This window comes from Acinetobacter sp. CIP 102637, from assembly GCF_000368425.1.
In the GTDB taxonomy this organism is placed as follows: domain Bacteria; phylum Pseudomonadota; class Gammaproteobacteria; order Pseudomonadales; family Moraxellaceae; genus Acinetobacter; species Acinetobacter parvus.
The window spans coordinates 1-56,201 of record NZ_KB849435.1 but is presented as its reverse complement, the minus strand read 5'-3'; the positions used below and the strand labels follow the sequence as shown (position 1 = coordinate 56,201).

The 56,201-nt window shown below is 42.5% G+C and carries 41 protein-coding genes, 2 tRNA genes, 3 rRNA genes and 1 pseudogene; 22 read left to right on the top strand and 25 right to left on the bottom strand.

Annotation, left to right across the window (positions count from 1 at the left end; genetic code table 11):
* The 7 genes and pseudogenes from F967_RS03465 to F967_RS03435 form a co-directional block, all read right to left on the bottom strand.
* Positions 1 to 258 (bottom strand): annotated as a pseudogene (locus tag F967_RS03465) (RNA-guided endonuclease TnpB family protein); the annotation flags it as partial.
* Between the two features lie 224 nt (positions 259 to 482).
* Complete coding sequence (locus F967_RS03460; protein WP_004798223.1) at positions 483 to 2,681, bottom strand: OsmC domain/YcaO domain-containing protein; 2,199 nt, start codon at positions 2,679 to 2,681, stop codon at positions 483 to 485.
* Between the two features lie 226 nt (positions 2,682 to 2,907).
* Positions 2,908 to 3,825 (bottom strand): LysR family transcriptional regulator, encoded by a 918-nt coding sequence (locus F967_RS03455; protein ID WP_034431022.1) that lies wholly within the window; start codon positions 3,823 to 3,825, stop codon positions 2,908 to 2,910.
* A gap of 113 nt (positions 3,826 to 3,938) precedes the next feature.
* Positions 3,939 to 6,002, bottom strand: a complete 2,064-nt coding sequence (locus F967_RS03450) for a putative bifunctional diguanylate cyclase/phosphodiesterase (protein WP_004798221.1) — start codon at positions 6,000 to 6,002, stop codon at positions 3,939 to 3,941.
* A gap of 691 nt (positions 6,003 to 6,693) precedes the next feature.
* Positions 6,694 to 7,710 (bottom strand): ketol-acid reductoisomerase, encoded by a 1,017-nt coding sequence (gene ilvC / locus F967_RS03445; RefSeq protein WP_004659026.1) that lies wholly within the window; start codon positions 7,708 to 7,710, stop codon positions 6,694 to 6,696.
* A gap of 125 nt (positions 7,711 to 7,835) precedes the next feature.
* A complete protein-coding gene (gene ilvN / locus F967_RS03440) occupies positions 7,836 to 8,327 on the bottom strand; it encodes an acetolactate synthase small subunit (RefSeq protein ID WP_004678407.1) in 492 nt (163 codons plus the stop codon).
* Entirely contained in the window at positions 8,324 to 10,051 is a 1,728-nt protein-coding gene (locus F967_RS03435; RefSeq protein WP_004798219.1) for an acetolactate synthase 3 large subunit, read from the bottom strand. Before F967_RS03435 ends, ilvN begins: the two co-directional genes overlap by 4 nt.
* Positions 10,052 to 10,558: 507 nt before the next feature.
* Between F967_RS03435 and F967_RS03430 the strand changes: the two genes are divergently transcribed.
* From F967_RS03430 to holA, 4 genes are all read left to right on the top strand, one after another.
* Positions 10,559 to 10,909, top strand: coding sequence for a DUF4124 domain-containing protein (locus F967_RS03430; RefSeq protein WP_004798216.1), 351 nt, complete (start codon positions 10,559 to 10,561; stop codon positions 10,907 to 10,909).
* Between the two features lie 143 nt (positions 10,910 to 11,052).
* The gene (leuS, locus tag F967_RS03425; RefSeq protein ID WP_004798214.1) at positions 11,053 to 13,677 is read left to right on the top strand and encodes a leucine--tRNA ligase; all 2,625 of its coding nucleotides are present in this window, start codon (positions 11,053 to 11,055) and stop codon (positions 13,675 to 13,677) included.
* A 48-nt stretch (positions 13,678 to 13,725) separates the two neighbouring features.
* Positions 13,726 to 14,235, top strand: coding sequence for an LPS-assembly lipoprotein LptE (gene lptE, locus F967_RS03420; RefSeq protein ID WP_004681778.1), 510 nt, complete (start codon positions 13,726 to 13,728; stop codon positions 14,233 to 14,235).
* Positions 14,236 to 14,244: 9 nt separating this feature from the next.
* Positions 14,245 to 15,228, top strand: a complete 984-nt coding sequence (holA, locus tag F967_RS03415) for a DNA polymerase III subunit delta (RefSeq protein ID WP_004798213.1) — start codon at positions 14,245 to 14,247, stop codon at positions 15,226 to 15,228.
* A gap of 17 nt (positions 15,229 to 15,245) precedes the next feature.
* Here holA and F967_RS03410 read toward each other — a convergent pair whose 3' ends face one another.
* Positions 15,246 to 16,145 (bottom strand): hypothetical protein, encoded by a 900-nt coding sequence (locus F967_RS03410; RefSeq protein ID WP_004798210.1) that lies wholly within the window; start codon positions 16,143 to 16,145, stop codon positions 15,246 to 15,248.
* A 234-nt stretch (positions 16,146 to 16,379) separates the two neighbouring features.
* Between F967_RS03410 and F967_RS03405 the strand changes: the two genes are divergently transcribed.
* From F967_RS03405 to F967_RS03385, 5 genes are all read left to right on the top strand, one after another.
* Positions 16,380 to 17,717: a MacA family efflux pump subunit gene (locus F967_RS03405; RefSeq protein WP_004798207.1), complete on the top strand. Its 1,338-nt coding sequence runs from the start codon at positions 16,380 to 16,382 to the stop codon at positions 17,715 to 17,717.
* A gap of 1 nt (position 17,718) precedes the next feature.
* Complete coding sequence (locus F967_RS03400; RefSeq protein WP_004798205.1) at positions 17,719 to 19,710, top strand: MacB family efflux pump subunit; 1,992 nt, start codon at positions 17,719 to 17,721, stop codon at positions 19,708 to 19,710.
* Between the two features lie 284 nt (positions 19,711 to 19,994).
* The gene (locus tag F967_RS03395) at positions 19,995 to 21,383 is read left to right on the top strand and encodes an efflux transporter outer membrane subunit (RefSeq protein ID WP_004798203.1); all 1,389 of its coding nucleotides are present in this window, start codon (positions 19,995 to 19,997) and stop codon (positions 21,381 to 21,383) included.
* A 271-nt stretch (positions 21,384 to 21,654) separates the two neighbouring features.
* Positions 21,655 to 22,077, top strand: a complete 423-nt coding sequence (locus tag F967_RS03390; RefSeq protein ID WP_004760761.1) for a hypothetical protein — start codon at positions 21,655 to 21,657, stop codon at positions 22,075 to 22,077.
* Between the two features lie 202 nt (positions 22,078 to 22,279).
* Entirely contained in the window at positions 22,280 to 22,762 is a 483-nt protein-coding gene (locus F967_RS03385; protein ID WP_004760759.1) for a hypothetical protein, read from the top strand.
* 124 nt (positions 22,763 to 22,886) lie between these two features.
* On the opposite strand, the gene F967_RS03380 is transcribed toward F967_RS03385, so the two are convergent.
* From F967_RS03380 to orn, 3 genes are all read right to left on the bottom strand, one after another.
* Complete coding sequence (locus F967_RS03380; protein WP_004760758.1) at positions 22,887 to 23,690, bottom strand: enoyl-ACP reductase FabI; 804 nt, start codon at positions 23,688 to 23,690, stop codon at positions 22,887 to 22,889.
* Positions 23,691 to 23,831: 141 nt separating this feature from the next.
* The gene (locus F967_RS03375; protein WP_004798200.1) at positions 23,832 to 24,566 is read right to left on the bottom strand and encodes a Bax inhibitor-1/YccA family protein; all 735 of its coding nucleotides are present in this window, start codon (positions 24,564 to 24,566) and stop codon (positions 23,832 to 23,834) included.
* Positions 24,567 to 24,672: 106 nt separating this feature from the next.
* Entirely contained in the window at positions 24,673 to 25,227 is a 555-nt protein-coding gene (gene orn / locus F967_RS03370) for an oligoribonuclease (protein ID WP_034431172.1), read from the bottom strand.
* Positions 25,228 to 25,351: 124 nt separating this feature from the next.
* On the opposite strand from orn, the gene rsgA reads away from it, so the two are divergent.
* From rsgA to secB, 4 genes are all read left to right on the top strand, one after another.
* Positions 25,352 to 26,410 carry a ribosome small subunit-dependent GTPase A gene (gene rsgA, locus F967_RS03365; RefSeq protein ID WP_004760753.1) on the top strand — a complete coding sequence of 353 codons (1,059 nt, stop codon included), beginning with the start codon at positions 25,352 to 25,354 and terminating at the stop codon, positions 26,408 to 26,410.
* A 94-nt stretch (positions 26,411 to 26,504) separates the two neighbouring features.
* Positions 26,505 to 26,921 (top strand): rhodanese-like domain-containing protein, encoded by a 417-nt coding sequence (locus F967_RS03360; RefSeq protein ID WP_004760751.1) that lies wholly within the window; start codon positions 26,505 to 26,507, stop codon positions 26,919 to 26,921.
* Positions 26,922 to 26,932: 11 nt separating this feature from the next.
* Complete coding sequence (grxC, locus tag F967_RS03355; RefSeq protein WP_004681801.1) at positions 26,933 to 27,193, top strand: glutaredoxin 3; 261 nt, start codon at positions 26,933 to 26,935, stop codon at positions 27,191 to 27,193.
* Between the two features lie 27 nt (positions 27,194 to 27,220).
* Positions 27,221 to 27,679 carry a protein-export chaperone SecB gene (gene secB, locus F967_RS03350; protein ID WP_004681803.1) on the top strand — a complete coding sequence of 153 codons (459 nt, stop codon included), beginning with the start codon at positions 27,221 to 27,223 and terminating at the stop codon, positions 27,677 to 27,679.
* A 300-nt stretch (positions 27,680 to 27,979) separates the two neighbouring features.
* Here secB and F967_RS03340 read toward each other — a convergent pair whose 3' ends face one another.
* From F967_RS03340 to coaBC, 3 genes are all read right to left on the bottom strand, one after another.
* Positions 27,980 to 28,588: an alpha-ketoglutarate-dependent dioxygenase AlkB family protein gene (locus F967_RS03340; RefSeq protein ID WP_004798195.1), complete on the bottom strand. Its 609-nt coding sequence runs from the start codon at positions 28,586 to 28,588 to the stop codon at positions 27,980 to 27,982.
* Positions 28,575 to 29,414, bottom strand: coding sequence for a bifunctional transcriptional activator/DNA repair enzyme AdaA (locus F967_RS03335; protein WP_004798193.1), 840 nt, complete (start codon positions 29,412 to 29,414; stop codon positions 28,575 to 28,577). The genes F967_RS03340 and F967_RS03335 overlap by 14 nt, the downstream gene beginning before the upstream one ends.
* A 205-nt stretch (positions 29,415 to 29,619) precedes the next feature.
* Positions 29,620 to 30,876 carry a bifunctional phosphopantothenoylcysteine decarboxylase/phosphopantothenate--cysteine ligase CoaBC gene (gene coaBC / locus F967_RS03330; protein ID WP_004760746.1) on the bottom strand — a complete coding sequence of 419 codons (1,257 nt, stop codon included), beginning with the start codon at positions 30,874 to 30,876 and terminating at the stop codon, positions 29,620 to 29,622.
* A gap of 114 nt (positions 30,877 to 30,990) precedes the next feature.
* Between coaBC and radC the strand changes: the two genes are divergently transcribed.
* Positions 30,991 to 31,725: a RadC family protein gene (radC, locus tag F967_RS03325; RefSeq protein ID WP_004678448.1), complete on the top strand. Its 735-nt coding sequence runs from the start codon at positions 30,991 to 30,993 to the stop codon at positions 31,723 to 31,725.
* Between the two features lie 44 nt (positions 31,726 to 31,769).
* The gene (locus F967_RS03320; protein ID WP_004760743.1) at positions 31,770 to 32,681 is read left to right on the top strand and encodes a bestrophin family protein; all 912 of its coding nucleotides are present in this window, start codon (positions 31,770 to 31,772) and stop codon (positions 32,679 to 32,681) included.
* A 358-nt stretch (positions 32,682 to 33,039) separates the two neighbouring features.
* On the opposite strand, the gene F967_RS03315 is transcribed toward F967_RS03320, so the two are convergent.
* Positions 33,040 to 33,891 (bottom strand): PHP domain-containing protein, encoded by an 852-nt coding sequence (locus F967_RS03315; RefSeq protein WP_004798190.1) that lies wholly within the window; start codon positions 33,889 to 33,891, stop codon positions 33,040 to 33,042.
* A 45-nt stretch (positions 33,892 to 33,936) separates the two neighbouring features.
* On the opposite strand from F967_RS03315, the gene F967_RS03310 reads away from it, so the two are divergent.
* From F967_RS03310 to mnmC, 4 genes are read left to right on the top strand one after another with little or no spacing between them, the layout of a single operon-like run.
* On the top strand, positions 33,937 to 34,548 hold the full coding sequence (locus F967_RS03310; protein ID WP_004678451.1) for a septation protein IspZ: 612 nt from the start codon (positions 33,937 to 33,939) through the stop codon (positions 34,546 to 34,548).
* A gap of 23 nt (positions 34,549 to 34,571) precedes the next feature.
* Complete coding sequence (locus F967_RS03305; RefSeq protein WP_004798188.1) at positions 34,572 to 34,874, top strand: YciI family protein; 303 nt, start codon at positions 34,572 to 34,574, stop codon at positions 34,872 to 34,874.
* 3 nt (positions 34,875 to 34,877) lie between these two features.
* Positions 34,878 to 35,297, top strand: a complete 420-nt coding sequence (locus tag F967_RS03300; protein ID WP_004798186.1) for an SH3 domain-containing protein — start codon at positions 34,878 to 34,880, stop codon at positions 35,295 to 35,297.
* Positions 35,298 to 35,315: 18 nt separating this feature from the next.
* The gene (mnmC, locus tag F967_RS03295; protein WP_004798185.1) at positions 35,316 to 37,214 is read left to right on the top strand and encodes a bifunctional tRNA (5-methylaminomethyl-2-thiouridine)(34)-methyltransferase MnmC2/FAD-dependent 5-carboxymethylaminomethyl-2-thiouridine(34) oxidoreductase MnmC1; all 1,899 of its coding nucleotides are present in this window, start codon (positions 35,316 to 35,318) and stop codon (positions 37,212 to 37,214) included.
* Positions 37,215 to 37,283: 69 nt separating this feature from the next.
* On the opposite strand, the gene F967_RS03290 is transcribed toward mnmC, so the two are convergent.
* A complete protein-coding gene (locus tag F967_RS03290; protein WP_004678456.1) occupies positions 37,284 to 37,598 on the bottom strand; it encodes a rhodanese-like domain-containing protein in 315 nt (104 codons plus the stop codon).
* Positions 37,599 to 37,688: 90 nt separating this feature from the next.
* Here F967_RS03290 and F967_RS03285 point away from each other — a divergent pair, with 90 nt between their 5' ends.
* On the top strand, positions 37,689 to 38,177 hold the full coding sequence (locus F967_RS03285; protein ID WP_004756136.1) for a YajQ family cyclic di-GMP-binding protein: 489 nt from the start codon (positions 37,689 to 37,691) through the stop codon (positions 38,175 to 38,177).
* A 14-nt stretch (positions 38,178 to 38,191) separates the two neighbouring features.
* Positions 38,192 to 38,686: a DUF4442 domain-containing protein gene (locus F967_RS03280; RefSeq protein WP_004678458.1), complete on the top strand. Its 495-nt coding sequence runs from the start codon at positions 38,192 to 38,194 to the stop codon at positions 38,684 to 38,686.
* 49 nt (positions 38,687 to 38,735) lie between these two features.
* Here F967_RS03280 and F967_RS03275 read toward each other — a convergent pair whose 3' ends face one another.
* The 3 genes from F967_RS03275 to F967_RS03265 are packed head-to-tail and all read right to left on the bottom strand — an operon-like array spanning position 38,736 to position 40,485.
* Positions 38,736 to 39,149 (bottom strand): acyl-CoA thioesterase, encoded by a 414-nt coding sequence (locus F967_RS03275; protein ID WP_004678459.1) that lies wholly within the window; start codon positions 39,147 to 39,149, stop codon positions 38,736 to 38,738.
* Position 39,150: 1 nt separating this feature from the next.
* Complete coding sequence (gene trxC, locus F967_RS03270; protein WP_004798183.1) at positions 39,151 to 39,588, bottom strand: thioredoxin TrxC; 438 nt, start codon at positions 39,586 to 39,588, stop codon at positions 39,151 to 39,153.
* Positions 39,589 to 40,485, bottom strand: coding sequence for an alpha/beta hydrolase (locus F967_RS03265; RefSeq protein ID WP_004678462.1), 897 nt, complete (start codon positions 40,483 to 40,485; stop codon positions 39,589 to 39,591).
* Positions 40,486 to 40,608: 123 nt separating this feature from the next.
* Between F967_RS03265 and F967_RS03260 the strand changes: the two genes are divergently transcribed.
* Positions 40,609 to 40,944 (top strand): protein tyrosine phosphatase family protein, encoded by a 336-nt coding sequence (locus tag F967_RS03260; protein ID WP_004681826.1) that lies wholly within the window; start codon positions 40,609 to 40,611, stop codon positions 40,942 to 40,944.
* A 58-nt stretch (positions 40,945 to 41,002) separates the two neighbouring features.
* Here the strand turns inward: F967_RS03260 and F967_RS03255 are convergent, their stop codons facing one another.
* The 6 genes from F967_RS03255 to F967_RS03230 all read right to left on the bottom strand — a co-directional run.
* Positions 41,003 to 50,941, bottom strand: a complete 9,939-nt coding sequence (locus F967_RS03255) for a hypothetical protein (RefSeq protein ID WP_004798181.1) — start codon at positions 50,939 to 50,941, stop codon at positions 41,003 to 41,005.
* A 311-nt stretch (positions 50,942 to 51,252) separates the two neighbouring features.
* A 5S ribosomal RNA gene (rrf, locus tag F967_RS03250) occupies positions 51,253 to 51,367 on the bottom strand.
* 195 nt (positions 51,368 to 51,562) lie between these two features.
* Positions 51,563 to 54,455, bottom strand: a 23S ribosomal RNA gene (locus tag F967_RS03245).
* Positions 54,456 to 54,906: 451 nt separating this feature from the next.
* Positions 54,907 to 54,982, bottom strand: a tRNA-Ala gene (locus F967_RS03240).
* Positions 54,983 to 55,053: 71 nt separating this feature from the next.
* Positions 55,054 to 55,130 (bottom strand) — tRNA-Ile (locus tag F967_RS03235).
* 177 nt (positions 55,131 to 55,307) lie between these two features.
* A 16S ribosomal RNA gene (locus tag F967_RS03230) occupies positions 55,308 to 56,201 on the bottom strand; the annotation flags it as partial.

Sequence of the window (56,201 nt, the reverse complement as noted above, 5' to 3'; positions counted from 1 at the left end):
TTTTGCTTTTTTGAATTGCTTGCGTCTTGTCACTAATTCTTCTGTGACCGCCTGAATCGTTTGGCTATGCAAATTACATTCTTTCGATGTGCCTTTTGTGTATTTAGCAATATCGTATGCTGAAAAGAATTGTTGTTTGCGTTGTAGATGCTTGAAACACAAATCATTGACATAATTCCAAACAAAGTTTACCTCCAACGCTAGTTGGTCTAGCATCTTGCAATGTTTGTCTTTTATTCGTAATTTGAGTGTCTTCATACAATTATTTTAACCGTATTTTTCTTAATAGTGATTATAGCAAAAGTATTTAAAACGACATTTCATGTCGTATGGCTTACGCCAGTCGCTTATATCGTCGGGCTAAACCCCGAGGTTTTACGCTCCAATGGATAAATTCCTTTTCGTATCAGGAAGCGTTTTAAACCTGAAACCGTAAGGTGCAATCTACAAATACAAGGATTGCACCCATAACTTTTAGCTCACTAGGCAGCAACCGCTCTGGCACGTGCGGCATGCAACTTTTTATAACTGTCAATCAGGCGTAAGTGTCGATCTAGCCCCTCCAGTTTCATACTGGTTGGGGTGAGACCATAGAAACGGACACTGCCATCTACCGATCCAAGTACCGCGTCCATTCGTTCATCACCAAACATACGGCGGAAGTTAATTAGATAATCATCCAATTCCAGCTCATCATCCAGAATCACCTCCAGCACCACATTCATGCACTGATAGAATAAGCCTCGCTCAGCCGTGTTGGTGTTGTATTGCAGGAACTGCCCGACCAATTCTTTTGCTTCTTCAAATTGCTCTAAAGCAAGATAAATCAACAGTTTTAACTCAAGAATGGTCAGTTGCCCCCACACGGTATTGTCATCAAATTCGATACCAATCAAGGTGGCGATTTCGGTGTAGTCATCCAGCTCACATTCTTCCAGACGCTCAACCAAGGCCTCAAGGCTATCATTATCCAGACGATGCAGGTTCAGGATATCTTCACGGAATAACAGGGCCTTGTTGGTGTTGTCCCAGATCAGGTCTTCTACCAGATAAATCTCGGAATAGTCAGGCACCAAGATACGGCAGGCGGTTGCACCTAAATGTTCATACACCGCCATGTAGACTTCTTTGCCCATCTGTTCAAGGATAGCAAACAGTTCTTCCGCTTCTTCCACATTGCTGTTTTGACCCTGGTGGGTAAAGTCCCACTCGACAAAATCGAAATCAGCTTTGGAGCTAAAAAAGCGCCATGACACCAAACCGCTGGAATCAATAAAGTGTTCCACAAAGTTGTTTGGTTCAGTCACCGCATTACTTTGGAACGTTGGCTGTGGTAAATCATTGAGACCCTCAAAACTGCGCCCCTGCAACAACTCAGTCAGGCTACGTTCCAACGCAATTTCAAAACTTGGATGCGCACCGAATGAAGCAAAGACTCCGCCTGTACGTGGATTCATCAGCGTCACACACATCACGGGGAACTGACCACCCAGCGAAGCATCTTTGACTAATACAGGAAAACCTTGTTCCTCCAAACCTTTGATGCCTGCTAAAATACCTGGGTATTTCTCCAAGACCTGTTGCGGCACATCTGGCAGGGTCATTTCACCCTCCAGAATCTCACGTTTCACCGCACGTTCAAAGATTTCCGATAAACATTGTACCTGTGCCTCCGCCAAGGTATTGCCTGCGCTCATACCGTTACTAAGATATAAATTTTCAATCAGGTTGGATGGAAAATACACCATTTCACCATCCGATTGCCGTACGAATGGCAATGAACAGATGCCCCGCTCAGTATTACCTGAGTTGGTGTCATATAAATGTGTGCCCAGCAATTCATTCTCAGGATTGTAAATCTCTAGGCAGTATTCATCCAGAATTTCTACTGGCAATTCACCATTCGGGCCTGGCTGGAACCACTTTTCATCAGGATAATGCACAAATTCAGCATTGGCGATCTCTTCTCCCCAAAACTGGTCGTTATAGAAGAAGTTACAGTTTAAACGCTCAATAAATTCGCCCAGTGCCGATGCCAAAGCACTTTCCTTGGTTGAACCCTTGCCATTGGTAAAACACATCGGCGATTGTGCATCACGAATATGCAGTGACCAGACATTGGGTACAATATTACGCCATGAGGCAATTTCAATCTTCATACCCAAGCCAGCCAAAATGCTAGACATATTGGCAATGGTCTGTTCTAAAGGTAAATCTTTGCCCTGAATATAAGTGCTGCTCTCCGAAGTCAGGCTTGGCATCAGCAAGGCCTGGGCATCGGCATCAATGCTTTCAACTTCTTCAATGATAAACTCAGGGCCTGTCTGGATTACTTTCTTGACGGTACAGCGGTCAATCGAGCGTAGAATCCCCTGACGGTCCTTTTCAGAGATATCGGCAGGCAATTCCACCTGAATCTTAAAAATCTGTTTATAGCGGTTTTCAGGGTCAACAATGTTGTTTTGTGACAGGCGGATATTGTCAGTTGGAATATCACGCGCCGCACAGTACACCTTGACGAAGTAAGCCGCACACAGCGCAGATGAAGCCAGAAAGTAGTCGAATGGCCCTGGGGCTGAGCCATCGCCTTTATAGCGGATCGGTTGATCTGCAATTACTGTAAAATCATCGAACTTGGCTTCCTGACGAAGATTGTCGAGATAATTAACCTTGATTTCCATGCTGGTACCTAATGCCTCTTATGTACCAGCATCGGCACATAAGCGTGTAAATATGAATAGAATAACGATCTGAAATGGACTTAAACAGAATAATAAATGAGGTTCATCACGATCAATGAGCACTCATGATAAGCCAAGATAATATATGCCGCATTATAGAGGGATTTGCCTGAATTGATAATGTTTGTCCGTGTTTCCAATCGACATACAACCAGCCCATTCAAGCCTAGTCATAATAATGATTACGCTTTTTAGAAAACTTATCCAGTTGATTTAAAAAGCCCTCAAAATAACTCTTGTCTTTATCTTCAGTGCGATAGCCTGCATAGAGTGTGCGTCGGAGACCTTTGGGTGAGACACAATCCAGACGGCGCGAAGTGACCCAACCTTTTTGCTCATATTCATTTACCACCCAGTCAGGGAGTGCCGAAATCCCGCGCCCGCTGGCAACCAGTTGGATCAACATTTGCGTTAGTTCCGTTGTGCGGATTTCTTTCGGATGCAGATTGGCTGGAATAAATAGTTTCGCCATAATGTCCAAACGGTGTTTATCTACAGGATAAGTCACTAATGTTTGCTCCGCCAACTCCTGTACCGTAATCTTTTCCACCCGAACCAGTGGATGAGTGTTGGACAAAACCAGTCTGGATTCATATTCAAAAATTGGAAAATACTCAATACCTTTTAAAGCAATTGGGTCTGCAGTAATCAGTAAATCAAATTCCTCATTTTGTAATAACTCATGAGGATTGGACTCGAAACCTGAGACAAAATCCAGATCAACATCTGGATATTGCTGGCGGTATTGATTCAACAACGGCATCAGCCAGTCAAAGCAACTATGACATTCCGAAGAGAAGATAATTCTGCCTGTTTGCCCATGCACAATACGAGCAATATCGGTATGTGCGATCTGGATCTGCGGTAACACATCATCCGCCAGCTTTAACAGACGTAAACCAACATGGGAAAATGAAACAGGTCGGCTACGGCGATTCACAACCTCCACGCCAAACCATTGATCCAGCTCTTTTAATTGATGAGAAATCGCAGACGGTGTTAAATACAGGTCAGTTGCCGCTGCAACCAATGAACCGTGTTCGCGCAAGGCGGTTAATGTCTTTAAATGACGAAGTTCTAACATACTAATAAACCAGTAAAACATGCCTTAGCTTGTGTCAATACAATTGAGCAGACAATATTTATATAGACAAAATTGAATTAAATTCATCTGTTATAAAACCAGATTATTTAAAATTAGGCAAAATGTGGCTGCCCTTGCAATACCAAACTATCAATCTTAACAGGCCTGCCAAGCAAGTATCCCTGTAATTGATTACAGCCTAAATTTTTAAGAATATCCGCTTGTTGCTGTGTTTCCACTCCCTCAGCCGTGACAATCAAACCTAATTTTGCAGCAAGATGAATTATACTTTCTAAAATCGCTTCTTCTTTGGAATTGGGTTGTAAATCCATGAGGAAACCACGGTCAATTTTGAGTTCATCGACAGGTAAATTTTTTAAATACAGGAAGCTTGAGTAACCCGTTCCAAAGTCATCTATTGCGATTCGAATACCGAGCTTACGCAGGCGTTCCAGGGTACGAATAGTTGAATCAATGTGATGCATTGCAGTTGATTCAGTAATCTCCAGGATCAGGTTGTGAGGTTGGATTTGATATTTTTCCAATAATTGTTCAAGGACACTGAATAATTTCTTATTTTCAAACTGTAATGCTGACAGATTCACTGCAATTGGATAAAACGGGTTCTTGCTCTGCTCCCATTTCTGAATTTGTTGACAGGCTTGTTCCAGCGCCCAATATCCCATGGGAATAATTAAACCCGTTTTTTCAGCACTTTCAATAAACATTTGTGGCGTAAGCAGCCCCAAAGCTGGATGCTTCCAGCGAATCAGAGCCTCCACACCACAGACTTCATAGTTCGCGGTAAATTTTGGCTGGTAAAACAAGACAAACTGCTGCTCATCAACCGCCTTATATAAATCATTGATCAGTTTGGACTGGCTGCGTACATCTTGCTGATCGCTCATGGACTGGAACACGGTATAGGTATTACGCCCCTGATCTTTTGACACCAGCATGGCAACATCGGCATTAATCAACAAATCCTGAATATTGGTGCCATGTTCAGGATACATCGCAATCCCAAGGCTCGCGGATATGTTTATGTCTTTGCTGGCAATTAAATAAGTTCCCTGAATAAAATGCAGAATTTCTTCGGCAAGCTGTATTGCCTCGTTGATATCGGTATTTTCAGATATCAGGACAAATTCATCGCCACCTATACGGAATAACTTATGGCTTTGATTTAGCTTATTGTGTAGACGATTGGCCATCTGGACCAACAACTGATCCCCAATATGATGCCCAAAAGCATCATTCACCGACTTAAAACCATCCAGGTCAATATATAAAAAGGCAGCCTTTTGCTCATGCAAGCGATGATGGCTAAACACAACCTCTGCATACTCGGTTAAATACATACGGTTAGGCAGCTTGGTTAGGGCATCATGCAGAGACTGAATCTCAAGCTCTTTATTTATAAAAGTGAGTTGTTGATTACGCTCTTCCAGTCTAGATTCTAAAACCGCAACAGCAAAACCTGCGACAAACACCAGACTGGTAATAAAGATGATTGTGAACAACAATACACTTTGCTCTGTCTGTGCTGCATTCAAGGCCTTAATAATACTTGCATCAAAATAGGTTGCCGCCATACCTGTGTAATGCATACCGACAATACTCAGCGCCATTAACAGCGCAACAATGGCTTTTAGCCCAATCCGATACCTGACTGCTGACTTATCTTTAAAGATAAAGAAGAAACTTAGACCAGCCCCACTGATTGCAATTAAAACTGAGCAAATAACCAATAAGGGATCATAATGCATCTGATAATATTCAACTGTCAGAGCCATCATGCCTGTATAATGCATACCCGCTATACCCAAGCCCATAAACACAGCACCAAGAATCAGGCGAGGCAAAGGCAAGGTTGGACGTGAAGTCAGCCACACCGCAAAAATAGAGGCAATTGTACCCACCATATAGGAAAGCGTCGTTAACCCCAGATCAAAATGATAGCTTTCTGGCAAATGAATCGCTAGCATTCCCACAAAATGCATTGCCCATATCGCCAACCCCAGGATTAAGCCACTCGCAACCAGAATGCTTTTTTCAAACTTTTTATAAGCGGTCTTGAAAACCAGCTCTTCCATTGAAAATGCGGCATAGCATGTTGCCACCGCAACCAGAATGGAAACGATGACCAATGTACTATCGTAATCAACGTGTACCATAAAGGAATTCCATGATTATCCATGACTTTTTTATTTGCCGAGCAAATTGCCTAGGCTCAGAACGATCTTTCACACTCAAAAAAAGATACGAATAGCAGTCATAATCTTTCCTTAACAATAACATCATATAACATAAGGTCAAGTCTTTTTCATTTTATAAATCAATAGAATAAAAACATATAATTACTCCAAACCTATAAAAAGACTTGCTTTTTTTATTGCACTTTTCACCGAAAGACCAATTTATTTTTGCTAAGTGTTTTTCTTATTTAAGTAGCTACTTCTTATTTGTTTTAAACTGCCCTATGAACTTAAGTCTGATTGCAGTTTTTTTGTTTTTCTCGTGCACTAAGCACGATATAAAATGCTTATCAGAGACACATATAAACTTTTTTAATTTTTATACTATTATAACTCTGTTATCAGCAGCATTAAAAACCTCGTTTACCAACAAGAGGGTTCTTTTAACTCAGAGATAAAACTGAGCTTTCTCTTTTTCTACGATTTTGTTTGCTTCAACACTTATTAGGGTATCCTGCGCAAGGAGCAACGAAATAGAAAAGCATGTGAAGCATCACTTCGTAAGACCAATACGTAAGATTGGAGCTATACCTCACCAATGCGCAACATTAGGATGATCCAATAAAAAAGCCCCTGTACAAACAAGGGCTTTTAAAGATTAAACTAAAATTTAGTTCTTCTCTTTATCAACGATTTTGTTTGCTTGAATCCAAGGCATCATTGCACGAAGTTTATTACCTGTTACTTCGATACCGTGTGCAGCATTTTGACGACGGCGAGCAGTCATAGATGGGTAGTTCAACGCACCTTCCTGAATGAACATTTTCGCATATTCACCAGACTGGATACGTTTCAACGCGTTACGCATTGCTTCACGAGACTGTTCGTTGATTACTTCAGTACCAGTCACATATTCACCGTACTCAGCATTGTTAGAAACTGAGTAGTTCATGTCAGCAATACCGCCTTCGAACATTAAGTCAACGATTAACTTAAGTTCATGTAAGCATTCGAAGTAAGCCATTTCTGGTGCATAACCAGCTTCAACCAAAGTTTCGAAGCCCATTTTAACCAATTCAACAGCACCACCACAAAGAACTGCTTGCTCACCGAATAAGTCAGTTTCAGTTTCTTCACGGAAAGAAGTTTCGATAATACCTGTACGACCACCACCTACACCTGAAGCGTAAGAAAGAGCAACGTTACGTGCATTACCAGAAGCATCTTGGTGAATTGCGATTAAGTCAGGAACACCTGAACCACGTTGATATTCAGAACGTACAGTGTGACCTGGTGCTTTTGGAGCAACCATGATTACGTCTAAATCTTTACGTGGAACAACTTGGTTATAAAGAATAGAAAAACCATGAGCAAATGCTAAAGTCGCGCCTTCTTTGATATTTGGCTCAATCACATCACGATAAAGTTGAGATTGGAACTCATCTGGAGTCAAAATCATCACTAAGTCAGCTTGAGCAACAGCTGCTGGAACTTCAGATACTTTAAGACCTGAATTTTCAGCTTTTTTCCAAGATGCTGAACCAGCACGTAAACCAACAGTTACGTCAACGCCAGAATCTTTCAAGTTAAGTGCATGAGCATGACCTTGTGAACCATAACCAATGATTGCAACTTTTTTGCCTTGGATGATTGATAAGTCACAGTCTTTATCGTAAAAAATTTGCATCTGTTTTCTCCATTAGAATCTTTAACTTCCCTCCCATTTTCAAGGGGAGGGTTAGGGTGGGGTCGACATAACCCCCTCTAACTCCCCCTCTTGCGTGGCAATACCACTCAGGGGGAGAACTATATTTAAACTGTTAAAACTTTTTCACCACGAGCGATGCCCGATACACCTGAACGCACAACCTCAAGGATGGTGTTCTCTGCAAGTGCATCAATAAAACCATCGATCTTATCAGTCGTACCTGCGATCTGAATCGTATAAGTCGTCGGTGTTACATCAACGATTTGAGCACGGAAAATATCAGCTGTACGCTTAATTTCCGCACGAGCGGCACCTAAAGCTTTCACTTTAATCAACATAAGCTCGCGCTCAATATGTGCACCTTCTGACAAATCAACCACCTTAACCACTTCAACCAATTTATTCAGTTGTTTTGTGATTTGCTCGATTTTGTGATCATCGCCATAGGTTGTCAGCGTCAAACGAGATAAAGTTTCATCTTCAGTTGGCGCAACGTTTAAAGTCTCAATGTTGTAACCACGTTGAGAGAATAAACCGACCAAACGAGAAAGCGCGCCTGCTTCATTTTCTACAAGTACAGAGATAATGTGTCTCATGCCGTGCGCTCCCCTTTACCTAACCACATATCTTTCATCGACTGACCTGCAATCAACATTGGATAAACATGTTCTGTACGATCAACCATGACATTAATGAATACACATTTATCATTAATTGCCATTGCTTCAGCCAGTTTAGATTCCAATTCATCTGCATGATTGATTTGAATACCTACGTGACCATAAGCTTCCATCAATTTTGCAAAATCAGGTAAAGAATCTACATAAGAGCTTGAATGACGCCCTTCATAGTTCATGTCTTGCCACTGCTTAACCATACCCAAAGCTTGGTTGTTTAAGCATAGAATTTTCACATTTAAGCCATATTGCTTACATGTTGATAATTCTTGGATACACATCTGAATTGATGCTTCACCAGTGATACAAACCACTTGTTGGTCAGGGAATGCAAGCTTTGCAGCCATGGCATAAGGTAAACCCACGCCCATCGTTCCAAGACCACCAGAGTTAATCCATTGACGTGGACGCTTATATTTATAGTAGTTTGCACCAAACATTTGATGTTGACCTACGTCAGAAGTGATGATTGCTTCACCATTGGTCACACGATCTAATGCCTCAACCACTTGCTGAGGTTTCATCACACCATTTTGACCTTCTTCATAACGCAAACCATGAACTTTACGCCACTCATTAATTTGAGACCACCATGCCGCAATCGCTTCAGGGTTTGGCTTAGATACGTTCATTTGTTTCAATTGCACCAGCATTTCTTGAAGAACTGGCTCTACAGCACCCACGATTGGGATGTGTGCCATAATCGTCTTCGAAATCGTTGCTGGATCAACATCGATATGAATGACTTTTGCATTGGTACAGAATTTTGCAGGATTATTGGTTACACGGTCATCAAAACGCGCACCGATCGCTAAAATCACATCCGCATTGTGCATCGCCATGTTGGCTTCATATGTACCATGCATCCCTAACATACCCACGAACTGTGGATCGTTACCTGGGAATGCACCTAATCCCATCAAGGTATTGGTTACAGGGTAACCCAATAGATGCGCAAGCTCAGTCAATAGACCTGAAGCATTGCCTTGAACAACACCACCACCCGTATAAATGATTGGGCGCTTCGCTGAAATCAATTCATCGATTGCTTTACGAATTTGACCTGAATGACCGCGTGAAGGTGGCTGATAAGAGCGCATTTTCACTTTTTCTGGGTATTCATAAGCAAATTTTTCTGCTGGATTAGTCGCATCTTTTGGAATATCAACTACAACTGGACCTGGGCGGCCAGAAGACGCAATATAAAATGCTTTCTTAATAATTGCAGGAATTTCGCTAGCGTGACGTACTTGGAAACTGTGTTTTACGATTGGGCGAGAAATACCCACCATATCAGTTTCTTGGAATGCATCCTCACCAATTAAATGACTCGCAACCTGACCAGACAAAATCACCATTGGGATTGAGTCCATATAAGCAGTTGCAATTGGTGTGACTGTATTGGTTGCACCTGGACCAGAAGTCACTAGTACAACACCCGTCTTGCCTGTTACGCGCGAGTAAGCATCAGCCATGTGACCTGCTGCTTGTTCATGACGTACGAGGTAATGATTGATTTTGTCTTGTTGAAATAGCGCGTCATAGATATGTAAAACTGCGCCGCCTGGATAACCAAAAACATGCTCTACGCCTTCGTCCGCAAGGGCGCGAACGAGCATTTCACCACCAGATAAAAGTTCCAACGTGATTCACCCTAGTGTTTGCACAATTTATGGAAGACATAAACTGTGTTTCATTCATTAATTTATGCACTTTTTATAAGTGTGCATATTCTACTCGTTTTTGCTGCAATAGGAAAAATTTTCTGACTCATCAGCCGTATAAGCTGTTATTACATCTCGAATCAAAACATGTTGGGATAAACATATTTCAAAAAATCATCCTCTCGGCTAGAAAGAATGTCCATTGCAAGCCATGTTATTTATTCGAAGGGTGATCAAATAAACACATATAAAACTAAAGCAAGCATTTTTGTTGCTTTCCTGCACAAAGTCAAGATTAAAGGAACAGATTTTATATAATATTTTTTGGCTGCTGTTTTTTTAAACAGTGCAGTTATAAAAATAACAGCATATTCAAATGAGTTTTATTTCAATTATTGTACTTTTGGTATTTATAAATTCCAGTTAAAGTATTTATTTTGAATATTAAACAACTGATCAGATCAAATGATCTTGGGGAAAATGAAAATGCAATCATCTCGTTTAAAAACAATCATATCCACAACCTTAACCAGTTTATTCATGTTCTGTTCTGGCCAAATATATGCTCAACAATATTATAAATGGATCGATGCGAATGGTTCGACCCATTACACCACTACTCCACCACCTAAAGGAGCAAAACGCTTAGATAAAATTTCAACCTATGGTTCAAATAACAATCAAAGCAGTCCCAATGCATCTTCACAAAATCAGCAAAAATCACCTCAACACACCACCACATCGACAACAAATCATCCTCAACAAGAAAGTACGCCTAGAGATGAAACATACCAACCTCAAAATATACAAATAGCAGAAGCGCTGGCAGATCGATAACTCAAAAGTTTACGGAGAGTGTCCAAGACATTCTCCTCACTTATATCCAATAAAAACACTGCTAAAAACTGACATTTCACCTGATTTTGCGCTATGCTGTGCAGCAATCTTAACTTTACTTTTTTGTTGTATCGCATATCCCTATGACGACTTCTCACATTGACTCCGAATATCAAGCAAGTGCCATTGAGCCTCAAGTTCAACAAGACTGGGACAATCGCAAAGTTTTTAAAGTTGCAGACACTGTAGAGGGCAAACATCGCTATATCCTGTCGATGTTCCCTTATCCAAGTGGCAAACTGCATATGGGGCATGTGCGTAACTACACCATTGGTGACGTGATCAGCCGTTTTTATCGTTTAAAAGGTGAAACGGTATTACAACCAATGGGCTGGGATGCATTTGGTTTACCAGCTGAAAATGCCGCGATCGCTCATCAAGTTGCACCAGCAAAATGGACATTTGAAAATATCGCATATATGCGTGACCAATTAAAAAAATTGGGTTTATCTGTCGATTGGGATCGCGAATTTGCGACCTGTACACCAGAATACTATCACTGGGAACAATGGTTATTTGTTCAGCTTTATAAGAAAGGCTTGATCTATCGTAAGCTTTCAACTGTAAACTGGGATCCTGTAGACCAAACCGTTTTAGCCAATGAACAAGTTGAAAATGGTCGTGGTTGGCGTTCTGGTGCATTGGTGGAAAAACGTGATATTCCAATGTACTACTTCCGCATCACCGACTATGCACAAGAATTATTAGACGATTTAGATACATTGAAAGATGGTTGGCCGCAACAAGTGTTAACCATGCAACGTAACTGGATTGGTCGCTCTACGGGTATGGAAATTACCTTCCCATCGAGCAACACCGAAATTTATGCCGACGGATTAACGGTTTATACCACTCGCGGTGATACCTTAATGGGTGCGACCTATGTTGCGGTTGCGGCTGAACATCCAATGGCGTTGAAGGCTGCTGAAAATAATCCTGAATTGGCTGCATTCATTGAAGAATGTCGCATGGGATCGGTTGCTGAGGCTGATTTAGCCACTGCCGAAAAGAAAGGCATGGCAACCGGCTTATTTGTTAAGCATCCAGTGACAGGTGCAGACCTACCAGTTTGGATCGCAAACTATGTATTGATGTCATATGGTTCTGGTGCGGTGATGGCCGTACCAGCACATGACGAGCGTGACTTCGAATTTGCCAATAAATTCAACTTACCAATCAAACAAGTGATTGATGCCAAAGGCGCTGATGACGCTGAATACTCAGCAACAGAATGGCAGGAATGGTACGGCTCTAAAGAAGGTAAATTGGTCAATTCTGGCGAATTTGACGGTTTAGATTTCCAAGCTGCTTATGATGCTTTCCTCGCAAAATTAGAACCACAAGGTTTAGCAAATGCTAAGGTTCAATTCCGTTTACGTGACTGGGGTGTATCTCGTCAGCGTTACTGGGGTTGTCCAATTCCAATGATCAACTGTAACAGCTGTGGTCAAGTCCCAGTGCCAGAAGATCAATTGCCAGTGGTATTACCAACTGATGTGGTTCCAGATGGTTCTGGTAACCCATTGAATAGGATGCCTGAATTCTATGAAACTAAGTGTCCAAGCTGTGGCGGCGATGCGCGTCGTGAAACAGACACCTTGGATACCTTTGTAGAATCATCTTGGTATTATGCGCGTTATGCATCTCCAGACTTTACTGACGGAATGGTTAAACCAGAAGCGGCGCAAAGCTGGCTTCCTGTGAATCAATATATCGGTGGTGTAGAGCACGCAATTTTGCACTTACTTTATGCACGTTTCTTCCATAAGTTGATGCGTGATGAGGGTGTTGTTCAGGGCAACGAACCATTTACCAACTTGTTGACACAGGGCATGGTTTTGGCGGATACGTTCTACCGTGAAGCTGAAAATGGCAAAAAAACTTGGTTCAACCCTGCCGACATTATTTTAGAAAAAGATGAAAAAGGCCGTGTGCTTTCAGCAAAATATTCAGGTGATGGTCAGGATGTGGTTATCGGTGGACAAGAAAAAATGTCCAAGTCGAAAAACAACGGCATTGACCCGCAGGCGATTATCGACCAGTACGGCGCAGATACCGCCCGTGTGTTTATGATGTTTGCTGCCCCACCTGACCAGTCTTTGGAATGGTCAGATGCAGGGGTTGAAGGTGCCAACCGCTTCCTAAAACGTGTATGGCGTTTGGCTACTAGTTTCCTTGAAAAAGGCAATCAGACGAGTGCAATTGATAGCGCAAATCTTTCTAAAGATGCACAGGATCTACGCCGTAAAACCCATGAAACGATTCAGAAAGTGGGTGATGACATTGAACGTCGTCACGCCTTTAACACTGCCATTGCCGCATTAATGGAATTGTTGAATGCAACCAACAAGTTTGAAGCCAAGGATGATCACGATGTTGCGGTTGAACGTGAAGCAATCACAACCTTGCTGACATTACTTGCACCATTTGCACCACATTTAAGCCAGACCCTGTTAGCTCAGTTTGGTATTGATTTAACCTCGGCTGAATTCCCTCAGGTGGACGAGTCAGCCTTGACCCGCAATACGCAAACGATTGTTGTACAGGTGAATGGCAAGCTTCGTGGTAAGCTGGAAGTTGCTGTTGATATTTCCAAAGAAGATTTATTGGCACAGGCAAAAGCCTTGGCAGAAGTTCAGCAATTCCTGACAGGTCCAACCAAGAAAGAAATTGTTGTGCCAAACAAATTGGTGAATTTAGTCGTTTAAACTGTAGGGGCGTATTGTATACGCCCTCATTGTCTATGAGGGATATTTATGCACTTAGCGCAACGTCTCGCTGCTATTGTTTTAACTTTGGGTCTAAGTGCTGGCTTAGTCGGTTGTGGTTTTCATCTCAAGGGAAGCAACCCAGCCGCAACGCCATTGGTCTACAATAAACTCACCCTGGTTCTACCTGACAATACCGATGAGCTTGAAAATCGTTTAAGTATCTACCTCAGTGCAACGGGTGTGCAGCTCAGCAATGCCAATGATGCCTATGTATTGCGTATTCTGGATTACACCCCTCGCCGCCAGTTGTTGAATGGTAAATTGACAGAGGTGCTACTGCGTTTAACGGTGACTTTTCAGATTGAGGACCATCAGGGTCGCAAGATGACTGAACCACGTACCTTAACAGCTTCCCGTAGCTATCAATATGATGTGGCAACCGTCAACACTGACAACCAGCAAGAAGCCTATCTCAACCGTATTGTGATTGATGATCTGGCACAACAATTGACGCGTCAAATTGCCGCAAACCGCTTGCCTAAAGCTCAACCCTAAGCTGTCATTATGAAGCTGGATTATGTTCAAGCCCTAAAGCGTGTCCATGAAGCCCGTGGTGCATGGATTATGCACGGTCAGGAACCCCTGCTTGAACAAAACCTGCTGGATGCCTTTCGCAAAAGCTGGCAACAGCAGGAAGTTGAGCGGCAACGCTACGATATTGGCAACGTGAATGACTGGAAAAATGTCTTTAATGCGCTGAATAGTTTGTCATTATTTTCACAACAGCTTGCGATTGAAGTGCATGGCAATATCAAGCCAGATGCCAACGGTCTAAAACAGCTTAAAAATTATATTCAGCATAATGAACACAACTTACTCCTGATTGTTTTACCCAAACAGGACAGCAGCAGTTTAAAGACAGCCTTTTTTCAGACCGTGGAAGCCAATGGTGTGGTGGTTGCGCTAACCGCCACCTACCCGCAGGATCGGCAACGTATCCTAGGCATTGAGGCAGAAAAACTAGGGATTCAACTCAACAATGATGCATGGCAATGGCTGATGCAGCACCATGAACATAATTTACTGGCTGCAAAAAACAGCCTGATGCGGGTTGCGGACACATTTCCAGATCTTAAGCAAATTCAGACTGAACAACTGTATGCCTGTTTACAGGATCAATCCCGTTATACTACTTATGATTTAAGTGATGCCTTGTTGGCAGGCAACCTAGCACAGTCGGTCAAGATTTATCAGTACCTGATTGCGGCTGGCGAGCCTGACAGCCTGATTTTATGGACACTCAGCAAGGAAATGCGTCTATTGATGCAGTTGTTTGAGCAACCACACAATGCCCTACAGCTTGGTATCTGGAACACCAAGGTTTCACAATATCAACAGGCGTTACGGCGCTTGAATCCACGCCAGTTTCTGACCTGGTCTGATTTACTGTTGCGTATTGATGCCGCCATTAAAGGTATGTCGAAAGAAAAGCCTGAATATTTGATGTTGCAGGCTGTTGGGGAATTGTGTGGGAAACAATTATTTTAGATTTCTCCCAATAATGTCTATTGCTCAGATTTAAGTTTTAGTATAGGTTCATAAGTATCAATATTAATCAAGACAAGTTCACCCGTAGAAAGCGAGTATGGGAAAATTACAACAGGGCTTACTACAAAACGACAATATCCTACTTTACCCTCTGGTATCGGCCATACATTATCCATCCGCCCCCCAAAATGTACTTCCCCTTTCACAACATCGCCACTATAACTGTCTTCTGGAATTTTATGGTGAAATTCATAATCTTTTTGACCTGAAAACTTAAACGTTAAATCTCCTGGATTATTATCCGAAAAAGGATTATATCCTATATCAAAGGGATCGTTTCTCGTCCATGTTGCTCGCCAAGTCCTCCCAGCACCATGATTCGATAATGCATCCCACCATTCATTACAAGAAGCATCATATTGAAGTGTCGTCTTAACTTGACCACTTCCACCATTTATCACATCTTCTTTTTTCGGGCTAAGCGTATATTTTCCTAATGATACATTTTCCAAAGTAATCTGGTCATCTTTTGCTGGGGTTAATGTGACTGCTTCCCAACGCACACGATCCAGTACACCATTGGAAACAGATGGTACTCCCAATAAACCTGTACATGATTGAGTATTACAACGAATGTCTTGAATTAGAGGTTTACCTAAAGGGATCACACTCGGATTTGTACCAAAAATTGAATTACCGTAGTCTATTATGACTGCCTTTTCACCATCAAACTCAACTGTCATCTCATCAGAATCAGTAAATATACCATCCAAAGTGATCTCTAACGTTGATTCAATTGGTCTCGTAATATCAAATTTACTTTCCCCATCACTTCCACCACACCCTGTTAAACCAAACATTGCACTTAATATTGTCACACAAATTAAAGAATGTTCTTTTTTTAATACAGATTTCATCTGAATCCCCCCCGTTTTACCAAACACCTCAAGATTTAGATGAAATGCAAGAATACATTCACACTTATCTTAAGTTTACCTTAAACAATCATAAAGAATTTTTCGGCCAAAATATATCCTCAAATGAGGAGGGTCTTTTCATAAAATAATTCTCATTCTAGTTTAAAAACATCCACGCTTTCTTCTCATTTCACTTTTATACTAGCCCAAGTTTCTCATTTTTGACCTGTGGCCATGCAAAAAACAAGTTCTAAAAAAATACCATTCAGTAAAATAATAATAATCGCTATCGGTGTCACGATTATTGCAGCCGTTGCATGGTTTTTCTTTAAACCTAAAGATCAAGCGCCTCAGTACATTAGTGCCGAAGTCAGCAAAGGTGATATTGAAGATTCGGTGCTGGCAACAGGTGTACTTGAGGCCACCAAAATGGTGAGTGTCGGTGCGCAAGTTTCAGGTCAGGTGAAAAAGATGTATGTGCAGTTGGGCGATCAGGTTAAACAGGGCCAGTTGATTGCCCAGATTGACTCCATTCGTCAGGAGAATGAGCTTAAAACCGCCGAAGCCAACATTAAAAACCAACAGGCACAACTGGCAGTGCAACAGGCCAACTTAGCCAAGGTTGAAGCTGAATATAAACGTCAACAGGCAATGTTTAGTCAGGATGCTACCTCACGCGCTGAACTTGAGGCGGCATTGGCAAACTATAAAACGGCACAGGCCCAGATTGCCTCGATTAATGCACAGATTGAACAATCGCGTTTGAGCCTTGCAACCACAAAGGAAAACCTGGGTTATACCCGTATTGTTGCACCGATGGATGGAACCATTGTGGCGATTGTCACGGAAGAAGGCCAGACGGTAAATGCCAATCAGTCTGCACCAACCATTGTGAAGCTGGCAAAACTGGATACCATGACCATCAAGGCACAGATTTCAGAAGCCGATGTGATGAAAGTTGAACAGGGCCAGACCGTTTATTTCACCACGCTGGGCAACAGCGATAAAAAGCATTATGCAAAACTGCGTCAGGTTGAACCAGCACCAAATTCCATTAATACAGAAACAACCAGTGGCAGTTCATCTTCTTCAAGTTCAGCCGTGTACTACAATGCCCTGTTTGATGTCCCAAATGAAGATGGCAAACTGCGTATTGACATGACTGCACAGGTCTACATTGTGTTAAATGAGGCAAAAAATGTACTGACCATTCCAGCGGCAGCGATCCAAAGCCAGCGTGCAAATCGTAAGGACAGTTCAGCCAATGCTAATAAATCCAGCGATCAGGCGAAAAAATCAGGTGCTGAAACAACCGAGCATCCTAAACGCCTGGATTTAACTGAAGATGACAAGGCGCTGATTGCGCAAGGCAAGGCTTCAATAGCAATGGTTCGGGTACTACAGGCTGATGGTACAGCCCAGCCGCAACCTGTGCTGATTGGCTTGAACAACCGTGTCACCGCCCAAGTATTGAAAGGCTTAAAACAGGGTGATCAGGTGGTGATTGCCGATGCAACCGATAGCTCAAATGAGGCGGCAAAACGTAGCAATCAACGTGCAATGAGAATGTAATATGACCCGAGATCAAATACATTCTTCACAACCATTACTTGAGGTCAGCAACCTTACCCGTGAATTTCCCGCGGGCGAAGGAACAGTACAAATCCTCAAAGGCATCAATCTAAAGATTTATGCAGGTGAGCTAGTTGCCATCGTCGGGCAATCAGGCTCAGGTAAATCGACCCTGATGAACATCTTGGGTTGTCTGGATAAGCCGAGCGCAGGGAGTTACAAGGTTAATGGTCGAGAAACAGGCCAACTAGAACCAGATGAACTTGCACAACTACGCCGTGAATATTTTGGTTTTATTTTCCAGCGTTATCACTTACTTGGTGATTTGAGTGCTTCTGGTAATGTTGAAGTCCCAGCCATTTACGCAGGCGTAGACAGCCAACTTCGCCAACAGCGTTCTGCTGAGCTACTCTCAGAACTCGGACTCGAAGAACGTTTACACCATCGCCCAAGCCAACTTTCTGGTGGTCAGCAACAACGTGTTTCAATTGCCCGTGCCTTGATGAATGGCGGTGATGTGATTCTTGCCGATGAGCCAACAGGTGCCTTGGATAAGAATAGCGGTATTGAAGTGATGCGCATTCTGCGTGAGCTGAACGCCAAAGGTCATACTATTATTCTGGTCACACATGATCTTAATGTTGCAAAAAATGCGACTCGTATTATCGAGATCAGTGACGGTAATATTATTTCAGACCGTGCCAACGTGCCTGAAAATGCCGATTCTGATTTAGAACATCAAACCCTGCAACGCACACCACAAAAGAAAACCTCGGCTTGGCGTTCTTTCTTTGACCGTCTCGGTGAAGCATTCCGTATGGCACTGCTGGCCATGAATGCCCACCGCATGCGGACTTTCCTGACCATGCTCGGGATTATTATCGGGATCGCATCCGTGGTCTCTGTGGTTGCGCTGGGCAATGGTTCGCAAAAGCAGATTCTGGCAAATATCAGCAGTCTCGGCACCAACACTATTACTGTATATCAGGGACGTGGCTTTGGCGATAACTCACGTGCCTCACAAGTCAAAACCCTAGTGCCTGCTGATGCAGAAGCCTTGGCAGAACAACCATACGTCGATGGGGTGAGTCCATCTGCCAATACCAGTGTGACGCTACGTTACAAAGATACTGAAGCATCGGCAACCGTAAATGGTGTCAGTGCAGATTTCTTCTATGTCCGTGGCATGACATTTAAATCAGGACAGGCTTTTGACAAAAATAGTGTTACTCAGCGTGCCCAAGACGTGGTGATTGATACCAATACGGAAAAAACTTTCTTTGCTGATGGGACCAACCCTGTTGGTCAAGTGTTGTTGTTGGGCAGTGTACCCAGCCGTATTATTGGCGTGATTGATGCTCAACAAGGCTTTATGGGCAACTCTGACAGCTTGAATGTTTACTTGCCTTATTCGACAGTCATGAGCCGTATGCTGGGGCAGTCTAATGTACGCAGCATTATTGTTCGTATCAAAGATGAATATCCAAGTAGTGCCGCTGAAAATGCCATTTTGACTCTACTTGAACAACGTCACGGCGCACAGGACGTATTTACCCAAAACTCCGACAGTATTCGGGAAACCATTCAGCAAACCACAGCCACTATGACCCTGCTGATTTCAGCGATTGCGGTGATTTCTCTGGTGGTCGGTGGTATTGGGGTCATGAACATTATGCTGGTTTCTGTGACCGAACGAACCCAAGAGATTGGCGTACGTATGGCCGTTGGCGCTCGACAAAGTGACATTTTGCAGCAATTTCTGATTGAAGCAATTTTAGTCTGCTTATTGGGTGGTGTGCTGGGTGTGCTGCTTTCTCTGGGTATTGGACAGATCATCGGACACTTCGCCAAAGGCATCATTGAAATGAGTTATTCGACCACGTCAATCGTAGCGGCCTTTGTGTGTTCAAGCATGATTGGTATTGTATTTGGCTTCTTGCCAGCACGAAATGCGGCACAACTCGATCCAGTTGCTGCTTTAGCGAGAGAATAAATTCAAGCCCACTAGGACTGATCAAAAAATATGATACTCGGAAACGTCATCCGCAATTGTTTGAGACAGGACTCCGTTAATAAAGTATTGTTTCTGCGATTCATTAGCTTAGGTGACGGTAGTCAACGAGTTTTGCGGTGAGCAGCGATAGCTGCGCAAGATGGTTGCCCTTGCGGAGCTTCGCTCCTCATCCCGAAAGAAAAGTAGGTCAAGCCGACGGCTTACTCTGTAATACGATGAGAACTCGGCAAGACACCGCCCTGTTTCTATAAAGGACACCTGAAATGAAAAAGCTTAGTCTTGCGTTATGTTTAAGTAGCTCTCTAGTTGGCTGTTCTGCTGTGGTTAAAACACCATATAACGCCCCTACAGTCCAAGTGCCCCAACAGTTCCAGTACGATGCGCAAAAAAATAAGAATGTGAATCTCACTGATCAATGGTGGACACTGTTTAATGATGCCCAACTGAATCAACTGGTCGATCAAGTGTTGGCTAAAAATAGTGACTTAACTGTTGCAGGGATTACCCTGCAACAAGCTCGTTTACAGGCAGGTTTGGCTGAAAATAAACAAGGCATTCGTACCAGTTCGAGTGTTTCCACAGGTCATAACTATGACCTCCGTTCAGGCGATGGCTCTGACCGTGGTTTATCGACCAGTGTTGGGGTCAGTTATGAACTGGATTTATTCGGTAAATTGATGAATCAAACTGAAGCGAGCCGCTGGGAAGCCTTAGCCAGTGAGCAAGACTTACAAGCCACTGCACAAAGCCTTGTGGGCACAACGGCAAAATTATATTGGCAACTTGGCTATCTGAACGAACGCTATCAAACCATTCAGCAGAACTTGGCTTCGACCCAAAAAATCTATTCTTTGGTGCAATCACAATATAAAGCGGGTGCGGTTTCAGGTTTAGATTTAACTCAAGCGGAACAATCGGTGCAAAGCCAAAAAGCAAGTTTAAGCCAAATTGAGCAGCTTCGTGTTGAAGCGCGTACTGCGATTGCTGTATTGCTACATATGCCTGTACAGCAACTGAATATTCAGGAACCCGCACAGTTACCGCGCAATCCCCTACCGAATATCGCGGTTGGACTCCCTGCTGATATTTTATCGCGTCGTCCAGACTTACAAGCTTCTGAATTACGCCTACGCAAAACCTTAGCAAATAAAGATGCGACCAAAGCCAGCTATTATCCATCCATCAATTTAACGGGTAATCTGGGTACTTCCAGCACCTCTTTAACCCAACTGTTAAAGAACCCTGCTTTAACTTTAGGGGCAAGCCTGAGCCTACCTTTTCTTCAATATAATGATATGAAAAAAGATATTGCGATCAGCGAGCTTGAGTATGAAAAAGCCATTACTCAATATCGCCAAACGCTGTACCAAGCTTTTGCTGATGTTGAAAATGCGCTATCCAATCGAACTCAACTCGACCAACAAGTACAGCTGCAACAACGCAATCTTGAGTTAGCAGACAAAACAACACGTTTGACCGAAGTACGTTATCGTAATGGGGCAATTGCATTAAAAAATTTACTGGATGCGCAGGAAACTGCCCGTAATGCACGACTCAGCTTGGTTGAAACTAAGCAGAATCAATACAATGCTTATGTGACTTTGATGCAAGCGTTGGGTGGGAGTCCTGTGAAAGAATTACCTGAACAATAGCATTGAGCGTGCTCTTGTTTTAATGATTATTCCTTTCAACTTCTAGTTAATTTTTAATGGGTTGATCGCTTTTGATTTAATCTCACATTGTTTGTGTGTTGATGCAAATATTGCTATTTTATATGCTTATCAAAATATAGTTACATCCAATAGGATTCAAATTGGTTATATGGCATTTTCATTTTGGTTATGCGGCATAATATGCCGTATAACTGTAGTTAGGCAATCAAAATCGACATTACGGACAATCCTTACATTCATAGGCAATTAAATGAAAAAAATCATTAATATCTCAATAATTATTGCATCAATCCTTGCATTAAGCGCCTGCAACTCTATCCCTTCCATCCCTGAAGTAATTCAAAAGAATCAATGGGAAGGAAAGCCAATTGATGCCGCCATAGCTAAATGGGGGAATCCTTTGATGGCCAAAAATATCAACAATGAAACAACCGATTATATTTGGGATTTTTCTCGCACAAAAAGCATAACTTATGAGTCTGACAGCTATGCTTACTACAATACAGATCGCCCAGGCATGACAACTGGAATCGTATACGACACAAAAAATGTAACCATGAGATGCAAACTAATACTTCGAACAAACAACCAATCAAAACTAATCACAAATTATATACTTGACAAAGATCACAAGTATTCGGGTGCGTGCCAAAACCTATTTTATGGCCAATAAATAAACTCATTTTAAAAAACAAAAAAGACCCTTAAATAGGTCCTGCCTGCCGTTTTCGTTGTGCTTTCACGCACGCTGTTCGGGTAGCCTTCAATCACCGCGCTCGCCTGGGCACCTCGCCTAACATGGCGCTCAAGTCGTTCGCTTCGCTCACTGGGACGGGCTAAAGCCCGCCCCTTAGCTTAATCGTTAGATTACTTTTATGTCACATCTAGAGTCACTTATCGTTGAATACCTTGATTGGCAAGGCTATCTCGTTCGCAGAAATACTAAAGTCGGACGATTGAAGCATGGTGGATGGGAAATGGAACTTGATGTCATAGGCTTCAATCCCCACAGCGGTGATCTTGTTCACTATGAACCATCTGTAGATGCCCATACTTGGGAAACTAGAGAAATGAGATACAAGAAGAAATTTGATGCCGCTAGAAAGCTCATCTTCTTGGAGGTTTTTTCTTGGCTACCGCCAGAAACACCACTACGTCAAATTGCCGTATTCCCATCACACCCGAAAGATAGGCACACTATTGCTGGCGCTCAGATTTTATCCATTGATGAGCTAATGGCAGAGATTCGCTCAAAAATTATTGGGTGTGGCGTCATGAGGAGCAACGCAATATCTGAGAATTATCCACTCCTGCGTGTGCTGCAACTATCGCACTGTGGGTACAACAAAGTAATCTAACAACTCATTTAAGGCGGACGCTTCGCGCCGCCTTAACCCCAACTTTATAATTTGAAGATCTCACAATCTTGAAAAACAAAGCCGCTATAAAAGCGGCTTTGTCAAAAAATTTGGATAAATCTAATCACTCATCATCCAACATCGACTGGCTCATACCAACAGTATTAAACCCTGCATCGACATATAAAATTTCACCAGTAATACCCGAAGCCCACGGCGAACAAAGGAATAATGCTGCATTGCCCACTTCTTCTATCGTGACATTACGTTTTAACGGCGCGATTTTTTCATTCACATCCAACATTTTACGGAATGATTTGATACCAGATGCAGCCAAAGTACGAATTGGGCCAGCAGAAATTGCATTGACACGAATCCCCTCTTTACCCAAGCTTAGTGCTAAATAACGAACACCCGCTTCAAGTGATGCTTTTGCCATACCCATCACGTTATAATTTGGCATCACACGCTCAGAACCTTGATAAGTTAGGGTCAATAAACAGCCCTGACGGGCAAGTAACAACGGCTTGGCAGCACGTGCCATTGCCACAAAACTGTAAGCGCTGATGTCATGTGCAATTTTAAAACCCTCACGATCAGTCACGTCGGTAAAGTCACCATCTAGCGTATGTGCAGGTGCAAAACCAATCGAATGCACAACACCGTCTAAACCATCCCAGTGTTTTGCCAACTCAACAAAAGTATTGTCAATTTCTGCATCAACCGCAACATCACAAGGAAAAACCAGATTTGAACCAAACTGTGCTGCAAAGTCATCAACACGTTTTTTTAGCTTTTCATTTGGATAGGTAAACGCCAGTTCAGCTCCCTCACGATGCAAGGCAGCCGCAATACCGTAAGCAATAGAGAGTTTACTTGCAATCCCTGCAATCAAAAAACGTTTACCAGCTAAAAGTCCTTGTGACATCTTATTCTCACTCGAAAAATTTTCACCACATCATGCCAACATTCCTGATTTTTCGGAATTGCATAATCCACCTTTTTTACAATCTTGCATAAAAAAATCGCCTTCATATGAAGACGATTTATGTTTTATATCAATTTAAATTTAATCATCACCTTGAATTAGGCTTAATAAGCGCATGAATGAATAGTACATCCACACTAAAGTTGCAAGTAAAGCAATCGCACATACCCATTCAAATGCTTTAGGCGCACGCTGTGCCGCGGCACTCTCAATCAGGTCAAAATCCAGAATCAGGTTGAGTGAGGCAATCACCGCAACAAAGGCGGCAAAACCAATACCCAACCAATTGCTTTCAAAAATATAAGGAATGCTTGAGCCAAATACCAAACGTAGAATGATCTGCACCACAAAAACCAGCGCAATGGCAATAGTGGCTGAAATTACAACCGCCTTGAATTTTTCGGTGGCACGGATGATCTGGAATTTATACAAGCCAAATAACACCAGTGTGGTTACAAAAGTGGCAAGCAATGCCTGTAAAGGAACACCAGGGAATTTCAACTGGAAAATAAAGGAGATACCACCTAAGAAAGCTCCCTCAAACAAGGCATAGGGAATCGCCAAAGCTGGTGCGGTATTGGTTTTAAATGTCGTGATCAAGGCCAGAATAAAACTACCCACAGCTCCGACAATCGCAGCCGCATAGGCAATTGATAGATTCGCAGTGATGGCACAATAGAAAAACAATGCGATACCTAAAACAGCGGCAATCACAGTTAAAAGCACTGACTTCTGAATTGCCCCCTGAATGGTCATTGGTTCAGCCAAATCGCTGTAGCTTTCCACCCGGGTTAAAATAGGATTATGACTTTGCATGTACACTCTCTTTTTATAGTTGGCAATAAAAAACCGAGTTTAAGCGATTTTTTGATCAGGCCCAAATCTTTTATTCACATAAAAAAAGGAGCTGATGCCCCTTAATTTATTTATTCATAATAAAAAAATATTCACGGTAATATTTCAGTTCAGCAATCGAATCACGAATATCATCCATTGCCAAGTGCGAGGCATTTTTCTTGAGACCACTCATGATTTCAGGTCTCCAGCGCTTCGCCAGTTCCTTGACTGAAGATACATCCAGATTGCGGTAATGAAAAAACTGTTCCAGTTCAGGCATTAAACGATGCAGGAAACGGCGATCCTGACAAATCGAGTTGCCACACATGGGTGATGATTTTGGATTGACCCATTTTTTCAGAAATTCCAGCGTTTGCTGCTCTACATCCTGAGCGGTGAGTTTACTGCGGCGCACTCGTTCAATCAGTCCCGACTGTCCATGCTGCTTGGTGTTCCACTCATCCATTGCGTTCAGGATCAGGTCAGATTGATGTACAGCCAAAACAGGCCCTTCAGCCAGAATATTTAAATGGTCATCTGTAATAATGGTTGCGATTTCAATGATCTTGTCGTTATCGGTGTCAAGGCCTGTCATTTCCAGGTCGATCCAGATTAATCGTGTATCAGGGGTACTGCTCATGAATGCTGATTCTAAAGTGCTTAAAAACATCAATAGTAGCAAATTAATTACATCTTGGCTGTAATTCCATAGCGGCTTCATGCTATTTTTGCGGTCTTCAACATGTGGATTTTCTGGGATATGAATGGCTTTAATTCGTAAGCGTCGTTTAACCGAGCAACAGCAGCGCCGTATTGAAAAACAGCATAAATCGCGTCAGGATGATATTGACACGTCGCAGGATTTAGATGGGCTGGTTGTTCAGCATTATGGCCGTCAACTCGAAGTACAAGCCCTGTCCATACCTGAACAGCACCCTGAAAAACCACAGGTGGCAGAGGGCGAACCTGAACCATTCTGGAAACCGATTGAGCTGGACAGTATTTGGCGCTGTCATACCCGTACCAACCTGGAGTTGCTGGTGACGGGTGACCGTGTGAAATGGCAGGCCGACCCAAATACAGGCCTGGGAATTATCACCGCGATTTATCCAAGACAATCATTATTGACCCGTCCAGACCGCTACCACAAGGTAAAACCCGTTGCCGCCAATATCAGCCTGATTGTGATTGTGTTCGCACCACTGCCAGAACCCGCACCCACACTGATTGACCGTTATCTGGTCGCCTGTGCCGATGCCAACATTCCTGCATTGCTGGTACTGAACAAATCAGACCTGCTCACTGAAAATGACCCAATCCTAACCATGCTCAGTGAATATGAAGCTCTGGGCTATGAAACTCTGATCTGTCATGCAAAAGGTGATTTATCCGCACTTTCAGCACGAATCGACAATGAAACGGTTGCATTTGTTGGTCAGTCAGGCGTGGGTAAAAGCTCATTGATTAACACCATTGTTCCAGATGCGGCACAGAAGACCAATGTCATTTCCGAAAACTCGGCACTGGGACAACACACCACCACCTCAACCCGTTTGATTAAATTTGGAACAAACGGCGCACTGATTGACTCCCCAGGAATCCGTGAATTTGGTCTGTGGCATTTGAGCCTGGAAAAGGTGCGAACAGGTTTTCCTGAGATTGAAACCCATCTGGGCCATTGCCAGTTCCGTAACTGCACCCATAGCCATGAGAAAAATTGTGCCTTAAAACAGGCAGTTGATGCAGGTGAGATTTTACCAAGACGTTTGGACAGCTATCTACGCCTAATGGATGAAATTCAGGAAGCCCAGCAAAAAAGTTAGTTTTCTTGGGTTTTTACCCTTGAACTAACATTTTTGATCACCATAGAGATAAGTTATACTCAGGGTCAATTTTGATTTTAACTTTAGGTGACTTGTGGAACGCTGGTTAGAGTTTATGGGGAACCACCCCTTTTTGTTTGGTACGCTCGGTGTGCTCATCGTGCTGTTCTTCATTTTAGAGGGTCAGCGCAATGGTCGTAAAATTTCACCACAATCACTCGGTATTTTGGTCAAGGCAAAAAATGCCATGCTGATCGATCTACGGGATGCTAAGGATTTCCGTGATGGCCACATCAGTGGCAGCCGCAACATTCCATACAGCCAAATCACAAGCCATGTTGATGAATTAAAAGCAAGTGACCGTCCATTGGTGTTTATTTGCAACCTAGGGCAAGTTGCAGGCTCCGCATTGCAGAAAGTCGGCCATGCCGACAGCTACCGTCTAGATGGTGGTGTCAGCAATTGGAAAGCCCAGGGCTTACCCTTAGTTAAAAGCAAAACCAAAGCTTAAGGAGAAATAAAATGACCGATACAAACGTCACCATTTATTCAACGCTTTCTTGCCCATATTGTGTGAGAGCAAAACAGCTCCTTGAGCGTAAGGGTGTTGCCTATAAGGAAATTAACCTTTCCAATGAGGCGCCTGAAGTTCGTATTGAGTTAATGCAACGTACCAATCACCGTACCGTGCCTCAAATTTTTATCAAAGACCAGTTTATCGGTGGTTTTGATCAACTTTATGCCTTAGAGCGTGAAGGGAAACTCGACCAATTATTAGCTTAACAACACTCCACGATTTAAGGAAAAACAATGAGCGAAGAACAAGTTCAACCACAACTCGCGTTAGAACGTATTTACACCAAAGATATTTCTTTTGAAGTTCCAGGGGCACAGGTATTTACCAAGCAGTGGCAGCCAGAACTCAACATCAATTTATCTTCTGCGGCAGAAAAGATTGATCCAAATCATTATGAAGTTTCTTTAAAAGTTGTGGTTCAGGCCACCAATGAAAGTGAGACCGCATTCATTGTTGATGTGACCCAGTCAGGGATTTTCCTGGTTGATGGCGTGGAGGAAGATCGTCTTCCGTACGTTCTGGGTGCTTACTGCCCGAATATCCTGTTCCCGTTCTTGCGTGAAGCAGTGAATGATCTAGTGACCAAGGGTAGCTTTCCACAATTGTTGCTTACCCCAATTAACTTTGATGCTGAATTTGAAGCCAATATGCAGCGTCTACAAGCTGAAGGTGATGCGCAAGGTCAGGCATAACGCTTTAAGCGCGCAAAAAACCACAGCACCTGCTGTGGTTTTTTATTATTTTATAATGAGAACGATATGGATAAGATAAAATGAGCCTGATGTTACCGAACATATCTATGCCATCCACTTTGACAATATCTATGCGGTTGCAGAACAACATGGGCTAGCGCTGTTATTAATCTCAAATGAAAACCCTTACTGGATGCTGGTTCCAGATCAGGCTGAACAGATTAGTCACCTGATCGAGGCATTTAACCAGACTTTTACGGACGTTGAGCTTTATCACTATGTTTAAGGCCACTGATGATGCTATTCAACAATCGTTCTAAAGGTTAGGTTGATACGAGCAGTTGTTACTTTTTTAGTGGGGGGCAAACGGTGCAGCCAGTGGCTTTGTGTGGTGTCTTTCATCACCAGTAGACTGCCATGTTCCAGATACAGCTCCACCTTTTCCTTGCTTTGTTTATGTTTAAAGGCAAATCTCCGTTCCGCACCAAAGCTGAGTGATGCAATCGCGCCATTTTTCTTTAAGTCGGTTTCATCATCACTGTGCCAGGCCATTCCCTCCTCACCTGTATGGTAAAGATTCAGTAGACATGAATTAAAGCGCTCACCTGTCAACTGCTGCACCCGTTGCCTTAACTCAAGCAGTTCAACCGTCCACGGCAAGGCATATCTGTTGACATTGGAGTAGGTATATTCATACCCCTGATCGCCATACCATGCCACTTTTCTTTTGGTGGTGATCTGCCGACCAAAGATAATGGCCTGATCATTTTCCCAAGCAATATTTTGCATCAACTTTTCAAAATAATCATCAGCGACCATTTCCTGTATGACTTTGCCATAATACTGCACCGTTCCATCATAGGGTAAATGGTTATGCCTTGGGTCAGCTTCAATATCAAACAATTGCATGCGTCTGTGCTCCCTCCCAGCCAATCATCGCTGTTTTCCTTAGGGTTCCCCATTCATAGCCACCCAAAAGACCCGTGGACTGAATCACCCGATGGCATGGAATCAGGAAAGCCACAGGATTACTGCCAATCGCTGTGCCCACTGCACGGGCTGCCTTGGCATGGTCTATATTTTGCGCAATCTGCCCATAGGTGGAAAGCTGTCCCATGGGAATCCGAAGCAGGCTCTGCCAGACTTTGAGTTGAAAATCGTTTCCTTTTAGATGCAGTTTAATTTCAGGCAATTGCGCCCAATCTTTTTGGAAGAAAGCCAGCGCATTAGTCTGAAATTCATCTATTTGCTCAACAAGCTGAGCTTTAGGAAACTGTAATTTCAATTGTTGCAATGCTTCCACCTGATCTTCCACAAAGCTTAATGCACAGATGCCTTTGTAGGTTGAGGCAATCAATACCTCACCGAACAAGGTTTCAGCAAAGGAATAATGTATTATTAAATCTTGTCCGCCCTGTTTATATTCGGCTGGGGTCATGCCCTCAATCTGGATAAACAGGTCATGCAAACGACTGGTACTGGAAAGTCCTGTCTCAAAGGTCGCATCCAGCACACTACCCTGTTGTTTTAAAATATTTTTGGCATATTCAATACTGGTATATTGCAGGAATTTTTTCGGGCTGGTTCCCACCCAATCGGTAAACAAACGCTGGAAATGTGCTGGACTGAGATGAATGTGTGCGGCAACCTCATCCAGTTGCGGCTGCTGCTGAAAATTTTGCTGGATATAGGCAATCGCTTGAGCAATACGATCATAAGTACGCTGCTGTTGCATTTCTCTATCCTCTAATTGCTGCTGTCTCTCCACACTAACAAGCTTCTTGCGCCAAGAAAATCCGAAAGATGCTATTCATTTATCAACTTCTTATTCTGCTCTTTTTTATAGCTGCATTTTTATGGCAATGGTTGGCACATCCATTTGCTTATATCAGCTCAAATTTAAAAAAAAGAGGGCGTAAACACACGCCCTCCCAGGCTTTTTATAAACGACGACGCAACGCATCGGCAATAGACTCAACCAATTGTTGTGAGATTTCCTGTTTTGAGGCTTTTTCCAGTTCACGCTTATTCATGTGATAGGACTGGGCAAAGAACACCGTCATGGCGTTTTCATCAGATGCAAAACCAATATCAGGGCGCGACACATCATTACAGGCGATCATATCCAGCTTTTTCGCGACCAGTTTGCCTGCGGCATATTCCTCAACATTCTGGGTTTCAGCAGCAAAACCGACCATAAATGGGCGCTGCTGTTGCTGAGCAATCGTCGCCACAATATCGGGGTTTTTCACCAAGGATACTGCAAGCTCATCGCCTGCTTTCTTGATTTTATGCTCTGCAACCTGTGCCACACGATAATCAGCAACTGCCGCCGTCGCAATAAAAATATCACAACCTTCTTTAAGCTGATTCATGCTGACATCCAGCATTTGCATGGCTGAACTGACATTGATACGTTGCACACCATTTGGAGTATCCAGACTGACAGGCCCTGCCACCAGAGTCACTTTTGCCCCTGCGGCATAACAGGCTGCCGCCAAGGCAAAGCCCATTTTTCCAGTGCTGTGGTTGGAAATATAACGTACAGGATCAATCGCTTCGCGGGTCGGGCCAGCGGTAATGGTGACACGTTTACCCGCCAATAAACCAAACTTTTCTGCAATAGCACGCTGGGCTTTATGGAAATAAGCCGCCACCTGACGCGCCAAGTCCTCAGGTTCAGGCATACGCCCCAACCCAACATCACCACACGCCTGCTCACCTGCATCTGGCATAATCACATGCACACCGTCTTCTACCAGTGTTTGCAAGTTGCGCTGTGTCGCCTTGGCTGCCCACATTTGCTGGTTCATGGCAGGCGCAACCCAGACAGGTGCTTTGGTGGCTAAATATAAAGTACTCAGCAAATCGTCCGCCAAGCCATTGGCAAACTTGGCAATGCTGTCACAGCTTGCAGGCGCAACCAGAATCAAATCTGCCCAGCGTGCCAGCTCAATATGCCCCATGCCTGCTTCGGCTTCTGGGTCAAGCAGTTCAGTATGCACTGGATTACCTGAAAGAGCCTGAAAAGTGAGCGGGGTAATAAAAGCCTGCGCGCCCTGTGTCATCACCACACGGACATCAAAGCCATAATCTTTTAGACGACGAACCACAATGGCACTTTTATAAGCAGCAATGCCACCCGTAACCGCCAATATAATGTTTTTATGAGGAATAACACTAAGATCGAAGCTCACAAACAGGATACCTTGCTGTTGCAGTGGCGCTCACAATAGCATTAAATACAGTCATACCCAAGCCATGCGCTCGGAAAAACATACACTACAATAAAATGAACGTGAATATTCAGCATGAATCAATCCATAAAACAGTCCATCAAGGCATGGCCAGAACAAGAACGACCACGGGAACGCTTATTATCACAGGGGGCGCAGAGTTTATCCGATGCTGAGTTACTGGCGATTTTCCTACGCTCAGGCTCCAGACAGCACTCGGCGGTTGAGCTTGCCCGTATTCTGATCCAGCATTTTGGTGGACTCAACCCAATTTTTGATGCCTCACTTGAAGAACTTTCCCAGTTTAACGGCATTGCCGATACCAAATACGCACAACTGATGGCGGTAAAGGAACTTGGACGGCGTTATCTGAATAATTACTTTCACCAGCAACGGCTTTGCCTAGATACATCTACATTGGTGCTTGACTATCTACGCTATGAACTGCAAGGTGAAAAACAGGAAGTGTTTGCGGTGCTGTGTCTGGATGCTGAGCTCAGGAAACTGCATTTTAAGAAACTGTTTTTTGGATCACAGCATAGTTGCAGTGTATCCATTAACCAGACCTTGCGTTATGTGCTTCAGCAACAGGCCTGCCAAATCGTGATTGCACATAATCATCCTTATGGCATTGCCCAGCCCTCGCACGAAGACATTTATCTCACCCAGCAATTGAAACAAGCCTGCCAGTTACTTGAAATCCAGTTGCTTGATCACTTTATTATTTCACCTGAAAACCATTTTTCCTTTTCTGAGCAACAACTACTCAAACCTGTCCGAATCAAACAATCTGGTCTTGACAAAGCCTAGAGCAAACAGGAACATCAGCAGATAAAATTAATGATTCAAACAACATGATTGTCCGTGACCAGCCAAGTATTTTTAAGGTTTTATTTTCATGGCGTGGGACGATTTTACCCAAAATTTTACCCTCTCTTGGTTTTGTCATGTTGATCTCCGCCATTATTGGTGGAATTGAATATATTGATCTATACCGCTTCCCTGAAATCCCCCTTGTCGGCTTTACCCTGATTGGTGTTGTGCTTTCAATCTTCCTTGGTTTTAAAAATACCGCATGCTATGACCGCTGGTGGGAAGCACGTAAACTTTGGGGCGTTTTGATTGCCACATCACGACACTTTGACCGCGATTGCCGAATCTTGACCCAGGCACGGCGTGAACGTGTAATTCAGCATGTGATTGTATTTGCCAATGTGTTACGCGACCGTTTACGCCATCAAACCGCCAACCCAACTGAACTGACAGAAACCAGTGGTTTAAGCCAGCAGGCGCTTAACCAGCTTTACCAGCAGCACAATGCGCCACAATATACCCTGAGCCTGATCCAGTGGGAGCTGTTACAGGCCCTGAAAGATGGGGAAATCTCCGATATTATTTATACGCAGATGAATCACCATGTCGCGGCCTTAAGTGAAATGCATACGGGTTGTGATCGGATTGCCAATACCCCAATTCCTTTTGCCTATTCAGTTTTGCTGAACCGAACCGTTTATTTCTTCTGCTTTATGTTGCCTTTTAGCCTGGGTTCTTTACTGGGTTTGGTGACACCCCTCTTGGTTGGAATTTTGGCTTATACCTTTCTAGGCCTCGATGCCTTAAGTACAGAAATTGAAGAGCCTTTCGGTACTCAGAGTAATGACCTGCCACTGGATGCAATGGTACGTACCATTGAAATTGAATTATTGAGTACCTTAGGCCGTCCAACACCACCACCAATTCAGGCGAATAATCATAATTTATTGTAAATTATGATTTTTTCACTTATGTGGTCAATATAAAAAGTGTCGATATAACAATATTCAAAAAGTTGAAATCGGCACTTCTCAAACAGAGACACGATTGTGCATTTGGCTTAAACAACAAAATTTTCAAATACCAGTGGATGAAAACCAACTTAAGCTGATGGAAACAATTTTCTTCACCAAGCTTTTAATGTTCTCACAAAAGCAATACCTGACCATTAAGAACCAGCAGACTCAAGATATTATTTGGCAGTCGTAGTATAGAACAATGGAAATCCATGAGGCATCCAATGCGCTCTCCATAACAGAATCATGAAGAATATAATTGATCAAAAATATTTCTAACTTTTTCATTCCATTATCATCTAAAACTTTCCCACACCCCTTTTTGTCCATCAGCAACTTTTGGGGTATTACCAAGCTTAATCCACGGCATGTTGTCTCCATGAAAATCGCTGCCAATTGAAACCGCTAAACCATATTCCTGAATCATCCGATCCACCATGTGTCGCGTAGAAAGCGCTTCACTACTGCCAGGAAGCTCAACCGCATCACCACCAAACTCAGCAAATAACTGAATCAAATAACGGATATTGGTTGCAGACAAATCATAACGGGTCGGATGTGCCAAGACTGCAAAGCCCTGACTGGCATGAATCACATCAATGGTCTCTTTTAAACCCACCCCATCAAATTTGACAAAAGCCTTTTTGCCCTCTTTTAGGAAACGGTCAAATGCCTGCTGTGGGCGAGTGACAATATTTTTTTCAACCAGAGTCTTGGCAATATGGGTTCGCGTCACCCGATCTGCCTGACCATCCACTTTTGCCAATATATCTGGATAAATATCAAAACCGATACATTTTTCCAATAACTCACAAATCAGTTTTGCCCGCTCAGCCCGCACTTTTTTCTGGTTTTCCAGCATTACCTTGATCGGAACTTCATCCAGCATATTCAATGCAACGATATGCACTCCATAACTCTTTTTAGTGCTGGGACGTGACCACTGACTGGAAATTTCCACACCAGAAATAATTTGAATATCATGATCTTGAGCATAATCCTGTGCGCGTTCCAACCCATCCATCGTGTCATGATCTGTCACGGCAAGCATCTTTATTTTTAAGTCAACAGCAGCCTGTACCAATTGTTCAGGAGACAAGGTACCGTCTGAAATGAAACTATGCGTATGTAAATCGACACCGAACATGCTTTGTATTATGCTATCTGACCTATTTCACCACTGTACTGTAACATGAAAGCGTTGCTCGACTACCTCCCGCTGATTATCTTCTTTTATTTTTATAAAACCACCGACCCCAAAGATAGTCACCATCCATTACTGGAGCTTGTGGGCAGTGCAGGAAATACTGATCAAAACCATATTCTAGTTGCGACCTGTGCGCTACTGATCTCGACCCTTGTGGTCTATGGTTGCCTGTTCTTTTTCCAGAAGTTCAAACTGGAAAAAATGCAGTGGTTTATCGTTGTCATGTCAGTAGTTTTTGGTGGAATTACACTGGCATTCAGTGATGTGACCTATATCAAAATGAAAGCGGTCATTATCAATATCGGGATTGGAATAGGTTTTCTGGTTACGCCCCTGTTTAACAAAGAACGTGAACCGATTATTAAAAAACTTTTGGGTTCGTTGCTTGAACTGACACCAAAAGGCTGGATGCGTCTAAACTGGGCATGGTGTGGGCAGTTCTTCTTGTTGGCGTCACTGCATTTCTTCTTTGGCTTTGTATTTATGCAGGGAAAATACTGGGGCGAATTCACCGCATTTGGCGATATTATCGTTTCTATCAGTTACCTTGCTGTTATACTAATTTGCTTAAGAAAGCATTTTAAAGCCACTGACTAACCTGAATCATTTGAGCGACTGCTATGCCATATTTTGTGCTGACCTGTACTGATCACGAAGATACCCTGGAAAAACGTTTAGCAATTCGCCCCCGGCATGTAGAGCGTCTACAAAAGCTGGATGATGAGGGTCGCTTAATTGCTGCGGGTGCGCATCCAAAAGACCCGAATGATCCACAGGCTGGATTTTTAGGCAGCACCATCATTGTTGAATTTGAGAGTCGTGAGGCAGTGGATGCATGGATTCAGGAAGAGCCATTTTTAAAAGAAGGGATTTACGCAAAGATTGAAGTAAAACCTTTCAACAAAGCTTTTCCAAAAGGGTAAGTCATGCAAGTTGCCGTTAAAAGTCTATTCGCTTTTTGTTTATTGAGTTCAAGCGTATGGGCTGTTGAACCCACAGTACTACAAGCTAAACCATCCTCTACAAATACAACTAGCACGACAGCAAAGCCTTTAACGGCTGAACAAATTGCCAAGGCAAAACAGCAACAAGAAGCCAAAGTCAAAGCATTGGTTCAAGATCAAGCCAATCGCCTAAAACAACTTGAAAATGCCAATCTTGAAGCGCTCTCGCAAAATCAAGAATTACAACTCAAAAATGACAATCTTACTGTTCAGGTGCAGGTTCTACAAAGTGAACGCAGTGCCCAAATGTTCCTTTATGGCGCGATGACCATTGCGGTCGGTGTCATTCTAGGTTTCTTTATTGCCAGTTATGTTCACACTAAACGCCGCCGTCAGTGGTAAAACACGATTTCTTTATTTATGTCTCACTCATCAAAATTGCAAACTGCTGAATTAGACTGGGAAATAGTCGATGACATCGAAATTCCTATTTCTAAGCAATTCGGTGATGTTTACTTCTCTAAAGACAATGGTTTGCTTGAAACCCGACATGTATTTTTAAATGGCAATGATTTAACCGAACGCCTTTCTCAATTACATGATTATCAATATTTTTGTGTAGGTGAAACTGGTTTTGGTACAGGACTCAATATTTTGACCCTGTGGCAACTCTGGCAACAAGTTCGCTTAGATAATCACAGCCATTTACATGTTGTCAGCGTTGAAAAATTTCCATTAAATAAAGCTGATTTGATCCGTGCACTGAATGTTTGGACTGAACTCAAACCTTTAGCAGAAAAACTGATTCAGCAATATCCCTTGCCAATTGCAGGTTGTCATCGCTTAAGTTTTCCTGAAGAGCGTTTTAGTATTGATTTATGGCTAGGTGATGCTCAGGATATTTTTCCAACGATTCCCAAAACCCAAACAGTGAATGCATGGTTTTTGGACGGTTTTGCCCCGTCTTGTAATCCAGATATGTGGCAAGCAAATGTCTTAGATCATATGGTGCGTTTATCTGATTTTGGAACAACTTTCGCATCCTTTAGTGTCGCAGGCATAATCAAACGTGGGCTTAAACAACACGGCATCCAAATCAGCCGTCCACGAGGTTTTGGTCATAAACGAGAAATGCTCAAGGCGATTTGGCTAGATACCTCCCAAACTGAAACCCAGTCGCAAGATTCAGAAACAACTATTGCAGCTCCACCAAAGTCCGAAACATCAAAGCAACGTAAAATCGCCATCATTGGCGCAGGAATCGCAGGTTTAAGCTCAGCGTGGGCATTTGCTCAACGAGGACATCAAGTTACCATCTACGAGCAAAATGAGCCGCTTTCAGGTGCATCTGGCAATCCACTGGCGTTGCTCAATCCAAAACTATGCCCAATTGAACAGGCGCATGAACACTTGATGACCTTGAGTTGGCAACATGCCTTGAATTTTTATCCACAATTCAAGGCTTTTAGACCGATTCAAGTACAGCAGATTGCCTTAAAAAATGCGGATGAATTATCAGGTCTAGTTGAGCAATATCCTGAAAGCGTTTTAACTGCAAATACAACGCTTGAATGCTTTCCTGAAACAGAGTTTCCAAGCCTCACTTTACATCAGGCAGGTGCAGTTTCGCCTCATCAGTTACGTGATGAGATTTTACAACATGCTAATATTCGAATAGAAAAAGTAAAAATTTCTCGATTAGAGTCGACTGATAGCCAAGTTACACTCTGGCAAGACCAACAAATAATTGCCATAACGGATCATGCGATTGTCTGTTGTGCTAAACAAAGTGCTCAGTTATTTGAAAATTATCCCGTCTTAAAGCCAATTCGAGGACAAGTCAGCTGGGTTGAGAATAGCCATCGGCCTTTAGCACTGGATCAGGCTTATAGTTATGGCGGTTATTGCATGCAACTGGATACTGCTCAATTGATTCTAGGCGCATCCTTTTATCCAAATCGAGACGATGTTGAAGTTTTAGCAGAAGATCATGTGCATAACTACGAACTTATCCACAGTGTCTTCCCAGAATATGCGCAAGGACTCCCCTCTGTAGATACTTGGCAAGGAAGAGCATCCGTTCGCGCACAAAGTTTAGATTATTTCCCCTTAGTTGGGAAAATACAAAATCTTGGTCAAATCTATACTTTTGCTGGTTTAGGATCGAAAGGTTTCTTATTTGCGCCATTATGTAGTGAAATCTTGGCAGCATTAATTTTAGGTGAACTTTGCCCAGTTCCTCAAAGTTTATTGGATAAATTAAATCCTCAAAGATTTCAAAAGAAATTAAAAGCTAAAAAACCTTATTATTCTGGGTAAATTGTTATTTTAGTTGTTCATTCTTTAAATTTGCCAAAATACCCAAGTATTTTGGCAAATTTAACTGATCTATGCGCCCTGTTCTAAAGCTAAGCCAGCATCACGTGCCGCACGTGTACCGCCCATCAATACAACATATTCACGAGAATCATCTAAACCGTCTAAAAGCTCTGCTGCGCGTGGTGCTTTACTACCACCACCACATAGAATATAAATCGGCTGATCCGCTGCAACCTGAGTCAAACTATCCGCAGTTAATTCAGCAATTGGACGATTCAACGCCCCTTTGACGTGTGCCTCTGCATAAGCTTTGGCATCTCGGACATCCCAAATGACTGCGCCTTCTGGGAACTCAAATGTTGTAATTTCTTGTTTACGGATCATTGTGCACTCCTTTGATGTAAACAACACTTGGCAAATGAAGAAAACACCCTTAGCATCTCAAATATTCTTTCCCTTTGTAAAGGTCTAACCATGCCTTCTTTTGATATTGTTTCTGAATTAGAGTTATTTGAAGTCAATCATGCTGTACAAAATACAGAAAAAGAGATTGCAACACGTTTTGACTTTCGTGGACAAGACGTTTCAATTGAGTTAAATGAAAAAAATAAAGAAATCAAAATCTCAACTGAAAGTGACTTCCAATGTGAACAAGTCTATACCATGCTTGAAAATCACTTCTATAAACGTAAGATTGATGTACAAGCTTTAGATCCACAAAAAGCCACTGCTTCTGGTAAAAATGTGGTCCAAGTGATCAAGCTGAAAGATGGACTTGACTCAGATACCGCAAAAAAAATTAATAAAGCCATTAAAGAAAGTGGCATCAAGGTGCAATCTTCTATCCAAGGAGACAAAATCCGTGTCACTGATAAAAAGCGTGATACTTTGCAACAGGTCATGAACTTTTTACGTGAACAGCAATTTGGTCTACCGCTTCAATTTAATAATTTCAAAGACTAAGCAATAGGTTCACTATGGCAAAAGATAACCGTCTTTATACGCTGGTTAAAACCACTTCTAAATTTCCAAAAGGTATTCGCAGTACATTATGGAGCAAAGCCTTTGGACGAGTTGTTCCAATGGTGGGCACTGCAAACATTCGCTATTTGGAAGTCGATAAAGACCATGTCACTGTGCGCATTGAAAACCAGCGTAATATGCAAAATCATATTAAAGGGGTTCACGCAGCAGCAATGGCCTTACTCGCTGAAACGGCAACGGGTTTCCTAACAGGTCTACATATTCCTGATGATCGGATTTTGTTGATCAAATCACTGCACGTAGACTATTTAAAGGTTGCACAGGGTGGTTTAACGGCAAACGCAACATTATCAGCCGATCAACAAAAGTTTATCGCTGACAATGAAAAAGGCGAGTTATTGATTCCTGTGACCGTTATCGATGATTCTGGTAACGAGCCGATCCAATGCCAAATGCTTTGGGCATGGTTACCAAAACGTAAAAAATAATCTTAGATTTTAAAATAAAGCCCAATTAAATTTGGGCTTTATTGTTTTATCAGCTTGCTAAAAAATCTTGCTTAATTTGTTCTGAGATTTGTCGTTTATTACCATTCACATCCACAGCAACAAATGTAAAAACACCTTGAGTAATTCGAATCGGTTCACGTGAATTGTCGTGACTATTCCATACCTCGATTTGCACCTGTACGGAAGTATTGCCGACTTTCAAAATTTTAGTATAGCAACTAATCACATTTCCAACCTTAACAGGCACAAGGAAAGTCATTTCATTAATCGCAATTGTTGCACATCGTCCCTTACTCAAACGCTCAACATGAATCGCTCCTGCGAGATCCATCTGTGAAACAATCCATCCTCCAAATACATCACCACTCCAGTTGGTATCGGCTGGCATGGCAATATTCTGCAAGGATAAAACTCCTTCTGGATGATTTGAACGTTCAGTCATGTTAATGTCCTTGATGGTGCTGTAATTGCTGATTTAACCATTGCTGTAGCTCTGGTGTACGTAATGCACCACTTATTCTGGCCAATTCAGTCGTCTTATTCATTAAGACCAAAGTCGGAATACTGCGAACATTAAATGCAGCACTTAAACGTGGATTTGCCTCGGTATCAATCTTGGCAAAAACCACATAGGGATTTTGCTTTGCCACTTGAGCAAAATGAGGTGCCATCATTTTACAAGGCCCACACCATTCCGCCCATAGATCAATCAGCACAGGCAAATCAGTATTACTAATGAAATTACTAAAGTTTTGTTCATTGAGTTCAATTGGCGCTAAAGTTAGCAATGGCTGATGGCATTGCCCACATTTTGGATGAACGGCCAATTTTTCTTCAGGTACACGATTTTTTGCACCACAGGATGCACAGACAATAATCATTTACATCACTCCGATATGTTGATGTAAAAATTCTAATTGGGTTGTGACTGCTTTTTCAAACCATGAACCGTGATAAACCTCAAAATGTTTCATATCCCACTCATGATAGCTTACAAATGGTGCAATATTGGTCGCAGCTTCACGACTGGATGCAATTGGAATCAAAGAATCATGTTTCGCAGCAATAAACAAAACAGGAATATTAATTTTGCGTACAAATTGAATTGGACGATAGCGCATTAAATTAAAAAATACACGTGCAGGAACTTCACCACTCCAATAATAGTCAGGATTTACAATCGAATGATAACCATAATAACTATCGGAGGTCGGTAAAAAGCATAGTTTATGCTGATCTACAACTGGCAAAGTTTTAGGGTCTAAACCCATCTTAGACCCCATGTAATCCTGACTAGAACGCTTTAAAGCCTCTGGATAACGTTGTAATGGGTATAATTTTGCTGTTTCAGCGCCATCTACATAAGGTACCTGTACCATCACGGCCTGAATATTTTTAAGGTCAGTGGCTAAACTAAGCGCATATCCACCGCTTAGAGAAGTTCCCCATAAAATAATACGTCGACTATCAATTAATTTACAATTCGAAGCATATTGAACAATGGTTTTCCAATCATCCAGTTGAGCACTAAGTGAAACCAATTCCCGTGGTTTCCCTGTACTGCCACCCCAATAACGATAGTCAAACAGGATAACGGCATAACCTGCCTGAGCGAAACGTTGTGCATACTGAACCAGTTTGAATTGACGCAAACCCGCAAATCCATGTGCCATAAGAATTACAGCAGGTTTAATATTGGTCTTTGGTAGGTAGAAATCTGCTGCTATGGTTTCTTCGCCACTAGGAACATACAACGGCTCAACTGTATAGGTGTGCATGCGCGCTCCAATGCTTTATCTTATGACTTATCATCATTTATTTGCTACAGACATTTAAACTCAAGATCAAGCTTAATGCTATGATAGAGCATAAAATGTTTTGTTTATTTTTGGAGTGACAAGATGTCAGAAAATGTTGGTTTTGCAGGTCAAATCGGCCCTGAGCATGTAGATCAAGTTGTCGAAAAAGGCTTTAAATCTATTATCAATAATCGTCCAGACATGGAAGGTGGTTCTGAACAACCTACAAGCGCACAGATTGAAGAATCAGCTCGTAACGCTGGCCTAGATTATGTTTACCAACCAGTTGTTGCAGGTCAGATTACAGAGCTGGATGTTCGCACATTTGCAAACCATTATAATGAACTACCAAAGCCAATCCTGATGTTCTGCCGTACTGGCAATCGTTCTAACAACCTATATCAGTTAGCAAAGCAAATGGATTTGTTGGAGGATTAATAAAAAATCTTCAAATAAAAATGGAAGCTCGAAAGCTTCCATTTTTTTCATTCAGGCATTATGGACAAGTGAATGATGTACCATAAGGACTAACTTCATTTGGTGAATATGTACCATCACTAGAATAATCACTTGCTAGTGAAGCTAGACCTAAACTATAAGTCGTACGATTTGGTAATGATGCAACAGTTGCTGATGCTCCTACCTGCACTGTTAACCACTGTGCATAGATTTTTGGATAACGCATGGCAAAGTCAAACTTACCATTAGCATCAGTGGTAAATGTATTTTGCTCAGCACCAGACTGGCTCACAAACGTCACCACTTTCACAGGCGTATTATTCGCTCCCACAGCCGTACCTGCTGGGCTTGCCACACAAGCATGTATACTGTTGGTTGTAGTACTTGCCATATAATCATCCGTTAAATCACTTGGTGTACCATTGTTATTCATTGGTCTACCATTAGCATCCAGATAAATATTAGGAGCTGACAAATTATAATACTCTTGATTACCAAACACCCATTTCTCTGCTGGATCAGAACCAGCTTTCGGAGCCAATGCCCATAAGTTCCGTCCTTTGATATACGTCAGTGGTGTAGAATCTAAAGTGACGACTTGATTAGCTAATGGCTTACCATCAAAATCAACCACACTCACAGACATATTCTTGGTGTAATAAACTCCATCACTTGAAGATGCGACTTCTGTTGGATTGACACCAATTACAATTGAAGCAACAGGTGCTTGTACTGCAGCCTGTACGATATCAATCATTGAGATTTGTGTGGCATCGGCATAGCCTGTTTCATTAAAGCGTGCTGTCAAATGCAAATCATCATTAACGAATTCGGTAGCTGTATAATTTCGGCGTGCATTTTCATCTACCTTGATTTTAAACACAGCCTGACCATTCGCATCAGTGGTTAAACCTGAAGCACCAACAATAACAGCACCATTGCGAGCAAAATCAGTAAGACCTAGCGTAATATATTTTCCAGAAACACCACCACCATTCGTATCAAGTAAAGTCACAGTAACATCTGCTGTGTCATCACGTACACTCATGGTTGGTTTTGCTGCAATACGTAAAGAATATCGAGCAGGTTGTACTGTTGGTGTACCTGAATTATCAACTGTTGCAATACGATAGATCTGGGTAGCTTTTCCACCAATTTCATCCGTATTCGTTGCTGTTAACTCAATACCACTTGCAAGCAACAACTGTTTATCAACCGTTGTTTCATCAATTGCAACAGAGAAGAAAGCATTACCATTTGAATCCGTTTTGACTGCAAGTGGTTCACCACTTGTATTGACTGGACTACTAGAACCAGGATTACCAATAATTAATCCACCTGCATTATTTGCGGCAAGTATGACTTCCTGATTGCGTACAGGTTGATTAGCTCGATCCAACAACGTCACCGTCACAATTGAACGATCACCATTCACATCCATGGCTGACTTACTGACATTACTAAATACAAGATGGTAATTACTGCTGGCTTCATTCACATTAAAGTGAACTGTTTGGGTACGAACAACCCCATTTGGTAAAGTAATTGAAGCACGAACAGTAACACCATTTGCCAATAAGTCCGTATATTGTTTGCCAGTAATTTTAGTTAATTTCAGCGCGACTTTTGCATTACCACTCGCATCTGTTGTAACAACAGATGTTGCCTGACCATTAATCGTGACACCATTTAATGCAGAATCAACAACAGTGAAAGTAACAGGATAATTCTTAACACCAGCCGCAGTATTATCAACTAATTTAGCAAATACTTCAGAAGTATCGCCACTTGCCAATAAATCAGCTTTGGTTTTATCCATTGTTAAATTCATCGCTTCTGTTGGCACAGAAACATTCACTCTACCAACTTGTGTAACAACAGGCTGCGTCGTACTGTTATTATTATAGGTTGAAACAGCATAGGTAATACCTTTTTCAACCAATAGTTGATCAATACTATCACCATTCTCGACTGTCACAGTAAAATAAGCGATACCATTCGCATTGGTTGTCGCGCTAGTCTTATCCACTTTGACTCGTGAACTTAAACCTCCTGCCAAACCAAAATCAATTTCTTTATTTGCTAAAGGATTGCCATTCGCATCTTCAGCCTTAACAGCTAAAATGCTTGTACCACCTAAAACTGAAATTACTGGCTCTGACAATGTTGTGGTTAATGCTACAACATCTTTTGCAACTGGGGCTTTCACCATCACCTGAATGGTTTGACTCAGTACAGAACCATCAGCCTGTACAACAGATGCAGCAAGTGTAATACCATTAGCAACCAAATTTTCAATCATTTGATCATTGCCAGCTTTTACGTTTACTGTAAAGGTTGCATTGCCATTTACATCTGTCTTTTTACTTGCACCACCCACAAAGGTTACACCATTTGCAGTCGCTGCGGCATTTAAACCAAAACCAACCTGTTTATTTTGAAGCGGATTACCATCTTTATCAAAAACTTTTGCTGTAAATGTAAAAGTATCATTATCAGCAGTGACAATACCTTTGGAAGTAATTAATTCCAAACGCTGTGCATCCTTAGCTGCTTCCAAATCATCCGTCACAAACTGCAATACGGTTGTTTGTGTTACCGTTGTACCTGCATCAGTGGTGTAGATTGCTCTTGCTTGAACACCCGCCAATAAGCCTTTAATTTGTTCAGCACTTAAATTTGCTGGAGCTGTATAAGTGATCGTAAAGCTTGCTGAACCGTCAGTGCCAGTTGTTTGAGCTGGGCTAACATTAATTGTCAAACCTGCTGGAACATTACTTAAAACTAATTTAACCAGCTTACCTGCAAGCACTTTACTCTTGCTATTAAAGGCTTTTACTGTAAGAGTTGCAGTATTACTACCTGTTGTTTTAATTGCACCAGTTACATTGTCTAAGGTCAAATAACTTAATTCTGATAATGTTGCCGCAGAACTCACCGTAATTTGTGTCTTTTGCGTTACACTACCTGTGCCGTCACCTTGAATCGCTAATGCACTAATACCAATACCTGATGCCACTAAAGCATCTACCGCTTCTTTTGTCGTAGTTTTTACTTCCAGGACAGCGATTGCCTGACCATTCGCATTGGTTTCAACAACAGTTGATCCACCAATAACACCTTTAAAATTAACACTATTTTTAATGACGTTATTATCAACACTCCAGTTATCAATCGCTAAAGTCACTTGACGGTTTTTAATCAAATTACCATCTTTGTCTTTTAAGGTGACTGTGGTCAAAACTGTTTGAGGTGTGCTGGTATCCATTACCAAGCTAGGTTTTTCAACGACCAAATCCATACGTTGAATATTGACTTGATCAATCGCAAATTGTTGCGTCGTGTTTTGTGTTGTATTAATACCCATATGATTGGTATACGTTGCAATCACTTGAACGCCTGACAATAAGCCCTGGATCTGTTCAGGTGTTAAAACTTTTGCTGCATTATAAGTCACCGTAAATGTTGCTTCACCATTGCCATTTGTTGGTTTGCTTGCCATATCAAGTTTAATATCTAAACCTGTTGGCACATTATTAAGGCCTAACTGAATCGTTTTACCACTTAAAGCTGTACCTGTACTATTAAACGCTTTAACGATAATGGTTGAAGTACCGCCAGTTGTCGCAATCAGTCCAGAACTGTTCACAGTCATATAACCAACTGCTTCAGAGCTAATGCTTACTTTGGTATTTTGTGTAACTGTCCCACTACCATCAGATTGTACTGCGGAAGCAGTGATACCAATTCCCGATGCCATTAAGGCATTCACTGCATTTTCAGTTGTTGGATTGACATTTAAATCAATAATCGCCTGACCGTTGGCATTCGTTGAAACTACAACAAGGCCACCTGTCGCACCTGCGAAGCTCACGCCATTTTGGACAGCTTCTGCATTCAGGGCCAAGGTCACTTGACGGTTTTTAATGGCCTGACCATCGCGATCTTTCAAGGTGACTGTGGTTTTAACGGTTTGTGCCGCTGTGGTATTCACAACCAAGGCTGATTTATCAACCACCAAGTCCATACGCTGGATATTTGCCTGATCAACGTAGAACTGCAACATGGTGCTCTGTGTGATATTTTTGTTGGTGCTGGTGGTATAGACCGCATTGGCTTGAATACCAGCCAGCAATGCCTTGATCTGTTCAGCTGTTAAATTAGTTGGTGCAGTATAAGTCACGATAAACTGTGCTGTACCATCCAGAGCAGTTGTTTGAGTTGCAGTATCAACTTTAACATCCAAACCAACTGGCACGTTATTCAGACTTAACTTAACCGCTTTACCACCTAGTGCCTTACCATCACTATTCAATGTTTTAACAGTAATTGTTGATGTACCACCTGCGGTACCAATCGCATTGTTACTTTCAGTAATTAGGGACGCCACTTCATTTTGAGATGCTTCTGACAAAATATTGACTTTAACATTTTGGGTGATGGTACCACTGCCATCTGCCTGAATGGCTGATGCACCAATACCAATTCCTGATGCAACCAGAGCATCCACTGCCGCTTGAGAGGTTGGATTGATACTTAAAATAATTTCCGCTTGACCATTTGCATCAGTTGAAACCGCAATTAAACCACCAGCAGCAGCAGCGAAGCTCACGCCATTTTGGACAGCTTCTGCATTCAGGGCCAAGGTCACTTGACGGTTTTTAATGGCCTGACCATCGCGATCTTTCAAGGTGACTGTGGTTTTAACGGTTTGTGCCGCTGTGGTATTCATCACTAAAGCTGATTTATCAACCACCAAGTCCATACGTTGAATATTGACTTGATCCGCATAGAACTGGATGACGGTATTTTGTGTAATTGCCTTATTTGCGCTAGTCGTGTAGGTTGCACTTGCCTGAATACCAGCCAGCAACGCCTTGATCTGTTCAGGGGTTAAACTGGTAGAGGCATTATAAGTCACATTAAATTTAGCACTACCTGTTGCATCTGTTGTTTGGCTGGCTTGATCAACTTGAATATTGACACCTGCTGGTACATTATTCAGGCTTAATTTAACCGCTTTACCACTCAGTGCTTTATTGTCTGCACTAAAGGCTTTCACCGTAATAATCGATGAACCACCTGTTGTGGCAATCGTGTTATTACTCTCAGAGGTTAAATAACCCACTTCATTTTGAGATGCCTCAGATAACACATTGATTTTTAAGCTTTGCGTCACTGTGCCTGAACCATCACCTTGTACTGCCGCAGCACGGATACCGATCCCCGAGGCAACAAGCGCATCAACTGCTTTCTGAGTATCTGGATGAACTTCCAGTGTCACCACTGCCTGACCATTGGCATCTGTTGAAACAACAGTTGAACCACCAATCACGCCTTTAAAATTCACACTTGTAAATAGGATGTTGTTATCTGTACCTAGATCATCCAGTGATACTGTCACTTGACGGTTTTTAATCAGATTACCATCTTTATCTTTTAAGGTGACGGTTGTTAATAACTCCTGTGATGTCGTAGTGTTTACGACTAAAGCCAAGCCTTTTTCAACCACCAAGTCCATACGCTGAATATTCACTTGATCAGCATAGAACTGTAGCATAGTACTCTGAGTAGTATTCTTGCCTGCACTATTGGTATACGTTGCAAGGGCTTGAATGCCTGCTAATAATGCCTTGATCTGTTCAGGTGTTAAAACTGTTGGTGCCGTATAGGTCACGTTAAACTGAGCTGTACCATCCGCAGCCGTTGTTTTCGTTGCGGCATCAACCTTAACATCCAGACCTGCTGGGACATTGTTTAGGTTCAATTTAACTGTTTTACCGCCTAAGGCTGTGCCATCACTATTAAAAGCTTTAACGGTAATGGTTGACGTTCCGCCTGTTGTGGCAATTGTACGGTCACTATCACTAGTCAAATATGCAACTTCACCTTGTGTGGCCGCAGATAAAATATTGACTTTAATATTTTGGGTGATGGTACCACTGCCATCCGCCTGAATGGCTGATGCGCCAATACCAATTCCTGATGCAACCAGAGCATCCACTGCCGCTTGAGTTGTTGGTTTGACATTTAAATCAATAATCGCTTGACCATTTGCATCAGTTGAAACCGCAATTAAACCACCAGCAGCAGCAGCGAAGCTCACGCCATTTTGGACAGCTTCTGCATTCAGGGCCAAGGTCACTTGACGGTTTTTAATGGCCTGACCATCGCGATCTTTCAAGGTGACTGTGGTTTTAACGGTTTGTGCCGCTGTGGTATTCACAACCAAGGCTGATTTATCAACCACCAAGTCCATACGCTGGATATTCATCTGATCAACAGCAAATTGTAACATGGTACTTTGAGTAACATTTGTACCTGCATCAGATGTATAAGTAGCAGCTGCTTGAACGCCTGCCAATAAACCTTTGATCTGATCAGCCGTTAAACTTGTTGGCGCAATATAAGTCACGACAAACTGTGCTGTACCATCTGCACCTGTGGTTTTAGTAGCTGCATCAGCCTGAATTTTCAAACCTGCTGGTACATTATTCAGGTTCAATTTAACTGCTTTACCACTTAAAGCTATTCCATTCGCACTGAATGCTTTAACTGTAATCTTGGTTGAACCGCCTGTTGTCGAAATCGTATTATCACTGTCCGTGGTTAAATAACTGACTTCATTTAAAGCTGCCTGAGACAAAATACTAACCTTAGTACTTTGAACAATATTACTGCCATCCGCTTGTAAAGCAGATGCACCAATGCCAAGACCTGAAGCAATTAACGCAGCAACTGCATTACCATCTTTGGGTTGAACCGTTAAATCAACTGTAAATTGACCACTTGCATTGGTCACCACAGTCATTGAACCACCTATTGCGCCATTAATACTCACGCCATTTTGCAAGGCTTCTGGATTAATTGCCACAGTGACTTGACGGTTCTGAATCACATTTCCAGCATCATCTTTTAGCGTTCCAGTTGCTTTGACAGTTTGCGCAACCCCAGCTTTCACAACCAAGACAGGTTGGTCAACAACCAAATCCATGCGCTGAATATTTACTTCTGTTTCAAAATAAGTCAACTTAACTGTTTGTGAAACACTATTTCCATACTTCGCGTCAATCACTAAACCATCTTGTAATAATTTTGCTTGATCTACCTTGGAAAGATTTGTTGGCTCATACACTACTGTAAATTTCACTTCACCAGCAGCATTTGTGGTCAGTACAGCCCCTTCCTTAATACGAATTCCTTTCGATTGCGATAAGCTTAATGCAATATCTTTATTCGTAAGCGCAATACCACTACTATTATACGCCTTAACTGTCACTATTCTTTCAGCATTGTTGGCAACATTAATTGCATCAAGTTGCTCAATCGCTAAATAAGCAACATCAACAGTTCCCTGATTTGAAGCCACAACCATGACTTTTGCTGTTTGCGAAACATTTGTATTATCTACAGATGCAGTAACTAACAAGCCAGCATCGACTAAAGCCTTTACTGCATCTGTATTAGGCGCAGCCAACTGTACTGTAAACTTCGCCTCACCATTAACAGTGAGTTCTGTTGGTTTAACAAGTTTTACTCCATTATTTTTTGCCACATCAGAAAGCGTTAAATTAATTTTACGTCCATTAATTGGCTGACCATTCTCATCAATCGCTTTGACTGAAACTTCAAACATATCATTTGAAGCAACCACAACGCCTTTACCTAAAGAAATAGCAAGTTGTTTTACCTCAACATTATCACTTTGCTCATAATAACGCACATAGGAAGTTTGAGTGATTGCAGCGCCAGTTGTTGGTTGATATTTTGCAGTAAGTAAAACCCCTTTTGTCTTAAGCTCATTTAATACAGCAGAATCTAAAGTACGGCCATCATATTCAACAATGAAAGCTGCCTCACCTTGAGCATTAGTTTTCGCTTTAGAACCATTTTTAATTGTTAAGCCATAAGCCTGAGCCTGATCAATATTTAGTGTAATATCCTGATCTGTAAGTACACCACCATTTTGATCGACAGCTCGAACGGTAACTGTTGTCTGCCCGCCTTTTACATTAATCATTGAATTTGGATTAATACTTAAATAACTCACATCAACCGCTTGTAATGGTGCGGCCTCGACCATAATTTGTGTGTTTTGCTTAACAGTTGAACCATCTGCCAGCGTCGTACTCACAGCAACTGCAATACCTGATTTTACTAAATTATCAATAGATTGCTGATTAAAGGCATCTACATTTAAAGTAAATATTGCATAACCACTAGCATCTGTTTGTTTAACTACTGCTTTATCACCACCGACTGATACACCATTCTCGGTAACCGCTGGAGCTAAACCAAGTGTGATTGATTTATTTGCAACAAAACTACCATCAGCACTGATAGCACGTACTTTCACCTGAACAGTATCATTTTTTGCTGAAACAACACCTTTCGTTGGAGTCAACTCTATACGTTGTACATCTTTTTCCAATACTGCATTTTTATTAGTAAAATTAATTCGGGTGGTTTGGGTTAATGTATTACTATTAACGGTGTTATAACTTGCAACAACAGTTACACCATTTGCAAGTAAATTATTCAGTTCATTAGCAGAAACACTAGCCTTATTGAATTTTAAAGTAAAAGCCGCCTGACCATTTGCATCAGTTGTTATTTTAGAACCATTTGTAATCGTCAGCCCATTATTTTGACTGTTTGGCACAGTTAAATTAATTTGTTTATTTGCAACAGTTCCACCTTTTGCATCTTTAGCAGTGACTGTAACAGTTGCTTCACCATTATCGACATCAATTGTATTTGAACCAATCGCCATCAAATAAGATACATCTTCCGTTGCTACAGAAACAACGGTTATCTTACTGACCTGAGATGAAACAGTACCATCCGCTGAAGTTGCTGTAATATTGATCCCATTATTCACCAACAATTGACCAGTTGGATTTAAACTATTTGCTTCAGTTTTAATTGTAAAAATAGCCTTACCATTTTCATCTGTTTTTACAGTGGCATTCGCTAATTTTGCTCCATATTCAACGGCTGCATCATCCAGCTTTAAAGTAATATCCTTACCTGCAACAACCAAGCCCTCAGGGTTTTTTGCAATAACCTCTACGTTAATTGTACCACCAATCGCATCTATCTTATTATTTGCTGAGGTAGACAATGTCAAACTGCTCATTGTATTCTTAACTGAAATGACTTGAGCTGTAGAAATTTGGGTTTTAATAGCTCCAGATTGTTCTGTCAAAGTCGCTTCAAGTGCAATACCTGATGCAATTAATGCTGCTCGATCAGCTTCTTTACCTTTTGGTAGTACTAGAGTGAATACAACATAGCCTTCATTATCAGTTACTGCACTAGAGGCACCTTTAATTGTTACATTATTATTCTTAAAATCTTTTACCGTAAGCGATACATTCTCATTTGGAACACCACCACCATTATTGTCTAACACACGAACACGTACAGCCCCTTCACTACCAGATACTTGTAAAGGTGTAATATCATCAAACTTTAGTTCATATTGACTCTGAACAACTGTTCCAGCACCTGTAACCGTTGCTTTACTTTGATTTTGAATTTTTGTACCCACAATTGTAGTGGTAAATAGTAACTCCGTCAGCGCTTTATTTGAACCATCAAGGGTAACTGTAAATTTAACTGTACCATCATCACCTGTTGTTTTTGTAGAAGCATCACTTGTAGCTCCATTAGTAGCACTATCTTTAATATTTAAATTAATTTCTTTTCCTGAAACCCCTCCACCGTCTTTGTCTACTGCTTTTGCAATAATTTCAACGGTATCTCCTGTAGCTTTTAAAGTACTTTTACTTAATTGAATTGTAACTCCTGCAACTTCTTTTACAGTGCCTGAATCATTAGGATTATTTGTGTTTGTATTAGAGTTTGTATCCCCATAATACCCACCACCACCACCACAGGCAGCAAGAGCAAGGGAAGTTGTTAATACCGTAGTATTTACCCCAATTTTCTTTAAATTTTTCAAATATGCCATATCAGTAATATCCATCTTATTTAATATAATAGTCTTACAATAGAATTAAGACTTTTGTACAAAAATTTACTCGAAATAATATATTTTATCAATTCGTAATACCACTTTTATCGTCAAAAAAGTGAACTATTTGGCAAAAAAATATTTAAATTTTTTTGTTACTTATAATGCAAAAATATTGTTCAATAAATACCAAGACAAGGAAACTGTGATTTTATAATTCTCATTCCTACTTGATTTTGAGATAAATACTTGAGTTAAAATAGAAATAAAAAACCTCCCAACATTGGTTGGGAGGTTTAGTATTTAAAAGCTGGCGATGACTTACTCTCACATGGCAAACGCCACACTACCATCAGCGCGAAGAGGTTTCACTTCTGAGTTCGGGAAGGGATCAGGTGGTTCACTCTTGCTATTGTCGCCAGCAAACTGTTGTGGTGTTTTGGGGTCTTATTGATCATGTTGTGTTTTCACTTCATGTCTGCCTTACTTACGAACCAAAGAGTTATTAACGGATTAGATATTGAGTCTAACTTTGTGTTCAGCATTTTAACTAGTTTTTACACTAAATCAAGTTATGTATTGAACTTATCTTGAATACAACAACTGTTTGGGTGTTGTATAGTCAAGCCTCACGAGCAATTAGTATTGGTCAGCTTCACACGTCACCGTGCTTCCACACCCAACCTATCAACGTCCTGGTCTCGAACGGCTCTTTAGAGGAATAAATTCCTAGGGAAATCTTATCTTGAGGTAGGCTTCCCGCTTAGATGCTTTCAGCGGTTATCCCTTCCGAACATAGCTACCCGGCGATGCGACTGGCGTCACAACCGGTACACCAGAGGTTCGTCCACTCTGGTCCTCTCGTACTAGGAGCAGATCCTCTCAAATTTCCAGCGCCCACGGTAGATAGGGACCGAACTGTCTCACGACGTTCTAAACCCAGCTCGCGTACCTCTTTAAATGGCGAACAGCCATACCCTTGGGACCTGCTTCAGCCCCAGGATGAGATGAGCCGACATCGAGGTGCCAAACACCGCCGTCGATATGAACTCTTGGGCGGTATCAGCCTGTTATCCCCAGAGTACCTTTTATCCGTTGAGCGATGGCCCTTCCATACAGAACCACCGGATCACTAAGACCTACTTTCGTACCTGCTCGACTTGTGGGTCTCGCAGTTAAGCGCGCTTTTGCCTTTATACTCTACGCGTGATTTCCGACCACGCTGAGCGCACCTTCGTACTCCTCCGTTACTCTTTAGGAGGAGACCGCCCCAGTCAAACTACCCACCAGACATGGTCCTCGCCCCGGATTACGGGGCAGAGTTAGAACCTCAACATTACCAGGGTGGTATTTCAAGGACGGCTCCATTGGAACTAGCGTTCCAACTTCAAAGCCTCCCACCTATCCTACACAAGTAAGGTCAAAGTTCAATGTCAAGCTGCAGTAAAGGTTCACGGGGTCTTTCCGTCTAGCCGCGGGTACACTGCATCTTCACAGCGATTTCGATTTCACTGAGCCTCTGCTGGAGACAGCGCCGCCATCATTATGCCATTCGTGCAGGTCGGAACTTACCCGACAAGGAATTTCGCTACCTTAGGACCGTTATAGTTACGGCCGCCGTTTACTGGGGCTTCGATCAAGAGCTTCGCTTACGCTAACCCCATCAATTAACCTTCCAGCACCGGGCAGGCATCACACCCTATACGTCCACTTTCGTGTTTGCAGAGTGCTATGTTTTTAATAAACAGTTGCAGCGGCCTGGTTTCTGCGGCTGCCAACCGCTCAGGGAGCAAGTCCCATCACCGTCAGCAGCGTACCTTCTCCCGAAGTTACGGTACCATTTTGCCTAGTTCCTTCAGCAGAGTTCTCTCAAGCGCTTTGGTCTACTCGACCTGACCACCTGTGTCGGTTTCGGGTACGATTCCTGTGTAACTGAAGCTTAGAGACTTTTCCTGGAAGCATGGTATCAGCCACTTCACTGTACAAGTACAGCTTGCTATCGACTCTCAGCATAGAGTACCCCGGATTTGCCTAAGATACATGCCTACTGTCTTCCACCTGGACAACCAACGCCAGGCTGACTTAACCTTCTCCGTCCTCTCATCGCATTACACAGAAGTATTGGAATATTAACCAATTTCCCATCGACTACGCCTCTCGGCCTCGCCTTAGGGGTCGACTCACCCAGCCCCGATTAACGTTGGACTGGAACCCTTGGTCTTTCAGCGAACGGGTTTTTCACCCGTTTTGTCGTTACTCACGTCAGCATTCGCACTTCTGATACCTCCAGCAGACTTCTCAATACACCTTCATCGGCTTACAGAACGCTCCCCTACCACGTAACTTAAAAGTTACATCCGCAGCTTCGGCACATAGTTTTAGCCCCGTTACATCTTCCGCGCAGGCCGACTCGACTAGTGAGCTATTACGCTTTCTTTAAAGGGTGGCTGCTTCTAAGCCAACCTCCTAGCTGTCTATGCCTTCCCACATCGTTTCCCACTTAACTATGATTTTGGGGCCTTAGCTGGCGGTCTGGATTGTTTTCCTCTTGACTACGGACGTTAGCACCCGCAGTCTGTCTCCCGGATAGTACTCATTGGTATTCGGAGTTTGCATCGGTTTGGTAAGTCGGGATGACCCCCTAGCCGAAACAGTGCTCTACCCCCAATGGTATTCGTCCGAGGCGCTACCTAAATAGCTTTCGGGGAGAACCAGCTATCACCAGGCTTGATTAGCCTTTCACCCCTATCCACAAGTCATCCCCTGGCTTTTCAACGACAGTGGGTTCGGTCCTCCAGTTAGTGTTACCCAACCTTCAACCTGCTCATGGATAGATCGCCTGGTTTCGGGTCTATACCCAGCAACTAAACGCCCTATTAAGACTCGATTTCTCTACGGCTCCCCTATTCGGTTAACCTCGCTACTGAATATAAGTCGCTGACCCATTATACAAAAGGTACGCAGTCACCGAACATGTCGGCTCCCACTGCTTGTATGCATGCGGTTTCAGGATCTATTTCACTCCCCTCACAGGGGTTCTTTTCGCCTTTCCCTCACGGTACTGGTTCACTATCGGTCAGTCAGGAGTATTTAGCCTTGGAGGATGGTCCCCCCATATTCAGACAAGGTTTCACGTGCCTCGCCCTACTCGTCATCATTATGTGTGCCCTTTCGTGTACGGGAATATCACCCTCTACGTTCGCACTTCCCAGAGCGTTCCACTAAAACACACATAACTTAATGGGCTACTCCCCGTTCGCTCGCCGCTACTAAGGGAATCTCAATTGATTTCTTTTCCTAAGGGTACTGAGATGTTTCACTTCCCCTCGTTCGCCTTGCAACACTATGTATTCATGTTGCAATACCTACCTTATGGTAAGTGGGTTCCCCCATTCAGATATCTCCGGATCACAGGATATTTGCCGCCTCCCCGGAGCTTTTCGCAGGCTATCACGTCTTTCTTCGCCTCTGACTGCCAAGGCATCCACCACATGCACTTAATTACTTGACTATACAACCCCAAACAGTCGTTAACACATACAAGTGAGTGTTATCGTTGCAAACTTAATTGCTACTGGTTTGTTGTCTGTGAATTTAATCACCATACAGCTTCAATCTAAATTCATATACCAAAACGCTTGATTCAGTGTTTTTGCTAGTTCTCATTTCTAACAACTCAGCTTAAAGAATTAATTCTTCTTGCTTTGTTATTGAATGAGTGAACAATTTATTTCAGACTCAATTTTCTAATCTGTTAATGATTAACTACAGCCTCGTCAGCTTGCAGTAAACTGTGATAAATCACAGAAGTTAATAAATCTAAATCAATCTCTTGATTCACCTTATTTATTAAGTTCTATAATTTAAAAATATCTTTCACTACCATATTAGATCAGATACTACGCGCAGCATAGCTGCTTGTCTTGCGCTTCGGCAAAGCGTTGCTTTGCTGATCGAAGCTCTGGTGGAGACTAGGAGAGTCGAACTCCTGACCTCCTGCGTGCAAAGCAGGCGCTCTACCAACTAAGCTAAGTCCCCAGCTTACAATCATAATGAACGATATATCTTCTCATCTAGTAGCTTGTGATTATTCATCACTTCGTCAGTAGTGGTGGGTCTGACAAGACTTGAACTTGTGACCCCACGCTTATCAAGCGTGTGCTCTAACCAACTGAGCTACAGACCCTGAGAAATAAAAGAAGAGATCGTTGATCTCTTCTTTTATTTCGCAAGACAAGCGCAGCGCGTAGTGCACGACTTATCTCTAAAATTAAAAAAGAGAAACAATACTTTTTCTATCTTTCATTCGATATATCTCGAAGAACAACTTGTTGTGGATTCTTACCGATCGTCAATCTTTCGTTAAGGAGGTGATCCAGCCGCAGGTTCCCCTACGGCTACCTTGTTACGACTTCACCCCAGTCATCGGCCACACCGTGGTAAGCGTCCTCCCTAAGGTTAGACTACCTACTTCTGGTGCAACAAACTCCCATGGTGTGACGGGCGGTGTGTACAAGGCCCGGGAACGTATTCACCGCGGCATTCTGATCCGCGATTACTAGCGATTCCGACTTCATGGAGTCGAGTTGCAGACTCCAATCCGGACTACGATCGGCTTTTTGAGATTAGCATCCTATCGCTAGGTAGCAACCCTTTGTACCGACCATTGTAGCACGTGTGTAGCCCTGGCCGTAAGGGCCATGATGACTTGACGTCGTCCCCGCCTTCCTCCAGTTTGTCACTGGCAGTATCCTTAAAGTTCCCATCCGAAATGCTGGCAAGTAAGGAAAAGGGTTGCGCTCGTTGCGGGACTTAACCCAACATCTCACGACACGAGCTGACGACAGCCATGCAGCACCTGTATGTAGATTCCCGAAGGCACCAATCCATCTCTGGAAAGTTTCTACTATGTCAAGGCCAGGTAAGGTTCTTCGCGTTGCATCGAATTAAACCACATGCTCCACCGCTTGTGCGGGCCCCCGTCAATTCATTTGAGTTTTAGTCTTGCGACCGTACTCCCCAGGCGGTCTACTTATCGCGTTAGCTGCGCCACTAAAGCCTCAAAGGCCCCAACGGCTAGTAGACATCGTTTACGGCATGGACTACCAGGGTATCTAATCCTGTTTGCTCCCCATGCTTTCGTACCTCAGCGTCAGTATTAGGCCAGATGGCTGCCTTCGCCATCGGTATTCCTCCAGATCTCTACGCATTTCACCGCTACACCTGGAATTCTACCATCCTCTCCCATACTCTAGCT

What these genes read in the sequence shown, in the direction of transcription:
- F967_RS03260 (WP_004681826.1), top strand. Translation starts at nt 40,609, where the DNA reads ATGTCAGAAAATGTTGGTTTTGCAGGTCAAATCGGCCCTGAGCATGTA.
- rsgA (WP_004760753.1), top strand. Translation starts at nt 25,352, where the DNA reads ATGGCTTTAATTCGTAAGCGTCGTTTAACCGAGCAACAGCAGCGCCGT.
- F967_RS03300 (WP_004798186.1), top strand. Translation starts at nt 34,878, where the DNA reads ATGCAAGTTGCCGTTAAAAGTCTATTCGCTTTTTGTTTATTGAGTTCA.
- F967_RS03285 (WP_004756136.1), top strand. Translation starts at nt 37,689, where the DNA reads ATGCCTTCTTTTGATATTGTTTCTGAATTAGAGTTATTTGAAGTCAAT.
- F967_RS03385 (WP_004760759.1), top strand. Translation starts at nt 22,280, where the DNA reads ATGTCACATCTAGAGTCACTTATCGTTGAATACCTTGATTGGCAAGGC.
- ilvN (WP_004678407.1), bottom strand. Translation starts at nt 8,327, where the DNA reads ATGAGACACATTATCTCTGTACTTGTAGAAAATGAAGCAGGCGCGCTT.
- F967_RS03430 (WP_004798216.1), top strand. Translation starts at nt 10,559, where the DNA reads ATGCAATCATCTCGTTTAAAAACAATCATATCCACAACCTTAACCAGT.
- secB (WP_004681803.1), top strand. Translation starts at nt 27,221, where the DNA reads ATGAGCGAAGAACAAGTTCAACCACAACTCGCGTTAGAACGTATTTAC.
- trxC (WP_004798183.1), bottom strand. Translation starts at nt 39,588, where the DNA reads ATGATTATTGTCTGTGCATCCTGTGGTGCAAAAAATCGTGTACCTGAA.
- F967_RS03460 (WP_004798223.1), bottom strand. Translation starts at nt 2,681, where the DNA reads ATGGAAATCAAGGTTAATTATCTCGACAATCTTCGTCAGGAAGCCAAG.
- F967_RS03340 (WP_004798195.1), bottom strand. Translation starts at nt 28,588, where the DNA reads ATGCAATTGTTTGATATTGAAGCTGACCCAAGGCATAACCATTTACCC.
- F967_RS03290 (WP_004678456.1), bottom strand. Translation starts at nt 37,598, where the DNA reads ATGATCCGTAAACAAGAAATTACAACATTTGAGTTCCCAGAAGGCGCA.
- F967_RS03275 (WP_004678459.1), bottom strand. Translation starts at nt 39,149, where the DNA reads ATGACTGAACGTTCAAATCATCCAGAAGGAGTTTTATCCTTGCAGAAT.
- F967_RS03375 (WP_004798200.1), bottom strand. Translation starts at nt 24,566, where the DNA reads ATGCAAAGTCATAATCCTATTTTAACCCGGGTGGAAAGCTACAGCGAT.
- F967_RS03255 (WP_004798181.1), bottom strand. Translation starts at nt 50,941, where the DNA reads ATGGCATATTTGAAAAATTTAAAGAAAATTGGGGTAAATACTACGGTA.
- F967_RS03450 (WP_004798221.1), bottom strand. Translation starts at nt 6,002, where the DNA reads ATGGTACACGTTGATTACGATAGTACATTGGTCATCGTTTCCATTCTG.
- radC (WP_004678448.1), top strand. Translation starts at nt 30,991, where the DNA reads ATGAATCAATCCATAAAACAGTCCATCAAGGCATGGCCAGAACAAGAA.
- F967_RS03280 (WP_004678458.1), top strand. Translation starts at nt 38,192, where the DNA reads ATGGCAAAAGATAACCGTCTTTATACGCTGGTTAAAACCACTTCTAAA.
- F967_RS03410 (WP_004798210.1), bottom strand. Translation starts at nt 16,145, where the DNA reads ATGAAATCTGTATTAAAAAAAGAACATTCTTTAATTTGTGTGACAATA.
- grxC (WP_004681801.1), top strand. Translation starts at nt 26,933, where the DNA reads ATGACCGATACAAACGTCACCATTTATTCAACGCTTTCTTGCCCATAT.
- orn (WP_034431172.1), bottom strand. Translation starts at nt 25,227, where the DNA reads ATGAGCAGTACCCCTGATACACGATTAATCTGGATCGACCTGGAAATG.
- F967_RS03395 (WP_004798203.1), top strand. Translation starts at nt 19,995, where the DNA reads ATGAAAAAGCTTAGTCTTGCGTTATGTTTAAGTAGCTCTCTAGTTGGC.
- F967_RS03265 (WP_004678462.1), bottom strand. Translation starts at nt 40,485, where the DNA reads ATGCACACCTATACAGTTGAGCCGTTGTATGTTCCTAGTGGCGAAGAA.
- mnmC (WP_004798185.1), top strand. Translation starts at nt 35,316, where the DNA reads ATGTCTCACTCATCAAAATTGCAAACTGCTGAATTAGACTGGGAAATA.
- leuS (WP_004798214.1), top strand. Translation starts at nt 11,053, where the DNA reads ATGACGACTTCTCACATTGACTCCGAATATCAAGCAAGTGCCATTGAG.
- F967_RS03400 (WP_004798205.1), top strand. Translation starts at nt 17,719, where the DNA reads ATGACCCGAGATCAAATACATTCTTCACAACCATTACTTGAGGTCAGC.
- lptE (WP_004681778.1), top strand. Translation starts at nt 13,726, where the DNA reads ATGCACTTAGCGCAACGTCTCGCTGCTATTGTTTTAACTTTGGGTCTA.
- F967_RS03380 (WP_004760758.1), bottom strand. Translation starts at nt 23,690, where the DNA reads ATGTCACAAGGACTTTTAGCTGGTAAACGTTTTTTGATTGCAGGGATT.
- F967_RS03455 (WP_034431022.1), bottom strand. Translation starts at nt 3,825, where the DNA reads ATGTTAGAACTTCGTCATTTAAAGACATTAACCGCCTTGCGCGAACAC.
- holA (WP_004798213.1), top strand. Translation starts at nt 14,245, where the DNA reads ATGAAGCTGGATTATGTTCAAGCCCTAAAGCGTGTCCATGAAGCCCGT.
- F967_RS03320 (WP_004760743.1), top strand. Translation starts at nt 31,770, where the DNA reads ATGATTGTCCGTGACCAGCCAAGTATTTTTAAGGTTTTATTTTCATGG.
- F967_RS03390 (WP_004760761.1), top strand. Translation starts at nt 21,655, where the DNA reads ATGAAAAAAATCATTAATATCTCAATAATTATTGCATCAATCCTTGCA.
- F967_RS03405 (WP_004798207.1), top strand. Translation starts at nt 16,380, where the DNA reads ATGCAAAAAACAAGTTCTAAAAAAATACCATTCAGTAAAATAATAATA.
- F967_RS03335 (WP_004798193.1), bottom strand. Translation starts at nt 29,414, where the DNA reads ATGCAACAGCAGCGTACTTATGATCGTATTGCTCAAGCGATTGCCTAT.
- F967_RS03305 (WP_004798188.1), top strand. Translation starts at nt 34,572, where the DNA reads ATGCCATATTTTGTGCTGACCTGTACTGATCACGAAGATACCCTGGAA.
- F967_RS03315 (WP_004798190.1), bottom strand. Translation starts at nt 33,891, where the DNA reads ATGTTCGGTGTCGATTTACATACGCATAGTTTCATTTCAGACGGTACC.
- F967_RS03310 (WP_004678451.1), top strand. Translation starts at nt 33,937, where the DNA reads ATGAAAGCGTTGCTCGACTACCTCCCGCTGATTATCTTCTTTTATTTT.
- ilvC (WP_004659026.1), bottom strand. Translation starts at nt 7,710, where the DNA reads ATGCAAATTTTTTACGATAAAGACTGTGACTTATCAATCATCCAAGGC.